46 protein-coding genes, 1 tRNA gene and 2 pseudogenes (1 of these 49 running past the window's edge) are annotated in these 57671 nt (G+C 57.6%); 32 read left to right on the top strand and 17 right to left on the bottom strand.

Features of this window, described 5'->3' with window-relative positions:
* The 16 genes from pheS to J2Y56_RS19160 form a co-directional block, all read left to right on the top strand.
* Positions 1–236, top strand: the final stretch of a protein-coding gene (gene pheS / locus J2Y56_RS19235; RefSeq protein ID WP_007905876.1) for a phenylalanine--tRNA ligase subunit alpha. It extends 781 nt beyond the left edge of the window; only the last 236 of its 1017 coding nucleotides appear in the window; its start codon lies off the left edge, out of view; the stop codon is at positions 234–236.
* 26 nt (positions 237–262) lie between these two features.
* A complete protein-coding gene (pheT, locus tag J2Y56_RS19230) occupies positions 263–2644 on the top strand; it encodes a phenylalanine--tRNA ligase subunit beta (protein WP_310352018.1) in 2382 nt (793 codons plus the stop codon).
* 3 nt (positions 2645–2647) lie between these two features.
* Positions 2648–2950, top strand: coding sequence for an integration host factor subunit alpha (gene ihfA / locus J2Y56_RS19225; RefSeq protein ID WP_002553164.1), 303 nt, complete (start codon positions 2648–2650; stop codon positions 2948–2950).
* Positions 2931–3287, top strand: a complete 357-nt coding sequence (locus J2Y56_RS19220; RefSeq protein ID WP_003179985.1) for a MerR family transcriptional regulator — start codon at positions 2931–2933, stop codon at positions 3285–3287. Before ihfA ends, J2Y56_RS19220 begins: the two co-directional genes overlap by 20 nt.
* A gap of 89 nt (positions 3288–3376) precedes the next feature.
* Positions 3377–3453, top strand: a tRNA-Pro gene (locus tag J2Y56_RS19215).
* A 647-nt stretch (positions 3454–4100) separates the two neighbouring features.
* Positions 4101–4733, top strand: coding sequence for a LysE family translocator (locus J2Y56_RS19210; RefSeq protein WP_310335276.1), 633 nt, complete (start codon positions 4101–4103; stop codon positions 4731–4733).
* Positions 4734–4941: 208 nt separating this feature from the next.
* Positions 4942–6678 carry a response regulator gene (locus tag J2Y56_RS19205; RefSeq protein WP_310335278.1) on the top strand — a complete coding sequence of 579 codons (1737 nt, stop codon included), beginning with the start codon at positions 4942–4944 and terminating at the stop codon, positions 6676–6678.
* Between the two features lie 562 nt (positions 6679–7240).
* Positions 7241–8557, top strand: coding sequence for an alpha/beta hydrolase (locus J2Y56_RS19200; protein WP_310335280.1), 1317 nt, complete (start codon positions 7241–7243; stop codon positions 8555–8557).
* A gap of 14 nt (positions 8558–8571) precedes the next feature.
* Complete coding sequence (locus J2Y56_RS19195) at positions 8572–8976, top strand: hypothetical protein (RefSeq protein WP_310335284.1); 405 nt, start codon at positions 8572–8574, stop codon at positions 8974–8976.
* Entirely contained in the window at positions 8960–10036 is a 1077-nt protein-coding gene (locus J2Y56_RS19190) for an alpha/beta fold hydrolase (protein ID WP_310335285.1), read from the top strand. Before J2Y56_RS19195 ends, J2Y56_RS19190 begins: the two co-directional genes overlap by 17 nt.
* 190 nt (positions 10037–10226) lie before the next feature.
* The gene (locus J2Y56_RS19185; RefSeq protein ID WP_310335286.1) at positions 10227–11357 is read left to right on the top strand and encodes a CaiB/BaiF CoA-transferase family protein; all 1131 of its coding nucleotides are present in this window, start codon (positions 10227–10229) and stop codon (positions 11355–11357) included.
* A gap of 135 nt (positions 11358–11492) precedes the next feature.
* The gene (locus tag J2Y56_RS19180; protein ID WP_310335289.1) at positions 11493–12686 is read left to right on the top strand and encodes an acyl-CoA dehydrogenase family protein; all 1194 of its coding nucleotides are present in this window, start codon (positions 11493–11495) and stop codon (positions 12684–12686) included.
* A gap of 14 nt (positions 12687–12700) precedes the next feature.
* On the top strand, positions 12701–13843 hold the full coding sequence (locus tag J2Y56_RS19175) for an acyl-CoA dehydrogenase (RefSeq protein WP_310335292.1): 1143 nt from the start codon (positions 12701–12703) through the stop codon (positions 13841–13843).
* Positions 13844–13954: 111 nt separating this feature from the next.
* Complete coding sequence (locus J2Y56_RS19170; RefSeq protein WP_310335293.1) at positions 13955–14818, top strand: MBL fold metallo-hydrolase; 864 nt, start codon at positions 13955–13957, stop codon at positions 14816–14818.
* Between the two features lie 262 nt (positions 14819–15080).
* Complete coding sequence (locus J2Y56_RS19165) at positions 15081–16892, top strand: DUF1302 domain-containing protein (protein ID WP_310335294.1); 1812 nt, start codon at positions 15081–15083, stop codon at positions 16890–16892.
* 27 nt (positions 16893–16919) lie between these two features.
* Positions 16920–18287 (top strand): DUF1329 domain-containing protein, encoded by a 1368-nt coding sequence (locus J2Y56_RS19160; protein ID WP_310335296.1) that lies wholly within the window; start codon positions 16920–16922, stop codon positions 18285–18287.
* A 134-nt stretch (positions 18288–18421) separates the two neighbouring features.
* Here J2Y56_RS19160 and J2Y56_RS19155 read toward each other — a convergent pair whose 3' ends face one another.
* Entirely contained in the window at positions 18422–21112 is a 2691-nt protein-coding gene (locus tag J2Y56_RS19155) for a LuxR C-terminal-related transcriptional regulator (RefSeq protein WP_310352013.1), read from the bottom strand.
* A 252-nt stretch (positions 21113–21364) separates the two neighbouring features.
* On the opposite strand from J2Y56_RS19155, the gene J2Y56_RS19150 reads away from it, so the two are divergent.
* On the top strand, positions 21365–22558 hold the full coding sequence (locus J2Y56_RS19150) for a lipid-transfer protein (RefSeq protein ID WP_310335300.1): 1194 nt from the start codon (positions 21365–21367) through the stop codon (positions 22556–22558).
* 127 nt (positions 22559–22685) lie between these two features.
* Positions 22686–25418, top strand: a complete 2733-nt coding sequence (locus J2Y56_RS19145) for a LuxR C-terminal-related transcriptional regulator (protein ID WP_310335302.1) — start codon at positions 22686–22688, stop codon at positions 25416–25418.
* Between the two features lie 35 nt (positions 25419–25453).
* On the opposite strand, the gene J2Y56_RS19140 is transcribed toward J2Y56_RS19145, so the two are convergent.
* The 6 genes from J2Y56_RS19140 to J2Y56_RS19115 all read right to left on the bottom strand — a co-directional run bounded on the left by J2Y56_RS19140 (position 25454) and on the right by J2Y56_RS19115 (position 31268).
* Entirely contained in the window at positions 25454–27022 is a 1569-nt protein-coding gene (locus J2Y56_RS19140; RefSeq protein ID WP_310335304.1) for a long-chain-fatty-acid--CoA ligase, read from the bottom strand.
* Positions 27023–27143: 121 nt separating this feature from the next.
* Positions 27144–27974, bottom strand: a complete 831-nt coding sequence (locus J2Y56_RS19135) for an SDR family NAD(P)-dependent oxidoreductase (RefSeq protein WP_310335306.1) — start codon at positions 27972–27974, stop codon at positions 27144–27146.
* Between the two features lie 32 nt (positions 27975–28006).
* Positions 28007–28423, bottom strand: a complete 417-nt coding sequence (locus J2Y56_RS19130; RefSeq protein ID WP_310335308.1) for a MaoC family dehydratase — start codon at positions 28421–28423, stop codon at positions 28007–28009.
* 9 nt (positions 28424–28432) lie between these two features.
* Complete coding sequence (locus J2Y56_RS19125) at positions 28433–28870, bottom strand: MaoC family dehydratase N-terminal domain-containing protein (protein WP_310335309.1); 438 nt, start codon at positions 28868–28870, stop codon at positions 28433–28435.
* 42 nt (positions 28871–28912) lie between these two features.
* Entirely contained in the window at positions 28913–30100 is a 1188-nt protein-coding gene (locus J2Y56_RS19120) for a lipid-transfer protein (RefSeq protein WP_310352011.1), read from the bottom strand.
* Positions 30101–30128: 28 nt separating this feature from the next.
* Entirely contained in the window at positions 30129–31268 is a 1140-nt protein-coding gene (locus J2Y56_RS19115) for an acyl-CoA dehydrogenase family protein (RefSeq protein WP_310335311.1), read from the bottom strand.
* A 277-nt stretch (positions 31269–31545) separates the two neighbouring features.
* On the opposite strand from J2Y56_RS19115, the gene J2Y56_RS19110 reads away from it, so the two are divergent.
* On the top strand, positions 31546–33258 hold the full coding sequence (locus J2Y56_RS19110; RefSeq protein ID WP_310335313.1) for a hypothetical protein: 1713 nt from the start codon (positions 31546–31548) through the stop codon (positions 33256–33258).
* 78 nt (positions 33259–33336) lie between these two features.
* Positions 33337–34749 carry a coniferyl aldehyde dehydrogenase gene (locus J2Y56_RS19105; RefSeq protein ID WP_310352007.1) on the top strand — a complete coding sequence of 471 codons (1413 nt, stop codon included), beginning with the start codon at positions 33337–33339 and terminating at the stop codon, positions 34747–34749.
* A gap of 57 nt (positions 34750–34806) precedes the next feature.
* On the opposite strand, the gene J2Y56_RS19100 is transcribed toward J2Y56_RS19105, so the two are convergent.
* Both J2Y56_RS19100 and J2Y56_RS19095 read right to left on the bottom strand, forming a co-directional pair.
* Positions 34807–35454: a TetR/AcrR family transcriptional regulator gene (locus tag J2Y56_RS19100; protein WP_310335315.1), complete on the bottom strand. Its 648-nt coding sequence runs from the start codon at positions 35452–35454 to the stop codon at positions 34807–34809.
* Positions 35455–35464: 10 nt separating this feature from the next.
* The gene (locus tag J2Y56_RS19095) at positions 35465–36253 is read right to left on the bottom strand and encodes an enoyl-CoA hydratase/isomerase family protein (RefSeq protein ID WP_310335316.1); all 789 of its coding nucleotides are present in this window, start codon (positions 36251–36253) and stop codon (positions 35465–35467) included.
* 143 nt (positions 36254–36396) lie between these two features.
* Between J2Y56_RS19095 and J2Y56_RS19090 the strand changes: the two genes are divergently transcribed.
* The 5 genes from J2Y56_RS19090 (at position 36397) to J2Y56_RS19070 (ending at position 42482) form a co-directional block, all read left to right on the top strand.
* Positions 36397–37539, top strand: a complete 1143-nt coding sequence (locus J2Y56_RS19090) for an acyl-CoA dehydrogenase family protein (RefSeq protein WP_310335317.1) — start codon at positions 36397–36399, stop codon at positions 37537–37539.
* A complete protein-coding gene (locus tag J2Y56_RS19085) occupies positions 37536–38657 on the top strand; it encodes an acyl-CoA dehydrogenase (RefSeq protein ID WP_310335318.1) in 1122 nt (373 codons plus the stop codon). Before J2Y56_RS19090 ends, J2Y56_RS19085 begins: the two co-directional genes overlap by 4 nt.
* Before the next feature lie 118 nt (positions 38658–38775).
* Positions 38776–39825: a Zn-dependent alcohol dehydrogenase gene (locus J2Y56_RS19080; RefSeq protein ID WP_310352003.1), complete on the top strand. Its 1050-nt coding sequence runs from the start codon at positions 38776–38778 to the stop codon at positions 39823–39825.
* A gap of 93 nt (positions 39826–39918) precedes the next feature.
* A complete protein-coding gene (locus tag J2Y56_RS19075) occupies positions 39919–41028 on the top strand; it encodes a CaiB/BaiF CoA-transferase family protein (protein WP_310335321.1) in 1110 nt (369 codons plus the stop codon).
* 128 nt (positions 41029–41156) lie between these two features.
* Positions 41157–42482 carry an MFS transporter gene (locus J2Y56_RS19070; protein ID WP_310335322.1) on the top strand — a complete coding sequence of 442 codons (1326 nt, stop codon included), beginning with the start codon at positions 41157–41159 and terminating at the stop codon, positions 42480–42482.
* Positions 42483–43285: 803 nt separating this feature from the next.
* Here J2Y56_RS19070 and J2Y56_RS19065 read toward each other — a convergent pair.
* The 5 genes from J2Y56_RS19065 to J2Y56_RS19045 form a co-directional block, all read right to left on the bottom strand.
* The gene (locus tag J2Y56_RS19065; RefSeq protein WP_310352000.1) at positions 43286–44770 is read right to left on the bottom strand and encodes a DUF5906 domain-containing protein; all 1485 of its coding nucleotides are present in this window, start codon (positions 44768–44770) and stop codon (positions 43286–43288) included.
* Positions 44767–45723: a toprim domain-containing protein gene (locus tag J2Y56_RS19060; RefSeq protein WP_310335324.1), complete on the bottom strand. Its 957-nt coding sequence runs from the start codon at positions 45721–45723 to the stop codon at positions 44767–44769. Before J2Y56_RS19060 ends, J2Y56_RS19065 begins: the two co-directional genes overlap by 4 nt.
* A 3-nt stretch (positions 45724–45726) precedes the next feature.
* Positions 45727–46263: an AlpA family transcriptional regulator gene (locus tag J2Y56_RS19055; protein WP_310351997.1), complete on the bottom strand. Its 537-nt coding sequence runs from the start codon at positions 46261–46263 to the stop codon at positions 45727–45729.
* A gap of 626 nt (positions 46264–46889) precedes the next feature.
* Positions 46890–48350, bottom strand: coding sequence for a tyrosine-type recombinase/integrase (locus J2Y56_RS19050; protein ID WP_310335366.1), 1461 nt, complete (start codon positions 48348–48350; stop codon positions 46890–46892).
* Positions 48351–48705: 355 nt separating this feature from the next.
* Positions 48706–49065, bottom strand: coding sequence for a DUF6124 family protein (locus tag J2Y56_RS19045; RefSeq protein ID WP_310351995.1), 360 nt, complete (start codon positions 49063–49065; stop codon positions 48706–48708).
* A gap of 479 nt (positions 49066–49544) precedes the next feature.
* On the opposite strand from J2Y56_RS19045, the gene J2Y56_RS19040 reads away from it, so the two are divergent.
* A complete protein-coding gene (locus J2Y56_RS19040) occupies positions 49545–51005 on the top strand; it encodes an MFS transporter (RefSeq protein ID WP_310351993.1) in 1461 nt (486 codons plus the stop codon).
* A gap of 104 nt (positions 51006–51109) precedes the next feature.
* Complete coding sequence (locus J2Y56_RS19035; RefSeq protein WP_310351990.1) at positions 51110–51346, top strand: hypothetical protein; 237 nt, start codon at positions 51110–51112, stop codon at positions 51344–51346.
* 33 nt (positions 51347–51379) lie between these two features.
* Here the strand turns inward: J2Y56_RS19035 and J2Y56_RS19030 are convergent, their stop codons facing one another.
* Positions 51380–52573, bottom strand: coding sequence for a GAF domain-containing sensor histidine kinase (locus tag J2Y56_RS19030; RefSeq protein ID WP_310351987.1), 1194 nt, complete (start codon positions 52571–52573; stop codon positions 51380–51382).
* Between the two features lie 273 nt (positions 52574–52846).
* Here J2Y56_RS19030 and J2Y56_RS19025 point away from each other — a divergent pair, with 273 nt between their 5' ends.
* The 4 genes from J2Y56_RS19025 (at position 52847) to J2Y56_RS19010 (ending at position 55696) form a co-directional block, all read left to right on the top strand.
* Positions 52847–53548, top strand: coding sequence for a glycosyltransferase (locus J2Y56_RS19025; protein WP_310339296.1), 702 nt, complete (start codon positions 52847–52849; stop codon positions 53546–53548).
* A 225-nt stretch (positions 53549–53773) separates the two neighbouring features.
* Positions 53774–54913: a glutathione-independent formaldehyde dehydrogenase gene (locus tag J2Y56_RS19020; RefSeq protein WP_310351983.1), complete on the top strand. Its 1140-nt coding sequence runs from the start codon at positions 53774–53776 to the stop codon at positions 54911–54913.
* A gap of 93 nt (positions 54914–55006) precedes the next feature.
* Positions 55007–55240: a hypothetical protein gene (locus J2Y56_RS19015; RefSeq protein WP_310339290.1), complete on the top strand. Its 234-nt coding sequence runs from the start codon at positions 55007–55009 to the stop codon at positions 55238–55240.
* Complete coding sequence (locus J2Y56_RS19010) at positions 55241–55696, top strand: DNA methylase (protein ID WP_310339287.1); 456 nt, start codon at positions 55241–55243, stop codon at positions 55694–55696.
* Between the two features lie 36 nt (positions 55697–55732).
* Here J2Y56_RS19010 and J2Y56_RS19005 read toward each other — a convergent pair.
* Both J2Y56_RS19005 and J2Y56_RS19000 read right to left on the bottom strand, forming a co-directional pair.
* A pseudogene (locus J2Y56_RS19005) lies at positions 55733–55853 on the bottom strand (cytochrome B); the annotation flags it as partial.
* Positions 55854–55999: 146 nt separating this feature from the next.
* Positions 56000–56113 (bottom strand): annotated as a pseudogene (locus J2Y56_RS19000) (ubiquinol oxidase subunit II); the annotation flags it as partial.
* Between the two features lie 809 nt (positions 56114–56922).
* Here J2Y56_RS19000 and J2Y56_RS18995 point away from each other — a divergent pair.
* Complete coding sequence (locus J2Y56_RS18995) at positions 56923–57537, top strand: LysE family translocator (RefSeq protein WP_150779280.1); 615 nt, start codon at positions 56923–56925, stop codon at positions 57535–57537.
* The last annotated feature ends 134 nt before the right edge of the window (positions 57538–57671 follow it).

Raw genomic sequence — 57671 nt, 5'->3', positions numbered from 1 at the left:
GCGTGATGTGCAGCGGTAAAGGCTGCCGCGTCTGCAAGCAGACCGGCTGGCTGGAAGTGATGGGCTGCGGCATGGTTCACCCGAACGTGTTGCGCATGTCCGGGATCGACCCGGAAGAGTTTTCGGGCTTTGCCTTCGGCATGGGCGTTGAACGTCTGGCCATGCTGCGTTACGGCGTGAACGACTTGCGTCTGTTCTTCGACAACGACTTGCGGTTCCTCGCGCAATTTCGCTAGTCGTAACGAATTCTTAGGAGAGCAGGATGAAATTCAGTGAACAATGGCTGCGTGGCTGGGTAAGCCCGCAGGTAAGTCGCGACGAGCTGGTTGCTCGTCTGTCGATGGCCGGTCTTGAGGTCGATAGCGTTACGCCGGCCGCCGGTGTTTTCAGTGGTGTGGTCGTGGGCGAAGTGCTGAGCACCGAGCAGCACCCGGACGCTGACAAGCTGCGTGTTTGCCAGGTCAGCAATGGTCCGGAAACCTTTCAGGTCGTTTGCGGCGCGCCAAACGTGCGCCCGGGCCTGAAGATCCCGTTCGCCATGATCGGTGCCGAACTGCCGGGCGATTTCAAAATCAAGAAAGCCAAGCTGCGGGGCGTTGAGTCCAACGGCATGTTGTGCTCGCAGGCCGAACTGCAAGTGGGTGAGGGCAACGATGGCCTGATGGAATTGCCAGTCGATGCTCCGGTCGGTCAGGACATTCGTGAGTACCTGAGCCTGGACGACGCCAGCATCGAGGTTGACCTGACCCCGAACCGCGGTGACTGCCTGTCCCTGGCCGGTCTGGCCCGTGAAGTCGGCGCGCTGTACGCTGCCAGCGTCACCCGCCCGGTCGTTGCGACCGTTCCAGCTGTGCATGATGAAGTGCGTTCGGTTGAAGTGCTGGCGCCGGCCGCTTGCCCGCGTTACCTGGGTCGTGTGATCCGTAACGTCGACCTGTCCAAGCCAACGCCGTTGTGGATGGTTGAGCGTCTGCGTCGTTCCGAAGTGCGCAGCATCGATGCAGCTGTAGACATCACTAACTATGTGATGCTGGAACTGGGTCAGCCACTGCACGCGTTCGATCTCGCCGAAATCAATGGCGGCATCCGTGTTCGCATGGCCGAAGAAGGCGAGAAACTGGTTCTGCTCGACGGTCAGGAAGTAACGCTGCGTAGCGATACCCTGGTGATCGCCGACCACACCCGCGCTCTGGCGATTGCCGGCGTCATGGGTGGCGAGCACAGTGGTGTCAACACTGCGACCACTCGCGATATTTTCCTTGAAAGCGCGTTCTTCGATCAGATTGCGGTCGCTGGCAAGGCCCGTTCCTATGGCCTGCACACCGATGCCTCGCACCGTTACGAGCGTGGTGTTGACTGGCAACTGGCCCGTGAAGCCATGGAGCGCGCCACTGGCCTGCTGCTGGAGATCACTGGCGGCGAAGCTGGTCCAATCATCGAAACCGTCAGCGAACAGCATCTGCCGAAGATTGCTCCGGTTACGTTGCGTGCACAGCGCATCACCCAGATGCTGGGCATGGAAATGGATTCGGCCGAAGTCGAGCGTCTGCTCAATGGGTTGGGCCTGACCGTCTCCGCCGAAGGGGCAGGGCAGTGGCGAGTAGAAGTGCCAAGCCATCGCTTCGACATCAGCCTGGAAGTCGATTTGATCGAAGAGCTGGCCCGTCTATACGGTTACAACCGTCTGCCGGTTCGTTATCCGCAAGCTCGTCTGGCGCCGCAAGCCAAGTCTGAAGCGCGTAGCGATCTGCCTGAACTTCGTCGCCTGTTGGTCGCCCGTGGCTATCAGGAAGCGATCACCTACAGCTTCATCGATCCGAAACAATTCGAACTGTTTAATCCGGGTGTAGAACCGCTGCTGTTGGCCAACCCGATTTCGAACGACATGGCGGCCATGCGTTCATCCTTGTGGCCAGGTCTGGTCAAGGCACTCCAGCACAATCTGAACCGTCAGCAGGATCGTGTCCGCCTGTTCGAAAGCGGCCTGCGTTTCGTTGGTCAGCTTGAAGGCCTGAAGCAAGAGCCTATGTTGGCAGGTGTTGTTTGCGGCAGTCGTCTGCCAGAAGGCTGGGCACAAGGTCGCGATGTCGTGGACTTCTTTGACGTCAAGGCTGATGTGGAAGCGGTGCTGGGCTTTGCCGGTGCGCTGGACTCGTTCACTTTCGTGCCAGGCAAACACCCAGCGCTGCACCCGGGTCAAACCGCGCGCATCGAGCGTGAAGGGCGTTTGGCAGGTTTTGTGGGGGCCATTCACCCTGAATTGTCGAAGACCCTCGGTCTCGATCGTCCAGTCTTCGTTTTCGAGTTGGTTCTGGCTGAAGTGGCGTTGGGCAAAATGCCTAAATTCAGTGAGTTGTCGCGCTTCCCTGAAGTGCGTCGTGACCTTGCACTGATCGCCGAAAAAGACGTCGCAGCCAGCGCTGTTCTGGACGTAATCCGTGAAAATGCAGGCGAATGGCTGACGGACCTCAGGCTATTTGACGTGTATCAGGGTAAAGGCATTGATCCTGATAGAAAAAGCCTTGCAGTTGGCTTGACCTGGCAGCATCCATCGCGCACTCTTAATGACGATGAGGTGAATACCACGACGCAAAACATCCTCACCTCGCTCGAACAAAGGTTGAACGCCACGTTAAGGAAGTGACGTATGGGGGCTCTGACGAAAGCTGAGATGGCGGAACGTCTGTATGAAGAGCTGGGTCTGAATAAACGGGAGGCCAAGGAATTGGTCGAACTGTTTTTTGAAGAAATCAGGCATGCTCTTGAAGACAACGAACAAGTCAAATTGTCCGGTTTCGGCAATTTCGACCTTCGGGACAAACGCCAGCGGCCTGGCCGCAATCCGAAAACGGGGGAAGAAATCCCGATCACGGCTCGCCGTGTGGTCACCTTTCGTCCAGGGCAGAAGTTGAAGGCCCGAGTTGAGGCTTATGCTGGAACCAAGTCATAACGACGAGCTACCCGTCATCCCAGGCAAACGCTACTTCACCATCGGTGAAGTCAGCGAGCTGTGTGCGGTAAAACCGCACGTGCTGCGCTATTGGGAGCAGGAGTTTCCTCAACTCAACCCCGTCAAACGCCGCGGAAACCGCCGGTATTATCAGCGACAAGACGTGCTGATGATCCGGCAGATCCGCGCGCTTCTTTACGATCAAGGGTTCACCATCGGCGGCGCACGCTTGCGCTTGTCCGGCGATGAAGCCAAAGACGACACCACCCAATACAAGCAGATGATTCGGCAGATGATTGCTGAGTTGGAAGACGTGTTGGTAGTTCTCAAGAAATAATTTCCTGCATATGAATACTTCCAGTTTTCAAAAGCTTGGGATATATTCTTGAGCGTTCCTCGAGAAGAGGAACGAGTTACACGCCTAGTCGGGGCGTAGCGCAGTCCGGTAGCGCACTAGCATGGGGTGCTAGGGGTCGAGTGTTCGAATCACTCCGTCCCGACCATATAATTCAATGAGTTAGCCCAATCTGAAAAGGTTGGGCTTTTTCATTTTTGGTTTAGGGGTAAACAAGGGGGTAAACACGCTCCCCCTTGCTAGGCGGCGCGAAGATGTTCGATTTATCTGCTGAGAAAGTAGTTCAGCTGCTACGTGGCATGCGCAACGTGCTGTTGATCCTAAGCCCAATGGTTCGCCGCAATACCTTCTCCGCCAGTTCAGCGTCAGCTATACATGTCCGTCCGCTCTCCGTCACGCCGAAAAGTGATTCAGGAATTCGACCCTGGTTGCGAGCCTGAATGATCGCGGCTTTCGATATGCCGACGCGTCGTGCTATCTCAGTGATGGTGCATTGCATGAAACTTCACCTCGCAACTGCTTTCTAGAACCATATCTCAGAAGATCGCTTTTTTCGTATCGCAAGACTCGGTGGGAACGACGTCCTAACTAACTTCAGTGAAGTAATCCCTAATATTTGGCTATACGAGAGCGGTAGCAATCGACCGGTTGAATCCACAACCCATTGCAGCCGTTCGCTAGTGACCGCAATTCGTCGAAAGTAGCATGCCTGCGGTTCATGGCGGTCGTGAGCCTTCTGTAAAATGCCTTCATTCGCCAGCAAGGCGACTTTAACAATAAGAGTCTGAGGCATTTATGATCGACGTTTCTGTAGCATTACTTTTCGCAGGCGCTTGCGTTGCGCTCACGCTGACACCTGGCCCAGACATGTTGTTGATTGCTTCGCGAAGTATGAGCCAAGGTCGAGCTTCGGGCTTTGTATCACTTGCAGGCATTCAGGCAGGCACTTATTGCCACGCATTGGCCGCAGCACTCGGACTGTCGCAGTTGATGGCCGCTGTGCCCGATGCTTACGACCTCGTCAGATTCGCCGGTGCCGCGTACTTGGCATTTCTTGCGTGGAAAGCGTTCACCAGTAGCTCATCACCTTTGGCACCGGATGAAGCCCTACCGTCCACACCGCTATTTCGCATTTTTCGGCAAGGTCTGGTGACTAATCTGTTGAATCCAAAAATGGCGCTCTTTGTACTGGCTCTTTTTCCACAATTCGTGGATCCCACCAAAGGCTCTCTGGTTGTACAAATGCTGACATTTGCGACCATTTTGAATGCCATCGGATTGGTCGTGAATGGTGCTGTGATTCTCTTGGCCAGCAAGGTTGGGAGCAAGTTGGCCAGCGATGTCAGCATTGCCAAGAGACTTAATCAGCTATTGGGCGCGGTTTTCTTGGGGCTGGCTGTTCGTTTGGCACTGTTTTCCGGGAAGTAAATCGACGTTGTGTGTCCGCTTCTGGCGGGTATCCGCGATACGTGAAAGGCAGCAATGGGTTGAATTCAGCCAGTCGCAACAGGCCGAAATCGACCCAGACCCGCTCAGAACTTCACCTTGATCCCGTTTCAACGTGTTGTAGGAGTGACTCTCTATTGTTGCCCTGGTCTATGCTTGGGCACAGGAATCGACTCATAGGGAAAAACGCATGGGCACTGTGCTGCTCGTGGACCATCTGCCTATCGTTCGCAATGGTCTGCGGGCGTTGCTTGAACGTGCAGGCCATACCGTGCTGGCCGAAGTCGACAATGGCCAGGATGCGCTGATGCAATGCCGCCAGTTGCACCCGGATATGGTGATCATTGAGTTGTTGGTCCCGCGTCTGGGCGGTCTGGATCTGCTGCGCCGGCTACGCGCCAGCCACGAAGGCATCAAGTTGCTGGTCTATAGCGTCCAGGAGGCCAGTCTCTACGCCACACGTTCGCTACAAGCCGGGGCGGATGCCTTTGTCAGCAAAACCGACGCCGTGACAGAACTGGAAAGTGCGCTTCTGGCGCTCAGCCATGGGCGCCGTTATTTTCCGCGTGAAGTCACCCGTCAGGACGCCAGCAGCATGCGCGATGAGGGTGCGAACGAGCTGGAGCAACTGTCTGGACGTGAACTCACGGTTTTGCAGATGCTCAGCCAAGGGCTCAACAACAAAGACATCGCCGAGCAATTGAGCCTCAGCTACAAAACGGTGAGTACCTACAAAGCGCGCCTGCATCAGAAACTCAAGGCCAGCAATGATTTCCAGTTGCTGGAAGTGGCCCGTACGTATGGCCTGGTCGCCGGTGAAGATCCCAGCGTGGGGCATGAGTCCTTCCTCGATCCGCAACTGCTGCGTGAGTACGACTTATTGCGTGCGTTGCTCGATTCTGCACCCTACCCAATGTTCGTGCGCGATCTGGAAGGACGGCTGCTGATGTGTAATCGCCGTTACCTGGCCTACACAGGTGAAAGCTTCGAGAACATTCGAGGCACGACGCTTGCGCAGGCAAAATGGTTGCCGGCGCAAATGCGCCAGGACTCAGAAATGCGCTTGCGCGAAACGGTCATTCGCCAGGAGTCGTTCATGGCCGAAGCCGTTATCGAGAATGACGGGATATCGAACGTGATGTATGTCTGGTGTACGCCATTCCGTAACGAGGCCGGTGAGCTTGTGGCCATGTTCGGTGGCATGCGCGACCTTACGGAGCGTGACAGGCTGCTCACCACATTGCGTCACGAAGGTGCCGAGGCGCGTTACGAAAGTCACCTGAAAAGCTCCACGTTGGCAGCGGTCAGCCAGGAGTTGCAGGTGAAAATAGAGGCGATGCAGAAAAGCCTCAAGGCACTACTGTTGCCAGACTTCGACCCTCCTGAGCGCATTTTGGACAAGCTGACCCGGCACGTCGACAGCATGCGCCATTCCCTGGCCAGGCTCGACGACTGGATAACGCTGGATGCGCACGATCAGGAGACGCTGCGCGAGGCTCACAACCTGGGAGCGCTGACGGAAGAACTGCTTGGGCCAATTCGCCAGCAGCTCGAATCAAAGGGCTGTCAGTTGAATCTGGGGCCGGGCCTTCGGGCGTTGAAAAGCGCCTGGATCGATGTCCGACATTACCGTCAATTGCTGGAAAGCCTGTTTGCCTACCTGGTGCAGGGAACACCGCCACCCAAAGTTTCCTTGATACTGTCGACGCGTATCCTGCCTCGTGGTTTTCTGCGCCTGAGTCTTGAATTGTCGCCTTGGCTTGAACCGGGTGAGGACGACCCAACAGCCCTATTGGGGCGTGCCAGCATCCAGCGCCTGGTGCTAGTGCTGCAAGGCAAGGTGCAGACCGAATCCAGTGTGGATGGCAAGGCGCTTGTGTGGCGACTTGAACTGGATCTGCCACAAGACTTGGGTTCTCCACCATAGGGGTGCGCTAGAGCACTCAGCGATGTAGCAAGAGGGCAGTTATTCAAGATCCATGTAGCCCAGATCAACGAATCGGTTCGGTTGTTGAGTTTTTGGGGTGGGGGACACTCATCGGATTCGCTGCGATTCTCGCTATACATAGGCAGGCGGCTATTACAGGGGTGACGATGAATGACCGCTGCTGGCCGATTCTGTTGAAAAAGTAGGTTCTTCCAGACTGCCCGAATACTAACCGCTGAAAACGCCTTTTTTGCGCGCTGCTACGCAAAATGTGAACCCGGAATCCACTGCTTAAAGTAAAGATTTCAATCTCAAGCGCGTACTTTTCTGTCGTGGAAGACACGGCCGACTTTTTCAACAGAATCGGCCGATTTCTGCCCGTCGCGAAGGGCTGCAATCGGCGCGGAGTCAAATTCTCTCATCGAACTGCATACCCTCTCAAATCCAATGCCAGTATTTTTCGAGATCTGCCCCCCCATTGTGGGGAGCCACCGGAGTCCGTTGTGCCCAGTAGGCTTTTGCTGATGTGCGGTATTTAGATCCCCTGGCAAACGGAGAGGCAATGAAAAACAACAAAAAACAAGAAACGGACTCCAAGCGACAAGCGATCGGCATGCCTCGAGTGTTGCGCGCGCACCAACCCGATCGTGAGGCGCGTGCATTCCTGCGCCTGGCCAACCTTTCCATGGCAATGCGTCCTGCAGAGGATTACTCACTGCCCAGATTGCGCCAAGGCTGGCGATTGACGGCACTTGCACTGGGCCGAACCCCACGGGTGGGATCGGTGACTGAGCAACTGATTGACGGCCCGGGCGGTCCGATCGCGTTACGTATCTTCAAGCCTGACGAAGCCACGCAACCCAGGCCGGCGTTCATGTGGTTTTTCGGCGGCGGGTTCATCATTGGTGATCTGGACACCGCCGATGGCATTTGCCGTAGCATTGCTCTGGCCGCCAACTGCATCGTCATCGCCGTTCGCTATCGCCTGGCCCCTGAGCACGATCTGTCTGCCGGCCGGGCAGATGCTCTCGCGGCACTCGAATGGATGGCAAAGAATGGAGCAGGGATGGGGATCGATACGACTCGCCTGGCGATTGGTGGTGATTCAGCGGGCGGTAATCTCTGTGCTGCCGTTACCCAGGAAAGTCTGCGTCGTGGGGGCCCGAAGTTAAGCCTGCAAGTGCTGGTCTACCCGGCAACCGAGCTGGTGGAAAAATTCCCGTCCTACGCGCAGAACGCGTTCGGTCGTACCCTGCTGACCGATCATGCAGTGCAGTGGATCGAGAAGACCCTGGCCCCTTCGCTCGACACGCTGGACCTGCTCGACCCTTGGTATTCGCCACGCCGTAGCCCGGACTTGCGCGGTCTGGCACCGGCAGTCATCGTCAGCGCCGGTTTCGATCCGATCCGCGACGACGGTCTGGACTATGCCGCCCGTCTGCGCGCTGCCGACGTGCCGGTAGAGCTGTTGCACTACCGGGGCCAATTTCATGGATTTCTCAATTTCGATTCGGTCAATGGTGCAAGTCGTGACGCGCTGCAGCGTATCGGCGACGCGTTGACGGGCGTTTTCGCTCAACAACCGGCGCCGGACAGAACGATCGAGATTGCCGACCGAGGGCGATGCAGGTCTTCGCGCCTGCGAGCTACCGCCCACGAATTGGCTACGTCGACCCTGACCACCTGGGTTGTCACCGAGCGCTGGGGGATCGCCTTGTTGCGGCTGCTGTCGCCAAAGGCTGTCAGTGCCTGCCGACTGTGCATCAGGCCGTGGTTCTTGCCCACCATAATGATGCGGCGCAAAGCCATTTCCGGTCTTGATCGAATGGCTGCACGGCAAACCTGGCCAACCGAAAAAAACTGCACTGTGAATCCTTGATCGAGGAATAAGTCATGGCATTACCGGATCCGTTCAAACTGTATCGTGAAGCTATCACCCGGTTCGAAAACGGCGTCAATGCCTTGGCCGCACGTCATTTGGATTCAAAGGAAGTGGGCCTCGTGATCGACCAATATGCGAGGGTCTCGCACGGCTTGCAGCACCTGTCGCAGACATCACTCGAGCGTCTGTACAAGCATCTGGACGTTCCCAGCCGTGGCGAAGTCGACGCCCTTGCCGCTTCGCTGCGGCGGGTCGAGGACAAGCTCGACCAATTGCTTCCAGCTGCCACCTGCACGCAAATTGCACCTCGCCCCCCACGCACGCGACGTCCACGAGCCGAACTATTACCGGCACCCCGCAAAGCGGCCTCCAAAAGAGAAAAAAAGGAAGGGAGCAAAGATGCCTCAGCCGAATGACAACAAGGTCTGCGACTTGCCGTTGGCTAACAGGCTGCGCTCCGAGCTCTGCATGATGGTCAAGCGGGGTCTCAAGGGCCTCGAGTATCTCGGCACGCCGCCACCGGCCGTAGGCCTGTCGCCCAAGACCCTGCTGCACCGTCGCGGCACTTTGTGTCTCTACCACTATCACGCCACAGCGGACGAGATTTACCGCGTGCCGCTGTTGTTCGTCATGGCGACTACCAGCAAGGCTGCCATTTTCGATCTGACAAAGGGGCAGAGCCTGATCGAGTTTCTGCTCGCCCGGGGTTACGACGTCTATGTCATGGACTGGATCGCGCCGAGCCGGGAAGAGTCCCACCTAAAGCTCGAACACTATGTGCTCGACTTCATTCCCGATTGCATCCGCCGAGTACAGCAAGACACGGGCGTGGAAGACATCACGCTGATCGGCTATTGCATGGGCGGTGTTCTGGCGACGCTTTACGCCGCACTGCATCCCGGTGGTCCGCTGAAAAACCTGGTCTGTTTCACCACGCCCATCGACTGGACGAAGATGCCCCTGGCCAAACAACGGCACATCAACATCGAGCGCTTGATCGATGCGAACGGCCTTGTCCCGCCAGAGACCATCATCAAGGCGATCGAGTTGCATCGCCCCGCAGGCCGAATTGCCGGCCAGGCTCGTCTTTGGGACAACATGTGGAACGACAACTACGTCAGGGGCTACCGCATGATGGCGCGTTTCAACGACGAAACCTTGCCGCTTCCCGGTGAGTACTTGCGGCAGCTTCATCTGGAGCTGGGGCAAAGAAACTCACTGTACGAAGGCGGCATGCGCATCGGTGGCCAAGAGGTTGATCTGAAAAATATCGAAGTCTCGCTGCTGCACGTCATCGCGCAATACGACTCCCTGGTGCCGCCGGACTGTGCGCAGCCCCTGGTGGCTCGCGTGAGTTCGCGTGACAAGGAAGAACTGATGCTGCCGGGCGGTCATGTCAGCCTGGTGGCGGGGCCGGCCGCGGTGAAGCGGATGTGGCCCAGACTCGAGCAATGGTTGGGCGAGCGTTCAGTATGAAACCCCAAGGCAATGCCGGCACACGCGTGAAATTTTGAAGCGGGTGCTGGCATCTGACCGGATTGCGGAGGGCGTGGGCGGGTAGGGGGGGGTAGTTCCCCCCTTCAGGGAGTGGGGCGGTTGTGGTGCTGTGCGCCTAGTGTCTTGGGTCGCAGCGAACAGCTTCCCTATAACAAAAGAGACCCCTGAGATGCCCGGACCTTTGGCAGGTGTGAAAGTAGTTGAAATGAATGCGATCGGCCCTGCGCCGTTCGCCGCCATGATGCTGGCGGACATGGGCGCGGAAGTCATTCGCGTTGACCGTCATGCGGCCGGTTTTCTCAATGCCGATGGCAGCTTGCTCGGGCGCGGACGTCGCAGCATTGCGATTGATCCGCGTAAACCCGGCGCCACTGAAGTGTTGTTGCAGTTGATCGACGGCGCCGACGTGCTGATCGAGGGTTTCCGCCCCGGCGTCATGGAGCGCCTTGGCCTGGGCCCGGAAGTCTGCCTTGCACGCAATCCGAGGTTGATCTATGGGCGCATGACCGGATGGGGTCAGAGTGGACCACTGGCACATGCGGCAGGGCATGACCTCAATTACATCGCGCTGTCAGGCGTGCTCAACGCCATGGGGCATGCCGACCGGCCACCGACACCACCGCTGCATCTGGTGGGCGACATGGGGGGCGGGGCGATGTTTTTGCTCACAGGCATTCTGGCCGGGCTGTTCGAGGCGCAGAAATCCGGCCTGGGGCAGATCGTGGACGCCGCCATCTGCGACGGCGCGACATTGCTTGGCAGCATGTATTACGACTGGCGCCATCAGGGGCAGTGGGACGACCAGCGTCAGCACAACATGCTCGATGGCGGCGCGCCTTTTTATGGTTGCTACACCTGCGCCGACGGAAAGTTCGTGTCTATTGGCAGCATCGAACCGCAGTTCTATCAATTGTTGCTGGAGCTGTGTGGTATCGACGATGCGGATTTCAAGCAGCAATGGCAGAAGCAGGACTGGCCGGTGCTTCGCCAGAAGCTCGAGACGCTGTTCCTGACTCGAACCCGCGATGCCTGGAGCCAACTGCTGGAAGGTACGGATGTGTGCTTTGCTCCCGTGCTGGATTTCAGCGAAGCCTTTACCCACCCGCACAACCGCGCCCGTGGCCTGTTCATGGAAACCGCCGGCGTATTGCACCCGGCACCCGCTCCCCGCTTGAGTCGTACACCCGTGGAGGCGGGAAGGGTCGTAAAGAACGGCGAAAACACCCTCGAAATCCTTGAGCAACTCGGTTTCAGCAGTGGGCAGATCGATGAACTGCGCAACGTCGGCGCGATTGTTTGAGAGCGAATGCCGATTGCCTGCCAAGCCCCCCTTCCGTGGGGGGGGAGGTCACACCGATCATTCTTCTACCGTGGCTGCCAGTGGGTTAGCCGAGCTGTTCTTTCCCACTTTCAGCCGAATGTGAGGAGTACATCAGTGGACATCCAATTCACCCCTGCCGAAGTGGCCTTTCGCGAGGAAGTCCGGGCATTTTTGCGTGACAGATTGCCGGCCGATATCGCAGCGCGGGGTCGCCAAGGCAAGCGTTTCAACAAAGAAGACCAGGTCACCTGGATGCGCCTGCTCAATGAGCGCGGATGGTTGGCGGCCAGTTGGCCCGTAGAATTTGGCGGCACCGGCTGGGGCGCGGTGGAAAAGCATATCTTCGACGAAGAATGCTACGCGTTCGGCGCACCGTGGATCGTACCGTTCGGCGTCAACATGGTCGCTCCTGTGATCATCAAGTTCGGTACGCCAGAGCAGAAGGCGCACTTTCTGCCGCGCATCCTGAGTGCCGAAGACTGGTGGTGTCAGGGGTATTCCGAGCCAGGAGCCGGTTCTGACCTGGCCGCTGTCAAGACACGTGCTGTGCGCGATGGTGATCACTACGTGGTCAATGGCCAGAAAACCTGGACCACCTTGGCTCATTATGCCGACTGGATCTTCTGCCTGGTGCGCACCGATCCCGAAGCGCAACAACAGCGGGGCATCAGCTTCCTGTTGATCGACATGAAGACTCCAGGCATCACAGTGCGCCCGATCATCACCCTTGATGGCGAGCATGAAGTCAACGAAGTGTTCTTCGACAACGTGCGCGTGCCGCTGGAAAACCTGGTCGGCGAGGAGAACAAGGGCTGGACCTGCGCCAAGTACCTGCTCACGCATGAACGTACCAGTATTGCCGGCATTGGCCAGGCCAAGCGGATGCTGGGACAGCTCAAGCACATCGCCAGCCAGGAGCAATGTGACGGCCTGCCGCTGATCGATGATATCCAGCTGCGCATGCAAATCGTCGAGCTGGAAATTCAGCTGATGGCGATCGAAATGAGCAACCTGCGCATTGTCGCCGCTGCCCGCGACGATGGGATACCAGGCGCCGAAAGTTCGTTCCTGAAGATCAAGGGCAGTGAAATCCGCCAGGCCATCACGTATCTGATGAGCAAGGTCCTTGGCCCCTATGCCATGCCCTTCGTTGAAGAGGAGTTGGGCTATGGCAAGCAAGCAGACCTGTACCGCGACTACAGCACAACGCCTGCCAGCCAATATCTGGATATGCGCAAGACTTCGGTCTACGGCGGTTCCAACGAAATCCAGAAGAACATCATCGCCAAGATGATTCTAGAGCTGTAAGGGGAATAGCGATCATGGACTTCAAACTATCCGAAGAGCAGCAAATGCTGCAGGACACCGCCGCTCGCCTGGTGCGTGATAACTATGCGTTCGAAGCGCGCGAGCAATTTGCCAAGAGCGAGCTGGGCTACAGCCTTGCCTTCTGGCGGCAGTTGGGGGAGTTGGGCCTGACCGCCGTGCCATTCGCCGAGGACTTGGGAGGCTTTGATGGCAGCGGCGTGGAGACGCTGCTGATCATGACCGAACTGGGGCGCGGCCTGTGTCTGGAACCCTACCTTCATTCAGTCATCTTCGCCGGTGGTCTGCTGACCCAGTCAGGCTCTGACGAGCAACGCAGTGAATTGCTGCCGGCCGTTGCCAGCGGACAATTGCAATTGGCGGTGGCCGTCGATGAGCCGACCAGCCATTACCAGTTGCACGATGTACGCACCCGCGCCGACGCCGAGGACGGGGGGTGGCGGCTCAACGGGCGTAAATCGGTGGTAGTCGCCGGGGACAGTGCCGGGTTGATCCTCGTGTCGGCACGTACCGCTGGCAGCGATCGTGACGAAAGCGGTATCAGCCTGTTTCTGCTCGATCCGCGTGCACCGGGAGTCAAGCGTCGTGCGTACCCGACCATGGATGGCCGCAATGCCTGCGAACTGTACCTGGACGATGTTTTCGTCAGTGCTGCCAGTGTGCTCGGTGAGCCCGGCCAGGCCCTGACTGCGCTGCGCTATCAACAAGGCCGCGCAGTGGCAGCGCAGTGTGCCGAAGCGGTCGGCAGCATGGAGGCGGTGTGCGATCTGACCCTCGATTACCTCAAGACTCGTCAGCAGTTCGGCCAGGTGATCGGCAAGTTCCAGGCCCTTCAACATCGCATGGTAGACATGCGCATCGAACTGGATCTGGCCACTTCCATGGCCATCCTCGCCGCTTGCGCGGCCGATACGCCGGACAGTGACGAGCGCAGCCGCACTCTGGCTGCCGCCAAAGTGTTGATTGTGCGCGCTGCCCGGTTCATCGCCGAGCAGGGTATTCAGTTGCATGGAGGCATCGGCTTGACCTGGGAATACGTGCTGTCGCACCACGCCAAGCACTTGCTGATGCTCAGCCATCAGTTCGGCAATGACGACCATCACCTCAAGACATACGGCCGGCTGCTGCAGGTCGACTAAGAAGCGACGGCAGTGCTCGTATTGATTTTCCCTTTTGAGGGCCTTCGGGCCCTTTTTTTCGGGAAAACCAGCCGTAACGGGCGAGCCGTGTATCACAAAAAGGGGAATAAATTGAGCCGTAGAATTTCCACACTGACGGGCATGCGTTGCAGGCTTGATGGCGGCGTGTTGTTCGGGCTTACGCCGCGCGAGCTGTGGACCGACTGGATGAAACCTGACCACGACAACAGGGTAGAGATTTCTGCACGGGTGTTGTTGGTGCAAGAGCAAGGCAAAAACATCTTGGTCATGGCCGGGGCCGATAATCTGTTGGCGCCACTTGCGCGCACTTGCCGTTGCCAGCCTCGGATCCCGGGTTTGCTGGAAAGCCTGGCGCAGCGTGGGTTGAATGAAAGCGATATCGATTCGGTGGTGCTGACTCACGTGCATGCGCACCTCTCCGATGACATGAGTGAACGGGTGAGGGAGGGTGATATGCCGCGCCTTCTGTTCCCGCGAGCGCGTTATTTGTGTGGTGAACGGCATTGGCACCGCGCACGCCATCCACACCCACGGGATCGGGAGGTGTTCGTCGCACCCTTGGTACGTGGGCTTGAGAGCAGTGGCCGTTTGATCCTGGTCGATACCACCCGTTGCGAGTCACTCGGTGATGGCTGGTGTTTTCATATAAACGATGGATTTACACCGGGCCAGCTCTTGCCGGAAATTCAGCTGCCAGGCGGCCCAGTGGTTTTTTGCGGCGACTTGATTCCTGGGACGCATTGGCTTGATCTTGAGGTGACCAGCGGCCGGGATCGCAACGCTGAGCGTGTGATCGACGAGAAGGAGCACCTGCTCGACCACGTAGTGGCTCTTGGTGGTCGCTTGTTCTTTGCTCGCGACCCGGAGGTGGCGATGGTCAAAGTCATGCGCGACCGCCGATCACGTTACATCCCCTTTGATCATTACCGTGCGTTGAACTGCTTCGAAGGCTGAAGCCCTTTAGCCTTCCATCGCCTGCGACAGTTCATCGCTTATTGAACTATCCCCCCCAATTTCCCCCTCCAGCGGGTGGGCGAGATGACCGGTCCGACTCTTAGGATCGAATCGCTCTAAACAAAAAACTACAAGAAAACACCGAGGAAGACCTACACGTGGATATCGCCATCAGAGCGACCTTTAGTTCGTTTCTGCCGCAATCGCGTTTGGCAGCAGAAACCCGCTCGCGTCGTACTTTTTCGCACAATTGGAGTGCCGCATGACAAAAACAATAATGCAGGGTGGCTTTCGCCCCCAACTGCTGGCGGCTGCCGTTGCCATCGGCATGAGCACCCAGGCCAATGCCGTCAATTTCGAAATCGGGGAAATCAAGGGTCAGTTCGATACATCACTTTCAATGGGTGCCAGCTGGGCGGTGCGCGGGGGCGATCCTGATTTCATTTCCCCTTTTAACTCGCAAGGTGCGCGCGGCAATTCGTCGTCCCGGCTGTCCGACGACAACCGACTGAACTTCAAGAAGGGTGAAACCTTCTCGAAGATATTCAAGGGCATCCATGACCTGGAGTTGAAGTACGGCGACAGCGGCATCTTTGTACGTGGCAAGTATTGGTACGACTTCGAGCTGAAGGACGAGCACCGGCCGTTCTATGACATCGACGACAGCGGTCGTAATGACATGGCCAAGGCTTCCGGTGCCGAGTTCCTCGATGCCTTTGTCTATCACAGCTACAACATCGGTGAACTACCGGGTAACGTGCGCCTGGGCAAGCAGGTGGTGAGCTGGGGCGAGAGCACCTTCATCGGCAACAGCATCAACTCGATCAACCCGATCGACGTGGCCGCCTTGCGTCGCCCGGGTGCCGAGGTCAAGGAAGGCCTGATCCCGGTCAATATGTTCTACATGTCGCAGAACATCACCGAGAATTTCAGTGCCGAGGCATTCTATCAGCTGGAATGGGAAAGCACTGTCGTTGACAACTGTGGCACTTTCTTCGGCGCAGATCCTCTGGCCAAAGGTTGCAATGACCGTCAGGTCGGCGCGGGGCTGGATCTGGCGCCTGGGCTGGCCAAAAATACCGCCAACCCGCCCGGTTTCAACAACAACACCGACGACGCCTACACCCCGCGTGTGAAGGATAACGATGCCCGTGACGGCGGTCAGTACGGTCTGGCCCTGCGCTGGTTTGTGCCAGAGCTCAACGACACCGAGATCGGTGCGTACGCGATGAACTATCACAGCCGCAGCCCGTACCTGAGCACCCTGCGTTCGACCGTGGCGTTCAATGCCGCCAACCCGGTCCCGGCGCTTCGCGCATCGCGTTATTTCGTCGATTACCCCGAAGATATCCGCCTGTATGGCCTGAGTTTCCAGACCAACGTTAACGGCACCTCGCTGGGTGGCGAAATCAGTTATCGGCCGAACATGCCGCTTCAGCTCAACAACACCGACCTGGCGGGTGCCACGACGGGTAACCCGACCGCGTTATTGAACCGCATCGGTTATGCCACCACTGCCCTGGGCGGCGAGATCAACGGCTACAAGCGTATGCCGGTACTGCAAACGCAGATGTCCGCCACCCGGTTTTTCGAGCAGGTCATGGGAGCCAGTCGCCTGACCCTGGTGGGTGAGGTGGGCTACAACCGCATCAATGGTCTGGGCGAGGCCGATGGCACCGATCTGCGCTTCGGTCGCAGCGGGATTTTCGGTGTCGGCGTTCAGCCTGGGGCAGCCAATGCCGCGTGCCTGAACACGACCAACAATCCACAGCAGGAATGCAACGACAAGGGCTTCTACACCACCAGCTCCTGGGGCTACCGCGCCCGCGCCCGTCTGGACTATCCGAACGTATTCGCCGGCATCAACCTGGCGCCAAACCTGGCCTGGTCGCATGACGTGGATGGCAACGGCCCGAACTTTGAAGAAGGACTCAAGGCCGTCAGTCTCGGTGTCGATGCCGATTACAGGAACACCTACACCGCGAGTCTCAGTTACACCGATTTCTTTGGTGGTCATTTCAATACCAACGGTGACCGTGACTTCGTCGCGCTCAGCTTTGGCGTGAACTTCTAAACAGAAGACAGTCGAGAGAAACCAAGCATGAAAACAACAACAATGATGCATATAGGCGCGCTTGCGCTGACCCTGCTGGCCGGCCAGGTGATGGCAGCCGTTTCTCAGGAAGAGGCGGCGAAACTGGGTACTACCCTAACCCCGCTCGGCGCGCAGAAGGAGGGCAATGCCGATGGCAGCATTCCGGCGTGGACGGGTGGCTTGAAGCCCGGCGCGGCACCGGTCAGCCATCGGTTCTTGGGCGATCCATTTGCGGGTGAAAAACCGTTGTTCACAATCACTCCGGCTAACGCCGCGCAGTACAAAGACAAGCTCAGCGCGGGACAATTGGCGATGCTCAATCGCTATCCCGCCACCTACAAGATACCGGTATACAAAACACACCGCACAGCCGCTGCCCCGCAGGAGATCTACGACGTCGCGAAAAAGAGTGCGTTGAACACCCAACCGATCGACGGCGGTAATGGATTGACCAATTTCAGCGAATCTCGCAACTTCGCATTCCCGATTCCGAAGAGCGGAGTCGAGGTGCTCTGGAACCATCTGACGCGCTATCGTGGCCTCAATCAGCGACGCCAGTCGGTCCAGGCCACACCGCAGGTGGATGGATCGTTTACCGTCGTCGAGTTCCAGGACGAAATGGCATTCCCGCAATACATGATCGGTGACGACAAGGCAAACAGTGACAATATATTCGCCTACTACATACAGCGCGTGACTGCGCCCGCGCGCCTGGCCGGTAACGTGGTGCTGCTGCACGAGACCATCGATCAGGTCAAGGAGCCCCGTCTGGCCTGGGTCTACAACGCCGGTCAGCGCCGCGTACGACGTGCACCGCAGATTGCCTACGACGGGCCTGGTACCGCGTCGGACGGCATGCGGACCTCGGATAATGGCGATCTGTTCAACGGTGCCCCGGATCGCTATGACTGGAAGCTGATCGGTAAAAAGGAGTTGTACATTCCTTACAACAACTACCGCCTGGCTTCGCCCTCGTTGAAATACGCCGACATTCTCAAGGCCGGGCACATCAATCAGGACTTGACCCGCTACGAACTGCACCGGGTGTGGGAAGTGGAAGGCACCCTGAAACCGGGTGAGCGTCACATCTACGCCAAGCGTCATATGTACTTCGACGAAGACACCTGGCAATTGGCAGAAGTCGACCATTACGACGGTCGTGGCCAGTTGTGGCGTGTCGGTGAAGGTATGGCGATGAACGACTACGAACAAGGCGCCGGGATTTACGCAGGTCAGGTGCTATATGACCTGGTTGCCGGTCGCTACCTGGCCATGGCATTGGGTAACGAGTTTAAGGAAGGGATCGAGTACGGCGTCCAGCCGAAACTGGCCGATTACACTCCGGCGGCATTGCGCAACGCAGGAATTCGCTGATCACTCCTGTTGTCTCGAACGATCCCCCGTAGGAGCGAGCTTGCTCGCGATAAACGTCAACGGTAACGCGTGCGGCCTGAGTGACCGCATTTTCCAGACGTCCATCGCGAGCAAGCTCGCTCCTACAACGTCTCTTATTGTTCTGCCCTTTGTCTCAACGCAGTCAATGCCTCATAGCGGGACGACACACCCAGCTTGGTGTAGATGTTCTTGAAGTTCCACTTGATGGTTTCCTGACTGAGATTCAGGGTCTGGGCGATGCGTTTGTTGGGCATCGACTGTTCAAGCAAACTGATGATTTCCAGTTCCCGCTTGGTAAACAGCGAGGACTCCCCCGCCGACGAATCTTTCATTGCACGTGACGATGCAGGGCCAGTGCTGGCGCAGTTCAACGGGACGGCCGCCAACCGATTGCGGTAACTGTCCAGGACCGGATCGTCACGGCAATCCAGACTGGCCAGCAGGGCCAGCAGGGAAGGGCCTTCATCCAATAGAGTGCGCACCAGGCCCAGCCGATAGCTTTCACCGACGACTTCACGCAATAGCACGGTGGATTCTGCCGAGCGTCCAAAATCATTGAGCGCAACGGCACGCAACAAGCCCGACTGGATTCGCCATTTACCTCGACAGTAGCGACTGGCGAACTGCTCGACGATGTCCAGGGCCAGGAGGGCGCGATCCGGCTCTTGCCTGGCCAGGCAGATGCGCGCGCGCGAAAGGGCCGCGAGGGCACTGATTTCCTGCGCAAGTGGCGTGTCGCCCGAGTGGCGATGGGTCAGCGCGTCAAGGCCGGCCCTCTGACTTTCGCACTGTCGCCAATCGCCGTTTCCAAGCAGGAAGCGTATTTGCTCGGTCAGGTTATGGGCCAGTGCGCGATCGAATCCCCGAGCACGAAACTCCATCGCCATCTTGGCCAGGTAAGTCAGCGCACTGGCCGTGGACTCCTGCAAGTAGTTCATGCGAGCGACACTGATCATCGCAGAGATGGTCACCGATGGCGGAGCGAATCGCAAAAGATCGAGACGATTGCTCAAGGCTTCGCGTACATCGTCAATGCGATCCATCTCGTAGTGCGCTTCGGCGACCGCCACCGCGCAGGTGCATGCGCTGACTGAACGACGACCGTGATTGCGCTCCGCCAGGAGTAGAACATCAATGAGATGCCGTGAGGCCTCTATGACGTTTCCATTGAGTAATACCCCATGGGCAACGGTGGCGACGATCATCAGCGCCAACTCGTCATGGCTGGTGCGCAGCGTTTGGCATTCAGGGCTATTGAGGTATTCCCAGGCTTGTTGCTGAAGTCCGAGGTAGACCAGGCAGTTGATGTACAGGCAGACACGCATCCGCTCATTGAACGGGTGCGTGAAGCTGCGCTCTGGCAATCCCTGGACGAGCTCGCTGCAACGTGCCAGGTCATCGTGTTGCAAAGCGATCGCTGCTTTGGCGAGATCGATTTGTGGCTTCCAGTTGGTCTTGGTCGCCGGACTTTTTTCGAGCACGTCGATCCAGGTTTCCGCCTTACTGGTCAGCATCGTCAACAAGCAGCCCCAGGCACCTTGAAGTAGCACCTTGGGGTGCTGTGTCAATTGTTCCAGGGGCACACAATCGAGCCAGCGCATGAATTGACCCAAATGACTCAGGCTGTGGTAGGTCGGCTGCTTTCGTTCCAGCAGCCAGACCAGTTCCTCAAGGTCTTCGCTGAGTACCGCATGACGGGTCGCTTCGCTCAGCATCCCGGCGTGTTCGAACCAATGCGCCGCACGCAGGTGCAGTCGGGGCAAGTCTGCATCCGACGCGGTCAAGCGTTGTTGCAGGTATTCGGCGAATAGCGGATGCAACCGGTACCACTGCTGCTGGCTCTCCATGTCGACAGGCAGGATGAACAGGTTGCGGTTCTCGATGCTGGCAATCAGTTCGGCGGCTTGCGGTGACTGGCTGACGTGCTCGGCTACCTGCGCATTGAAGCGGCGCAAAATCGAGATTTTCTCGAGAAATCCGATGACCTCCGTGGGTAACCCGTTCACCACGTCTTCGGCCAGGTAGTCCTGCAAATCGCTGTTGCCGGGTAGCAGTCGATGGATCTTCGCTTCCTTGCGCGGGTTGGCCTTGAGCGAGATGGACATCAATTGCAGGCCAATGGGCCAGCCATCCGTGTTGTCGTGGATGGAGTGCGCCAGTTCCATATCGATGCCTTCGTCCAGATAGGCCTTGAGGAAGGCCAGGGACTCGTTGAAATCAAAACCAAGCTCGGTGGCGTTGATCTCACAGAGCTCTGCCATCGCTCGTAGTCGGCCGAGCTTCAGATTGGGATTCACCCGTGAGGCCAGCACAATGTGAAGCTGCGCCGGAGCACCATCCACTATCAGTTGAATCAGGCGGGAAATGCGTGGATCGGTGGCGAAATGGAAATCATCGATCATCAAGTACAGCGCACTGCTGACCCGCGCCAAGGTGTTGATCATCACCGACGCCAGCGCGAGCAGGCCGTCCAGTGACTCGCGCTCGATCAACAGCAAGAGATCGTCCTCCAGGGGGACACCAGCATTTTGGAGGGTGCAGATGAGGTTGGCGCAGAACGACTCCGGGACGCCATCCTCCTGGGCGAGAGATAGCCATACGACAATGTTGCCGTCTTTGATCAGGCTTTGTCGCCACTGCGCCATCAGTGTGGTCTTGCCGAACCCCGCGCTGCCATTGATCAGGGTCAGGCGGCAATCCCGAGCCGCTTGCAGGCGGGCCAGCAGCGTCTCCCGCAGCACTGCGTGACTGCTGATGCGTGGCGGCGAGAAGCGGGTGGTAATTGGCGGGGAACTCGGAAGCATGGCTAATCCAGTCTGCTGCGGATTTCAAAGGCTTTTGAAAGATTTTAGGCCGATTACAGCACGTTTATGCAATGACTAAATTACTCGCGAGGGCAAACGCAATTGGGCGAAGAAGGGGGGGGCCACCCCAATCCCCCCCGCAGGACGCGGGTACAGCCTGCAGCTGATTTCGTAACGATGACAGCCTGGATTGCTCGGGATATCGAGCAAAGCGAGAAGCCGCAGTGGGCTGAATTTTTTATGGAGAATGTGATGTCGCACAAACCGTACGTTGCCGGGGTTGGCATGATCCCGTTTCTGAAGCCTGGGGCCAGTGGGTCGTATATCGAAATGGGCGCTGAAGCTACTCGTCAGGCATTGAAAGACGCAGGACTGGACTATCACCTGGTTCAACAGGCTTATGTCGGATATGTCTATGGCGATTCTACCTGCGGCCAATCGGCACTCTACGAAGTGGGCATGAGTGGCGTTCCGGTAGTGAACGTAAACAACAACTGCTCCACGGGTTCCACAGCCCTGTACCTGGCTCGCCAGGCCGTGGAAAGCGGGGCGGTGGAATGCGCCTTGGCCCTGGGCTTCGAGCAAATGCAACCCGGCGCCCTGGGTGCGGTGTTTACTGATCGTCCGGCATGCATGGGCAAGCACCTTCAGGTCTCGGACGAACTGACCGCTGACGCTGGCGCGATCGGCGTTCCGATGACGCTGCGCCAGTTTGGTGGTGCGGGGCGTGAACACATGCAGCGTTATGGCACCGAGATGAGCACATTTGCCGCGATTCGCGCCAAGGCCAGCCGTCATGCCGCAAACAACCCGCTCGCGCTGTTCCGTAAAATCGTCACCACCGAAGATGTGATGAACGATCAAGTGCTCTGGCCGGGTGTGATGACACGTCTGATGGCTTGCCCGCCTACCTGTGGCGCAGCCGCTGCGATCATCTGTAGCGAAGCGTTCGCCAAGAAACATGGTCTGCGCACTGACGTGATGATCATGGCGCAATCGATGACCACTGATCGTGGGGTTTCCTTCGAACCGGCATCGATGATCCAGACGGTCGGTTTCGACATGACCCAGCGTGCCGCTCAAGAGGTGTACGAGAAGGCGGGTGTCGGGCCGCAGGATATCCTGGTTGCCGAAATGCATGACTGCTTTGCCCAGAATGAGCTACTGACCTACGAAGCCTTGGGTCTGTGCCCGGTAGGAGGCGCCGAAAAATTCGTGCTCGATGGCGATAACACCTACGGCGGGCGTGTGGTGACTAACCCATCCGGTGGGCTGCTCTCCAAGGGCCATCCGCTGGGGGCCACAGGTCTGGCTCAGTGCTATGAACTGACACACCAGCTGCGCGGCACCGCTGACAGGCGCCAGGTCGAAGGGGTGAATCTCGCCCTGCAACACAACCTCGGTCTGGGCGGCGCCTGCGTCGTCACGCTCTACGGCCGCGCTTGATGTCGTTCGCGTGCGCACGTAAGGCGCACGCGTTTTTTTGCACCGAACGCAGTGAATCAGCATGGCGTACTTCCTGTATTAAACTGTCGGTCTGCACTTGAAGAAGATTGTCTCCGGAATTCAGTCGATGGCTATGCCACCCCAAGATCCCAAGCGCCACCTGTCAGTCGATCGGGTGCCTCAACTCATCCCTGACACCAAGGTCATTCCACCTCGCGGTGCACGCCAGCTCATGCCCCGAACGACAATGATGAGTCGTCTGATGGAGGCGCGGCGGCAGCGCTGTATCGCAATCCAGGGGCCTGCCGGAAGCGGCAAGACCAGCACCTTGCTGGCCTGGCGCCGGGAATTGATAGCGATTGATTTCGACGTCGCCTGGCTGTCACTGACTGGAGAGGATAATGAGCCGGCGCGACTGGCCAACTGCTTGTTGGCCAGCGTTGCCGAGGTCGACGGCGCGCTTGCACGAGAAGCTGCTTTGTTGCTCGGGGACGGTGGTGGCGAGTTGGCGCTCGAACACTGGGTCATCGTCCTGCTTCAGTCTGTGGCTCAACACGGCTCTGAGCTGGTGGTGATGATCGATGATGTGCATCACCTCAATGATGCAGACAACTTCAAGGTGCTGGGCTGGCTGCTCGACTATGCACCGCCGAACCTTCACCTGGTGCTCGGCACGCGCATTGCGTTACCCGCAACACTACCGCTTGCGCGTCTGCGCACCCAGGGTCAGTTGAGCGAGTATGACCTGCGGGACTTGCGTTTCAGTGTCGAAGAGTCGGAACGATATTTGCGACAGTTTGGCGAGATCAGCACCCACGATGCCGAGGCCTTGCATGACTTGACCGACGGTTGGGTGGCTGGCCTGCAATTGTTCGCAATCGACTTGAAATCCAGGCACGGCAGCAACTTCAATCGCATGCAGGTGCGAGGCGCCGGGGCCTTTGCGCAGTACTTCGAGCAGGAGGTGTTGATCCACTTGCCACTCGAAGACCGGCAGTTGCTGACTCATTCTTCGATCTGCAATCGCTTCACCGCCCCCTTGTGCGCCAGGCTTGTTGGCAAGCCTCACGCGATTGCCGGGATGATGAGCCAATTGACCCGCCTCGACAGCGATAACCTGTTCATCACCCAGATCAAGAGCCACGACAGGGAAACCTGGTACCGCCTCCACCCGTTGTTGCGCGAGGTACTGCGCGAGCACCTGAGCCGTCAGCCCGAGGAGGAACAAAAAAAACTCCATGCAGTGGCGCGGGACTGGCTGCTCGAACAGGGGCATATCGACGAGGCGGTGCGCCACGCCGTACTGGCTGGCGATTTTCAAATCGCGGCCGAGATTGTCGAAGCCTGTGCGCACGAATTGATGGCGCGTGGGTCTCTCAGTCAATTGCCCAACCTGCTGCGCAGGCTGCCCATGGAACAGATGCGCGAGCGCTATAGCCTGCAACTGGTGATGGCGCAGTTACAGCTGCATGCGCATAACTTTGCAGAGGGGCAACAGATACTTGACCAGTTGGAGACTCAACAGCACAGGCTGAATGTTCAACAGCGTCAAGGCCTGCTGGTAACGCGTGGCACGCTGGCCATGCAGCGTGACCTGACCGAGGCGGCATGGTGCTTCGCTCCGGAACTGGAAGCGATACCTGACGATGCCGACGATCTGATATTGACCGGTCGCGCCTCCATTCTTGCCTGGTTGTATTTGTTCAGCGGTGATCACGAGCGAGTGCGCGCAATCATCCAGCACAGTGATCGCCCGAATACCTCACCGCGCCGGACCCTCGTTGGCCGATGCATCTACGGCATGAGCCTGGTGCATGAGGGACGCATCAGTGAAGCGGAAAATATCTTTCGCAACACCCTGGAAGCAGCAAAATCGCACGGCAGCAGTGCCGCGGTCGCTGGCCATGCTGCTGCCGCTTTCCTGGCCAGCCTGTTGTACGAACAACACAATCTGGCCGATGTCTGCCATTTGCTTGAACCTCGCCTCGACATCCTTGAGCGGATTTCCATGCCCAACATCGTCTTGCACAGTCTTCTGTCGCTGAGCCGCGCTTGTTGGCTCAAGGGCGAGCAAACCCAGGCCGTGCTTTATCTGGATCGCTTGAAAGACTACGCACAGCGCTACGACCTGGGCCGTCTGCTCGCCTGGACACTGTACGTGCGTATGCGTTGGTGTCTCGAAAAACTCCATACTTCGCAGGCCGAAGCCCTTTTGAGCGAGCTTCAGGAACTCGCCGACAAGCAGGCCGGCATCCATCGCGGTACGCCACTGATCATCCAGCTTTTGGCCATGCGGGCGGCTATCGAATTGAGTTTGTATCAGCGCGAATTCAGTGTGGCGATCGAACAAATCGCACTGCTGATCAACCAGTGTGAAACGGCTACGCATTGGCAGTGGGTGGCCATCGCCCGGCTCCAACTGTCCATCGCTGAAAAGGGGCGAGGGCGTGACGAGCAAGCGCTCGAACAATTGATTGAAGTCATGCATCTGGGACACCGCTTGGGCCTGGTACGCAGTCTGCTCGATGTTGCGCCACAACTGCCTCAAATGCTGAACGATTTGCTGCAGGCCAATGCGCTTGATCCGGTGCTTGCGTTCTATGCACAGCGCCTGATCGCAGCGGGCAGGCCGACAGAAAAAGCCGGGCGCACAGTGATTTCATCGGTTGCGAACTTGAGTGAGCGGGAGAGTGAGGTCGTGCAACTGATGGCACAAGCCATGACCAACAAGAAAATTGCCCGCACCCTTGGCGTGTCACCTGAAACGGTGAAATGGCACATCAAGAATCTGTTCGCCAAGCTCGACGCCACCGGCAGGGAAGAAGCGATTGCCAAATGGCGCGACCTGAATACCTTGTAGGAGCAGCCGTTCGACGCTCCTACAGGCATCGAACGTCAGTTGACGTTGCTCAGACGGTTTTCCCAGAACGGTTTGCGCAGTTCGTTTTTCAGTACCTTGCCGACGCTGGACATCGGCAATGAAGTGCGAAACTCGATACTGCGGGGCACCTTGTAGCCGGCAATCAATTCCCGACAATGGGCGACCACACCGTCTTCGGTAACGCTGGCACCAGGTTTGAGGATGATCACGGCATGCACTGTTTCCCCCCATTTGTTGCAGGGAATACCAATCACAGCCGCTTGGGCAACGGCCGGATGGCTCACAAGGGCGTTCTCGACTTCGGCGGTGAAGATGTTCTCGCCACCGCTGACAATCATGTCCTTGAGGCGGTCGCAGATGTAGATGAAGCCATCGGCGTCCATGTAGCCGCCGTCACCGGTATGCATCCAGCCGCCGCGAAGCGCCTCGGCGGTGGCCTCCGGTTTGTTCCAGTAACCAAGCATGACGTTGGGTCCACGCACCAGGATTTCGCCGACGGTGCCGCGGGGCACTTCGTGATCCTCGGCATCGGCGATGCGGATTTCCACGCAACTGATGGGCAGCCCGGCTGAGTACATCTTCCCGCTGCGCTGATGTTCCTCGCAGTGGTACTCGGCGCCCAGCATGGTGATACCAGGGGCCATTTCGGTCATACCATAGCCTTGGGCGAACTGGGCCGCAGGGAATGTCTGACGGGCGCGCTCGAGCAAGACTGGGGTAATGGGCGAGGCACCGTAGGTGATTTCCCGAAGCGAACTCAGGTCCAGTGCCGTATGGGTCGGATTTTTCTGGTGCCAGTCGAGGAGCATCTGCAGCATGGTCGGCGCTAGAAAGGTGTCCGTGGCTTGCTCCCGGCTGATCTGCTCGAGCACCTCTTGCGTTTTGAAGGCAGGCAGCACGATATGCATACCACCGCTGAGGAACAGCACGACCATCGCAGCCAGGTCGGCCAGATGGAACATTGGCATGGCATGCAGGTAGCGCGTATGTGCGCCATAGCCCACACGATCCTGGTTGGCGAGGGCGGAAATACCGATATTGTTGTGACTGAGCATGACGCCCTTGGGGAAACCGGTGGTGCCGCCGGTGTAGAAGATTCCGAGAAGGGAATCGCCACAACGGTGCGCGTCTTCCACCGGTTCGTTCTCGGCGATCAGGGTTTCGTAATTGAGCATGCCCTCGGGCGTATCGCCGTCACCGGCATAAATCACCAAGCGGATGCTCTTCGCCTCGACGGCCACCTGGGTACCCAGTTTCTGGAAGGCGTCATCGACGATCAGCACGCAGGTTTGCGAGTCATCCAGGGAGTAGACGATCTCTGCCGCGCTCCAGCGGATGTTGACCGGCGTGAGGACGGCATCGGCCCATGGCACAGCCTGGTAATACTCGATATAGCGTTGGGAGTTGAGCGAGAGCATCGCGACGCGCTCGCCGCTGGCCACGCCCAGGCGTTTGAGCCCGCCGGCCAGCCGGGCAACACGATCACCCAGTTCGGCAAAGGTTACACTGCGGCCCTGATAACGGATTGCCGTGGCATTGGGACGCTGCTGCCGATGGCGCTGCAGCCCTTGGGTCATGTACATCGAAACCTCCAATATTGTTTTTGTAGGGAGTCGCACTTGCGAAGCGCCAGGCCGTAATCTCATTGTCCGGGCATTCTTCCCACCATGGGAGAGAAGAGTGCCCGGCAAGACGAACGGTGATTTACAGGGTGCCGTAGCCGCCGCCGCAAACCAGGGCCTGACCGGTGACGTAGTTGGCTTCCGGCAGGCACAACATCACCACCGAACCGGCGGCTTCTTCGGCTGTGCCAGGGCGTCCAAGGGGAATGGCTGAGCTGGCCGTATCGATACGCTCCTGTTGAACGCCGACCTTGATTTCACGACCTTCAATATTGATGGTCTTGCTCTCGTCGCCAGCCAACGCCTGGGTCAATCGGGTATCGATGAAACCGAAGGCCACAGTGTTGACATTGACCTTCAGACGGCCCCACTCCTTGGCCAGGGTCTTGGTCATGCCGATGATGCCGGCCTTGGCTGCGGAGTAGTTGGATTGACCGGCGTTACCGCCAGCAGCAACCGAGGAAATGTTGACGATCTTGCGCAACACTTCGCGGCCTTCGGCAGCGTCTTTCTTGGCTTGGGCGCTGATGATCGGCTGGGCTGCACGCAGGATGCGGAACGGTGCGGTCAAGTGGCAGTCGATGATCGCGTACCATTGTTCGTCGGTCATCTTCTGGATGACGTTGTCCCAGGTATAACCAGCGTTGTTGATGATGATGTCAATACCACCGTAGTTCTGGACGGCAGTCTGAACGAAACGCTCGGCGAAATCGGCGGCGGTCACGCTGCCGACGCAGGCAACGGCTTCACCACCGGCCTGGCGAATTTCAGCCACGACTTCTTCGGCGGGCGCCGAGTCCAGATCGTTGACCACGACTTTAGCGCCATAGGCTGCCAGTTGCAGTGCGACGCTACGACCGATACCACGACCGGAACCGGTGACCAGGGCGACTTTGCCTTCAAGCTTTTTCATTGAAATTGTTCCTTAGACTTTGGGTTTAAATATCAGGCGAGGGCGACAACGGCTTCGCCGGCCAGCTTCTCTTCGCCGTACTGATTGGCGCAGCGAAGCGCCAGGCGCACACGACGCTCGCCAGCTTCTTCGAACTTCTCGATGACCTTGCCGGTGCAGGTCGGGATGTGTCCGAGCTGGGTGATTCCGGTAAAACGCACCGACAGGCTGCGCATTTGGCTTTGCGGCACCCAGGCGGTCAGCAGGCGTCCGAGGTACGCCGCGGACAACATGCCGTGGGCGAACACATCGTCCATCCGCGACTTGCGGGCGAAGTCGAGGTCGACGTGGATCGGGTTGTGATCACCCGACGCGCCGCAATACAAGGCGAGGATGGTGCGGTTAACCGGCTGCAGCTTGAGCAGCGGGATCTCGTCACCGACCTGGATATCGGAAAATTGAACGCTCATGACGACTCCTTAGCGCTGCACAAGGGAGGAGCGGATATCGGCGATGTGCGCGCCATCCTGATTGGTGACGCGTGCTTCAATGACCACGAACTGAAGGGCACCACCTTTTTTTTCGTAAAGGTCGGAGATGAAACCATCGAAGGTCAGTACATCGCCGGCGTAGGCCATTTTGTAGTAGACGAAGGACTGCTCGGCGTGGAGGACTCGGCCGAGGTCAAAGCCAACCAGATTGAGCAGTTCCACCACATCGCGGCCTTCGCTTTCCAGACACTTGAGGAAGGTCGGAGGGACCGGCAAGGATTTGTGGCCGGCCGCCATCGCGGCGGTTTCGTCGATGTAGACCGGATCGGCTTCGCCGATGGCCTTGGCAAAGAAGCGCAGGCGACCCTTTTCAACATCGACGCTGTACGCGCCGATTTTGTGCCCGATTAGATTTTTGTCTGCCATGTTCACTTGGCTCCTATGTCAAAACGCGCCTGAACAGGGCGATCAATTTTTACCAAACAGCGTGACGACACAGGCGCCACCCAGGCCCAGGTTGTGTTGCAGGGCAATCTCCACGCCTTCCACCTGGCGCTTGTTGGCGGTGCCGCGCAGCTGGTGGGTCAGCTCATAGCACTGGGCAAGGCCGGTGGCGCCCAGCGGGTGGCCCTTGGAGAGCAGACCGCCGGACGGGTTGGTTACGACCTTCCCGCCATAAGTGTTGTCGCCATCGAGAATGAAACGTTCGGCCTCGCCGATCGGGCAAAACCCCAGAGCTTCATAGGTCAGCAATTCGTTGTGGGCGAAGCAGTCGTGCAGTTCGACCACGCGGATGTCTTCGGGGCCGATGCCTGCTTGTTCGTAGACCTGGCTGGCGGCAGCCTGGGCCATGTGAAAACCGGCGAAGCTGATCATCGACGGCGGGTCGAAGGACTCGACCACGTCGGTGGTCATCGATTGGGCAAGGATCGCGACGTCAGTGCGCAAGCCGTGTTTTTTGGCAAAGGCTTCGCTGCAAACAATCGCGGCAGCGCCACCGCAGGTCGGCGGACATGCCATCAGGCGAGTCATGACGCCCGGCCAGATGACCTTGTCATTCATCACTTCTTCGGTGGTGACCACGTTCTTGAACAGCGCCAACGGGTTGTTGGCGGCGTGGCGGCTGGCCTTGGAGCGGATCGCGGCGAAGGCCTCCATCGAGGTGCCGTAGCGTTGCATGTGCTCACGACCGGCACCGCCGAAACCGCGCAAGGCCTGAGGGATGTCGGCAGCATCTGCGGTGAGCGATTCAAGTACGTGCAGAAAGCGCGCGCGGGGGCGAGGACGGTCATCCCAATGCGATCTCAGCGCGCCAGCCTGCATCTGCTCGAAGCCCAACGCCAGGGCGCATTCGACCTGACCACAGGCCACGGCGGCGCGGGCCAGATACAGGGCAGTAGAACCGGTGGAGCAGTTGTTGTTGACGTTGACCACCGGAATACCGGTAAGGCCCACCTCGTACAGGGCGGTCTGGCCACTGGTGGAGTCGCCGAACACGTAGCCGGTGAAGGCCATCTGGATTTTGTCGTAGCCAATCCCTGCGTCCTTCAGCGCAAGGCGCAGCGCTTCTGCGCCCATCTCGGTGTAGGTCGGGCTGGCGCCCGGCTTGCTGAAGGGAATCATGCCGACGCCGGCAACGATTACTTTGTCGCTCATGTCTTTGCTCTCGGTAAAAAAAAGGGGGTTAAAGTTTGCGGGCGATCAATTCGCGCTGGACTTCGTTGGTGCCGCCGAAGACGCGTGAAACGCGCAGGTCGACAAAGGCGCGGGCCACCGGGTACTCGAGCATGTAGCCGTAACCACCGTGCAACTGGACCATGTCGTCCAGGTGTTTCCACAGGGTCTCGGTGGCGAACAGTTTGGCGATGGCGGCTTCTTCTACGGTCAGCTTGCGACGCATGTGTTCGCTGATGTAGTAATCGACCATAGTGCGCACCGCGACCGAGGCAGCCTTGGCATCGGCCAGCTTGAATTTGGTGTTTTGAAAATCCCACACCGTCCCACCGAAGGCCTTGCGGTCCTTGACGTACTCGATGGTCTGTTCCAGCAGACGTTCCAGGCGAATGGCGGCGTAGATGGCGATGCCCAGTCGCTCCTGTGGCAGCTCCTGCATCATGTAGGCGAAGCCTTTACCTTCTTCGCCCAGCAGGTTGTCGACGGGCACGCGCACATCGTCGAAAAACATCTCCGCGGTGTCGGACGCACGCTGGCCTACCTTGTCGAGCTTGCGGCCACGTCGAAAACCTTCGCGACTGGTTTCAACCATGATCAGGCTGATGCCTTTGGAACCTGCCGTCGGGTCGGTTTTGCAGGCCACCAGAACCATGTCGCAGTTGAGGCCACTGCTGATGAATGTCTTGCTGCCATTGATGACGTATTCGTCGCCATCACGGACCGCGGTGGTTCGCGCAGCCTTCAGGTCACTGCCGCTGCCTGGCTCGGTCATGCCGAGGGCGAGGATGGTTTCGCCACTGCAGATGCTCGGCAGCCAACGATGCTTTTGTTCCTCCGTACCGAAACGCACGATGTACATCGCAATGATGTCCGAGTGCAGGCCGAAGCTGACGCCAGACACACCCGCACGGTGCATTTCTTCGTTGATGACTGTCGCGTGGCCGAAGTCTCCACCGCCACCGCCATACACCGCAGGAACCATGGAGCACAACAAACCTTCGCGACCGGCCTTGAGCCAGGTCTGGCGGTCGACCTTGCCGGCCTCGTCCCATTCGGCCTGACGGGGCACGCATTCGCGCTCGAAGAAGCGGCGGGCGGTCTCGCGAAACATTTCATGATCTTCGCGAAAGATGGATCGTTGAATGTGCATTACGGACTCCAGTGTCTGTAAAAGGATCGGCAGGCGACTCCTGGGGGGTGAGCCATATGTCCGAGGGACTGGAGGAATGCTGCCGGGGTGGCTGTCGCTGCATCCCTCCCCGCGGTGGGGGGGGATGAATGTGCTGCAACGGCAGATCGCGGGGAGGGACCTACTCATCATGGGGGGGGGAGTGAATGACTGGGGCTTCGTAGGCTCTGCGTCGCAGGTGTCGCGTCAGCGCGATTAGCGCCTTGGCACCGAGTTCATTCCTTCAAGGAGTTGCACAATGAGAAGCATAACAATCACAAAGCTTCGCTTCGCACAGCTGGGGGCGTGCCTGGCGCTGGCCGGTCTATCCGCGATGGCGGCTGCCCAGACCCCGCCGCCGATGAATCCTTATCTGGCCCAGACCTTCAGCAACCAGGCCCATTGGAACAGCGCCCAGACCGACAGTACCGAGATTGCGGTACCGCGTGGTTCCTACGAGCTGACGCCGGAGTCGTTGACGTACCTGCCCAGCGATGCGGGTGGTATGCCGCACTTTGTCGACAAGGTCGGTGACACCATGGTCACGTGGTGGTGGTCGGGCCTGGGCCTGCGCAAGTACAACCAGATCGACGGCAAACTGGTGGAAGTGGCTCGCACCGAAATGCCGCTGAAGTTGCCTGATTTCCAGAAGGTCGATGACAAGCAACGCCTGAAGCAGACCCAGGATGTCAAACGCTTGCTCGACAACAAGGACGAGCAGGGTTTGCTCGATTACATGCGCGGGCAGCCCAATCGAGTCATCAGCAGCATCAATGATCAGCTGCGTGGCGGCGCCCTCTATTCGATGCTGACCCGCGAAGATGCCTTCATTGGTGCCGGTGGCCGGCAGATTTTCCGGGTCGACCAGGTCGATCCGAAAAAGCCTGACTCAGCCATGGGCACGCCGCTGGTGCGTGTGCTGCCGGAAACGCTCTACGACAACGAGAAGGTCAAGCGCGGCACTGATTTCACGGTCGATTTCAATTTCGGCATGGGCATGACGTTCAACGGCTATCTGGTGCTCAACACGGTTGGCGGCAAAGTCATTACCCTCAATCCAAAAAACCTGGAAATCGTCGATACCTATGCCGTCGATGGCGCGGACGAACTGTTCCTCAACGGTTTTGCCAATGGCGATGAGGCGGGTGGCGGGGCGGTCTACGTGGCCTCGAACCAGAACATGTATCGCCTGGTGGTGGATGCCAACGGCAAGATCCACAGCGATGACGCCAGCGGTGCCTGGAAGGCCGCGTATGACCGAGGCATCCGTATTTCCGCCTTGAAAGTCGCCGACGGCACGGGCTCGACACCGACCTTGATGGGCTTCGGACCGGACGAAGATAAACTCGTGGTAATCACCGACGGCGCGCAGAAAATGCGCCTGGTAGCGTTTTGGCGTGATCAGTTGCCGGCTGGCTGGCAGCAGAAGCCCGGCACGCTTTCGGCGCGCATCGCTGACCAGCGGCAAGTGGACGTGGGCGACGACGTCGAAACCGTTCAATCCGAGCAATCAGTGTCGACCTACGGCGACTATGCCTTCGTGGTCAACAACATCATCAGCAAGGATGCCCCTTACCTGGCGCGCGACAACTATTACGTGAGCATGCTCAACGGTGCTACGCGACCGGGGCCGAAAGGTGTGGCGATGTTGAAGTGGGACCAGGGCAGTAATGGGTGGAAACAGCTGTGGATGCGCAACGACGTGTCGTCGATCTCTACGGTGCCGATGATCAGTGGTGGCGGCCGGATGGCGATCATTGATGGTTACTTCACCCGCGACTGGAACGACCGCTATCACATCGGCATGGACCTCGACAGCGGCGACACCGTGTTGAAGATCCATACCGGCAGCGATCCGCGTTTCAATGGCATGTACTCGGCGATCAAGGTCAACGAAACCGGTGCGATTCAGTACGGCATGGCCTTCGGCCTGGTCCGCCTGGATACCACCAAAATGAAAAAACTCGATTGACCTGTAGCGGCGCGGAAGCAGTACTCCGCGCCGACCTGAAGGGTCGTATCAACCCACAATGAGAAGGTAAACCCTCCAATGAGCAACATCGAACACCCTGAAGTGGTGCGCATGCGTGGCATTCTCGCCATGCAGCGGACCGCTTATCTGTCGAATGACATCTGGACTGCCGAACAACGCTGCGAACTGTTCGATCGCCTGATCGGCATGCTGGTCGAGTACAAGCAGGAAATCGTTGAGGCGACGGCGGCCGACTTTGGCCATCGCAGCCACGACCTGACTCGCATCATCGACCTGCTGGGTCCACTTTCGTCGTTGAAAAAAACCAAGGCCAGGATTGCCGAGTGGATGCAGCCCGAGCAACGTGCCGCCGATCGTGGCGAAGCCTGGATTCAGTACCAACCGCTGGGCGTGGTGGGTATTGTTACTGCCTGGAATTTCCCGGTGGGCATGGTCATCCAGGGGTTGGCCAGTGCGCTGTCCGCCGGTAACCGGGCGATGGTCAAAGTCTCGGAATTGAACCCCAAGTGTGCCGAGTTGATGCAACGGATGTTCAGCGCCACCTTCGCCGAGGATGAGATAGCCATCGTCACCGGCGGCGCCGAGGTCGGCCAGGCATTCTGCAGCCTGCCGTTCGATCATCTGCTGTTCACCGGAGCGAGCAGTGTTGGCAAGCATGTAATGCGCGCCGCCGCCGAGAATCTGGTGCCGGTGACCCTGGAGCTAGGTGGGAAGTCGCCAGCCATCGTTTCGCGTTCCGCTGACCTCAAGGCAGCAGTGAGCAAGATCATGGCGGGCAAGCTATTGAATGCCGGCCAGGTCTGCCTTGCGCCGGATCATGTGTTTATTCCCGAAGAGTCGATGGAAGAATTCATCGAGCATGCCAAGGCGGCGGTCGCCAAATCCTATCCGAGCCTCAAGGACAATCCGGATTACACCTCGGTCATCAACACCCGCCACTACGAACGCCTGCTGGGCTACCTTGAGGAGGCCCGTGCGGCTGGCGTCGAATTGATCGAGTTGAATCCGGCGCAGGAGGATTTCGCCGATCAGCCACATCACAAGATGATCCCGACCTTGCTGTGCGATCCGAGTGACGAACTGAAGATCATGCAGGACGAGATTTTCGGGCCGCTGTTGCCGATCAAGCCTTACAAGGACATGCATGAGGTGGTTGCCTACATCAACGCTCATCCGCGTCCGCTGGGGCTGTACTACTTCGGCAGCGATGCGGCCGAGGAAAAATTTGTCCTTGAACGCACCGTTTCGGGTGGAGTGACGATCAATAACGTGGCCCTGCACGCCAGTGTCGATAGTCTGCCTTTCGGCGGGGTTGGCAACAGCGGTATGGGCAGTTACCTGGGGCACCAGGGCTTTGTCACCTTCAGTCATCCGAAGCCGGTACTGCGCGCCGCAGACGGACCGGACATCACCCGGCCACCCTTCACCGAGCAGGTGCGGCAGATGGTGGATGCGATGATCAAGCGATAGTCTGGATGGATAGCGCCCACAGGTGAGAACCGGTGGGCGCTTTTTTATTGCCGCGATTTAATCGCAGGGCGAGGTCAGCAGGGTCTTGATCAGTCGAAGCAGTTGCTTATGCAGCAGCGCCGAGTCAGCCGTCGATGGATCGAGCAGCAACTGGAGCATCATGCCGCGCATCGTGCCAATCAGCACGGTGGCAGCTGTCAACGGATCGTTGTCGGCATGGATCTCGCCATTGCCGATGCCGATTTCGATCTGTTTGGCGAGGGTCATCCGTACGGAGTTGTTGTACTCGGCCAGTATCGCTGCGGATTCCGACTCCACCGTCACGCCCTCTGCCATCAAGGCGAGCAAAGCGCGGGCGTTGGTCCATTCGGCGTCGTCGCGCAGGAAGTACGCATCGATGTAGCCGAGCAAGGTGTCCAGTCCCGGCTCGCGTCGGGGCGCCTTGTCCTCGACGACATCCATGAACCTGGTATTCACGAACCCGGCCAAAGCCCGTAGCAGGCCAGCCTTGGTACCGAAGTGATGCGCTGCCAGGCCGCGACTGTAACCGGCTTGCAGACCGACTTCGGCCAAGGTGATGCCAATCCAGCCTTTGCGCGCGACGATCTGGCGTGCTGCCTCCAGCATGCAACGTTCTGCCTGGGCGCGCATTTCCACTTTGGATCGACGCGCAGTGTTCGGGGTGCTTTGGTCGGACGTGTTCATGGACGAATGATCAGTTACCGGTGAATTCAGGAACGCGACGCTCACGCATCGCCTTGTTGCCCTCGGCAAAATCGCTGGTGAGGACCTGCCACTCTTGCTCGGTGGCTTCGCGGTCGATTATTGCATCCACCGAGTCGGCGAGGCCGGCACGTAGGGTTTGGCGGCTCGACATGACGGCAAGGGGTGCACTCAGAGCGATTTCTTCAGCCAGGGCGCGAGCAGCCTGACGTTCTTCGCCAGGCGCCGCAAGCATATCCGCCAGACCGATACGGACAGCTTCTGCGCCATCGATGCGACGTCCGGTGGCGATCAACAAAGACGCCATCTGTAGGCCAACGATGCGCGGCAGCGTAACAGAAATGCCGAAGCCTTGGTGCATGCCCAGGCGATTGAAATTGGCAGAAAAACGGGCCTTCTCGCTGGTGACGCGATAGTCGCCGACGAGTGCCAGGCCCAAGCCTCCACCGATGGCGGCACCCTCTACCACGACGATCAATGGCTTGGCCGTGCGGAACAGGCCCACGGCGTGTTTGTACAGCTGACGAGGGTGGATTTTTTCACCGGTCTGCGCCAATCCACTGAAGTCGGCACCTGCACAAAAGGTCTTTCCTTCGGCTTGGAGAATAACGACGCGGCAGCTCGGCAGCTGGTCCAGATACTCCAGTGCGGCGAGCAGATCCAAGATCAGTTCCTGGTCGAAAAAGTTCAGCGGCGGACGGCTGAATTCGAGCGTGGCGATGTGTCCTTGCAATTCAAGGGTCAAGCCACGGCCGGGAGTGAAGGAGGCGAGGGTGGTCATCAGATACTCCGAATGGGACGGGAAAACAGACTGGATCGATGGCGCTTGATCCCGTTACAAGAATGCTGATAGCTTATTCGCTTGTTGGTCAGCCAACAAGCGACATTGGTCGCCTGTCCCTAAAAAATCAAAGAGCAAACACCATGCAGGCACTCGATATCAGGCCTTGTAGGCTGGACGCCAAGACGCAGGCGCTGCGTGCAGAAGTCCGTACTTTTCTCGCTGAAGAGCTCAAGCATTATTCGCCTGCCGATCGGGCCAAAGGGCTCGTCGGTCTTGTACCGGCATTCACCCGCAAGCTCGGCGAGCGCGGCTGGTTGGGCATGACCTGGCCCAAGCGTTACGGCGGCCACGAGCGCAGTGCACTGGAGCGTTACGTGGTTCTGGAAGAACTGCTAGCGGCAGGTGCGCCGGTTGGCGCGCACTGGGTGGCCGAACGCCAGAGCGGTCCGTTGCTGATCAAGTTTTCTCCGGAAGTATTGGCCCCGCAGATCGTCCCGGGCATCACCCGCGGTGAAACGCTTCTGGCGATCGGCATGAGTGAGCCCGACGTCGGTTCCGATCTGGCGGCTGTGCGCACCCGTGCGGAAAAAACTGAAGGCGGCTGGATCGTCAACGGCAGCAAGGTCTGGACCTCGGGCGCTCATCTGGCCCACTACATGATCACGCTGCTGCGCACCGGGCCGAAGGAGGAGGGCAATCGCCGCGCAGGCTTGTCCCAACTGCTCATCGATCTCAAGGCCCCCGGCGTGACCGTGCGCCCGATCTACAACATGCTCGGCGAGCATGATTTCAATGAAGTGTTTCTGGAAAACGTCTTCGTTCCCGATGATTTCGTTATTGGCGAGTTGGGCAATGGCTGGCTGCAGGTCACTGCGGAATTGGCCTTGGAGCGCAGTGGGCCTGAGCGCTACCTGAGTAGTACCCAACTGTATTTGGCGATGCTTGACGAGGCCGACCCGCAAGACACCCGGCATGCGGTGAGTCTCGGCCGTCTGGCGGCACGCTATGCCGCGCTGCGGCAGATGTCGCTGGGTGTCGCCGGCATGCTCGCCCGTGGAGAAAATCCGGCGATCCCTGCGACGGTGGTCAAGGACCAGGGTGCCTTGCTCGAACAGGCCATTCCGGAAGTCGCTCACGACCTGTTCGGTGACCAGCGCGAACCCGATTCCGATCTCGATCAGGTGATGCGCTTCCTGACTCAAAGCGCGCCTTCATTCTCGCTGCGTGGCGGCACTCGTGAAATTTTGCGCGGAATTATTGCCGGAGGCCTTGGACTGCGATGAATACAACAATCAATCACCAGGGTGTGGACGACGGCGTCCCTTCAGAAATGCAAACCATGATCGCCGACAGCGTCGAACGCCTGTTCGCCAGACAGGTCACGCGTGAATTGCTCGAACGCTTCGATGACGGCCATCGCGCCGATTCGCTATGGCAGATGGTCGTCGACAATGGCCTGCCCGGCGCGCTGGTCGCGGAAGCCGCGGGTGGCAGCGGTGCCAGCTGGCTGGACGCCAGTCCGGTGCTGCACGCCATCGGATATTGGCAGGCGCCTCTGCCCCTGGCAGAAACCATGCTCGGTGCAGCGCTGCTGGCACACGCCGGGATGGAAGTGCCGGAAGGTGCGATCACCTTGATTCAGGCCGGTCGCCTAGGCGATCTGCGACTGGATAAAGTCAGCGCACGCCTCGACGGCAGAGCCGTCAATGTACCGTGGGCACGCAGTTGTCGCTGGGCCGTCATTGCCGATGGCCAGCGTCTGGCGCTGGTCGACCTGCGTCAGGCGGCTATTACCTTGGCACCCGGTAGCAATTTTGCCGATGAAGAGCGAGATACGCTTGTTTTCGCCGACGCCAGCAGTCAGGCCATCGGTCAATTGCAACTGGCCGATCTGCAAGATCCGGTCTGGCATCTCGGTGCATTGGTGCGCGCTTGCACGCTGGTTGGCACGCTTGAAGCTGTCGTCGACAAAGCAGTGATGTATGCCAATGAACGTGTGCAATTCGGCAAGCCGATCGGCAAACAACAGGTACTGCAGCAATACCTGGCACAGATGGCCGGTGCCACCGGCGCTGCACGAATGGCTGTGCAAGTTGCCTTGCGCAGCGCGAGCGACCTGTTCACCGGGACGGCGGGCAGCCGCAGCACCCTGGCGTTCGATATCGCCGTGGCGAAGGTGTGTACCGGTGAGGCCGCGACGCTGGCCGCATCGGTGGCGCATCAGGTGCACGGCGCTATTGGTTTTACCCATGAACACACCCTGCATTTTGCCACGCGGCGTCTTTGGTCCTGGCGAGATGAATTCGGCAGCGATGCACATTGGGCCAAAGAGCTGGGGCAGGCCGCCATAGCTGCGGGTTCCGAGGGGTTCTGGGCAGGGTTAACCGATAGAAATTTGTGAAGACTCTGCCTGTTCAGGCATCGCGTCAGCTTGAGTGCTTGCGCTAGCAAAACAAAAACAACAATTTTCATCGAGGTAAATCATGAAAGCAGCCGTATTCCACACACCTGGATCCCCTTTGACTATCGAGAACGTCGGGATCAGCAAACCAGGGCCGCGTGAAGTCCTGGTACGCACTGTCGCTGTAGGGGTCTGCCACTCGGACTTGCATGTCGTCGACGGGATGTATCCGCATCCGGCCCCCGTGGTGCTTGGCCACGAGGCGGCCGGAATTGTCGAACAAGTGGGCTCGGACGTCCGTACTGTCAAACCGGGTGATCACGTGGTCACGTGCCTGTCGGTCTACTGCGGCCATTGTGCCCATTGCGTCACTGGTCACTTGTCGCTGTGCGTATCTCCGGAAACCCGTCGCAGCAAGGGTGACGAACCACGCCTGACCTACGTGCAAAAGCCCATGCCGCAATTTGCCAACCTGTCCGCCTACGCTGAACAGATGCTGGTCCATGAACATGCGCTGGTCGCCATTCGCCGCGATATGCCGCTCGACCGCGCCGCGCTGCTTGGTTGCGCTGTTACTACCGGCACCGGCGCGGTATTCAACACCGCCAAAGTTCGTCCAGGTGAAACCGTGGCTGTACTGGGGTGTGGCGGCATCGGCCTGGCTGCGATCAATGGTGCGGTACTGGCCGGTGCCGGCCGCATCATTGCCATCGACATGCTCGATTCGAAGCTGGAACTGGCCAGGCAGTTTGGCGCCACCGATGTCATCAATGCGAAGAATGGCGATACGGTTCAACAGGTCATCGAGCTGACCAGAGGCGGCGTCGACCACTCATTCGAGTGTATCGGCCTCAAGCAGACGGCCGAGCAGGCATTCGGCATGCTCAAACGTGGTGGCTGCGCGACGATCATCGGCATGATGAAACCGGGCACCAAGCTTGAGATCGATCCTTTCCAGCTTCTGCAGGCCCGCCGCATTCAAGGGTCAATCATGGGTTCGAACCGTTTTCCGGTCGATCTACCGAGCCTGACCGATTTCTATATGCAGGGTCGACTCAAACTCGACGAGATGATCTCGCAGCGCATCAAACTCGAAGACATCAATATCGCCTTCGACGAGATGCGTCGCGGCGAGCTGGCGCGTTCGGTGATTGTCTTCGACCAGTGAGTGTCGGGTGAATGGTCGGGCGGGGTTGCGCGCAGACGCGGTAATGCCCTGGCCCTGACCGGCAATGTACAACCGGATGAAAAGAGGATAGCCATGCTTGGTGACATCAAAATCGTAGAAATCTGCGGCATCGGTCCCGGGCCGTTTTGTGCCATGCATCTGGCCGATCTGGGGGCGCAAGTCATCGCTGTTGAACGTGGCGAAGCTGTCTCTGTTACAGGCGAGAAGAACGCTTCTAAAAGCGCGATGAATCGTGGAAAGCGCTCCGTGGTAGCCGACCTGAAAACACCTGAGGGGCGCGAGACCGTACTGAAGCTGATCGAAAGCGCGGACGCGCTGATCGAAGGCATGCGCCCGGGTGTGATGGAACGTCTCGGGTTGGGGCCAGAGGTTCTGCTGGCACGTAATCCGAAGCTGGTTTACGGGCGCATGACGGGCTGGGGTCAGAATGGCCCGATGGCTCAGGCGGCAGGTCATGACAACAACTACATCTCGCTGTCAGGGGCGATGTATTACTGCGGGACTGAGGGCGAAGCGCCGTCTTCGCCCATCACACTCATCGGCGACATTGGCGGTGGGGCCCTTTATCTCACAATCGGTCTGCTGGCGGGCATCCTCAATGCGCGCACTACGGGTAAAGGCACCGTGGTCGATGCCGCCATCGTCGATGGTTCGGCGCACATGATGCAGTTGTTGATGTCGATGGCACCCCGTGGCGGAATTCAGGAGCAGCGGGGCAAGAGCATGCATGACAGCTCCCATTTCTATGGCACTTACCGTTGCGCGGATGGCCATTACATTTCCCTGGGGGCCATGGAGCCACAGTTTTATGCGCTACTCCTGGAAAAGCTGGAGCTGGTCGACGACCCTCGCTTTATCCGGCAATGGGACATGAGTCGTTGGGGAGAAATGCGTTCGGCGTTCGAGACAATCTTCAGCAGCCGTACACGCGAGCTGTGGAGCGAACTGCTCGAGGGGACAGACGTGTGCTTCGCTCCTGTGCTCAGCCCGCAGGAGTCATCCGGACATCCTCACATGGTCCATAGGGATGTGTACTTCGAGCGCGACGGCATGTTGCAGGCTCACCCTGCACCGCGCTTCGATGGTCAGGTAGTCATGCCGGGAACAATACCGACGCGTGGCGAACATACCGAACAAGTCAGAATGGCACTTGAGTCCAATAGCCAGGGTCTTTGGTTATGAAACATCGCTGGTAGGCATTCGCCACAGCTCGAGCGCTGCGTGCTTTGATTTATATGTCGTAACTTCAAGTCGTTTGAGCGAGTTCACTCACGATAGCCACAATAATAATATCCTATCGAGGTTTTTGCATGACTGTATTGACCGCTGCTGCACCTCTTGAGTTTGTGAATGCCGATCGCGTGTACCGCAAAGTCACTATCCGGCTTCTGCCGTTCCTTTTTATTTGTTATGTCGTCAACTATATCGATCGCGCAAATATCGGCTATGCCAAGTTGCAGTTTACTCAAGATTTGGGTTTCTCTGACGCGGTGTATGGCTTGGGCGCCGGTCTCTTTTATATCAGCTACTTATTGTTCGAAGTGCCAAGCAATTTGTATCTGCAAAAGATCGGAGCACGTGCAACGCTTACCCGCATCATGATCATCTGGGGTATCGCTTCAGGAATGACGTGTCTGGTAACTACGCCAATGCAACTGTATGTAGCTCGCTTTGTCCTCGGTGCCGCCGAAGCCGGCTTCTTCCCCGGTGTTGTTTTGTACCTCAGCTACTGGTTCCCGGCAGCGCGGCGCGGACGCATCAGCTCAATCCTGTTAATGGCGGTAGCCACCGCTGGTTTGCTTGGGGGCCTGGTGTCCGGTTGGATTATGCACGAGGCTGATGGGCTGCTCGGTCTGCGTGGCTGGCAGGCGCTGTTTATCATCGAAGCAATTCCGGCGGTGTTGCTCGGTCTGACAGTGTATTGGGTACTCGACGATTCACCGCAAAAAGCCAAATGGTTATCGCCGGCCGAAAAAGAGATGATACGTCAGGATCTGGAAAACGATCAGGCGGCCAAGGCTCACACTGGGCATTCCGGTTTGTTTAGCGCCTTGCGCGATACGCGTGTTTATCTTTTGGCCCTGGTTTATTGTGCAGTTTGCGCAGGTTCTGGAGTGATCAGCATCTGGGGGCCGTCGATTATTAAAAGCGCCGGGGTTACTGATCTCAAGCAAGTCGGCTTTTTGATGATGCTCCCGTTTGCAACGGCAACTATCGTAATGTATTTGGTTGGCCTCAACTCCGATCGCATGTTGGAGCGTCGTTGGCATGTGGTAGTGCCGTCCCTGGCGGCGGCGGTTGCCTTTTTCGTGCTCAGCCTGCCTGATCTCGGTGCGACGGTAACCGTTGTGATGTTGTGCCTGGCTACGGCAGGCGTGTACTCGGCCTCGTCAATTTTCTGGGCTATCCCGCCCACTTATCTTGGCAAGAATACAGCAGCAACCGGGATCGCCTTTATTAGCAGTGTCGGCGCAGGGGTCGCAGGCTTCGGTGCCGCTGCTTTGCTGGGTTGGATTAAAACAGAAACGGGTAGCTTGAGTGCCGGCTTATTTACAGTCGGCGTTTTGATTATTCTAGGGTGTTGGCTTTTGATCGCTTGCATGCCTGGTCATTTGCTTGGAATCAAGCGCGCATAAGGTCTTTGGAGCTCCGGTATAGACGCCTCTGCCCCCTTTTTTCAGTCCTGACCATCGGCTACCGATCGAAGGGAAAATAGCGGAAGTAGAAGGGGATTCAGAAGTAGCGGTACGTCGAATGCTCCGCTGGCTAAAACGACCGCTTTTGGCTGTTTTTTGCCTGTCGCGAAGAACAGCAATCGATCGCAGGCTATGTGAAAATATTTTAGAGCAGGTCTGACAAGAAGAAGCAGAAGCACAATCGCGCTCGTGCGCAAATTTCAGGCAGATGATTAATCAACACATGCAGATTTTACGTACAACGCAGATTTCAAAAGGGTGCATCCGTTTTCATACAGACCGGGTTGGAAACCTTCGCGTTTAGTACCACCTCTACATTCCAAGGCGATGCTTCGAATTTAATTCAGACATACATTTTCTCCGATACTGGTCACTAGTTTTGCGCTACGGACTCGGCGAATATCGGGCTTCGAATTACCCGCGTAGCTGGTTTCGATGGAAGGACCCTTACCGGGGGGGGGTAGTGGCACGTAGGTGACGTGCCTCATGTGGGTGGTGGTCCAGGTTATAAAATCAGCGTGGACCCTTTAGCGTCCGAGTTTGCTGAGGTGACCCAAGTGGTCCAAGTGGTCCAAGTAAGAAATTAATCAAAGTAATTTTCCTGCCAATTCGTCTGCTCTAATCGCAGAATCGCAAGAGGAGGCATTTGGCGTGGTCCACCTGGGCCACTTGGACCAATGCCTCTCGGACAAAGTTTTGCGTGGTTGGAGTTGGCCTCAGAGTGGACACGCGCCAAGTCGTTTTCATTCGTCTATTCGCTTCCAATCGGAGCACTGAGCAAATACCTCGACCTTATGCGCCTTCTCAAAGCAACGGGCCGCATCTTCCCATCGTGGGAGAAGCCACATCCGGGGGCGTGCGGGTCGCTTACCCCGCCTCGTTTTGACGCCAAGGCTTTTGATTATCTCCTGGCTGAATGCGCTTTCGCCAGGCAGGTGGATTTTACCCCGACTTCGCGCATGCTCAATAAAAGCCTTGTAAACGATTTCCTTCTTCACAGCGGCGCCAGGCATCCAATCGACTCCGGCGAGATGCTGCCCCAGCAAGGAGTCGAGGAGGAAAGTACTGACAGGGGATAGGCTGTGCATTCGTTGGTTTTTAAGGCCGGGTGTCTCCGGTACTGCACGTAAGTTCACGCTGGACAAGTCGAAACGCAGCAGCAGCAGCCCAAGCAATGCCCGATATCCGAGTCCGCTGTGCGATTTCATTTGGTTGTCTATTGCCGCGAAATAGGCATGGTCTTGCGCCCGCCGATCTCCCACGTCCAATACGAAGTATCGACGTTCGTCGGAAGCCGCCGGCACGGCCCAATCGTCGTTTGTGATGAGCATGATGCGGCTTACGCTTGGCATTTCGATTGGGTCAACGCCTTTCGCCTCGATGATCTGTGTTTCGGACGTTATGAGGTCTTGCAGTGGTCCAATTGCTGCACGATCTCCGCTCCAGAACGACTCCTCAGCCACTATTAGCAACTTGTCTGCGAGATGCCGGTTGAAATTGCCTACCAAGTGCCGTGAATGTGAAATCTTTATCGCATGCCTGCCGAGCAGATAGCGCACTGTTTCGCCCAGCTTAGATTTACCGGTGCCACGCGGTCCGCGCATCACCAAGGCTACTCCAGGTTTAACGTTTGGGTTGTTGAACATATCGGCCAGCCATGCCAGCAGATAACGGAACAGTTCGCGACTGCCACGACAGAGATTGTATTTCATATGGCTGAGCAGGCGGCGGCACTTCAGACCGCACCCCAATAGTGACGCTTCAAGCGGTTGTACGGTATAGCCTTGCCACAGATTGTAGAAATGCTCTGGTACCTGTTCGTTTGGCGCAAAGGTGACACCTGCATACGTTCGGCGGTGGGCCGATTTCAGCCACAGGTCAGCTACTTGCGCCATTTTTTTATTACCATCGGCTCCAATGGGGACACGGAAATTTGCAAAATACGTCCTCATATCGGCCATGCTTAAAAATTGAATTTCGTGTTGCCCTCTACATCCAGTCGTCTCGCGCAATACAAGTGCCTTGGGGCCTACAAGAACTAATGCATGGTTACGATTCAGTTCCTCAATGGCCTGGTCCGCCGGATTGAGCGACCGGTCGAAACTAACGTGATACTCACTAGGTGGAAAATCGTCGATAGATGGGAACTCACTCCCGTTCGTGTGATATTCCAGCGGTTCTTCAATCATTTTTTTGAGCGATGAGACAGTTTTTTTCTCCTGATTCATTTATCCGCTCTCCATTGCCGAAAATCGTTGAAGTCGGTCAACTCCGGGGGGGCATCGTCCGGCCAGTCAGGAAACATCAGTTTGCAGCCGAGCGCGGCGGCGGCCTTGGTTGCTGCCATCCTGCCAGGATTGCCTTCAGTCTTGCGGTCGTCGTCGCCAGCAAAGATCAGCACAGCTTCGGGATAGCGCTGGCGTAAGTGCTCGCCCACGGCCAGCAGGTTCCCGCAATCCATCGCGCAGGCTACTGCGTGCCCGGTCTCCTCGTGGATAGTCACTCCAGTTGCCCAACCTTCGCAGATGTATAGAGGCTCTCCAGGGGTTACTTTGCCGAGGGGCGAGTAGCAGCCCTTAACCATGCCGCCACGAAGGAATCGCTTTTCGCCATTCGGTTTGATGCGCTGCAAGCTGACCAGATTGCCTTCGAAGTACAGCGGAATTAGCAATTCGCTCCCACGCTGACGAGCGTTATGCGGCTTGATGCCTTTCCGGATCAGATAGGGATGGTTTGGGGTAGCATGGCGTGCCTGCCGCCACCAACGGTTGGCCTTCTCAGCAGCTTGTTCTTGGCACCGGTGCAGTTTGGCCTCGTGCAGCAGTTTTGCATGCATGTGCTGCTGGCGAATTAGGTGTCTCTCCAGCGGGTTCGCAGGTGCTCGGCTGTTCCAGCGATGAATCTCATCGGCTTTCCAAGTGCCGAAGCGGCCCCAGGCGATGATACCTATGTGCAACACATACCAGCCATTGCGGGTGCCGGAACGGTCGCCAGGTACATGGAAGCGATGAGGCTTCCCATCAGCTAGCGGAGGGGGAATTTCTCGCCCAAATACATCTGTCATTGCATTCCAAAATGCATTGACTGGGCAGTCGTCGCCAGTAGTGGTAATTTGGGGGTGTTTAGTGTGTTTTTGATAGAGCCCGGTTGCAGCCGGGCTTTGTCGTTTCTGGTAAGGCATTTTTCAGCCCTCCAGTTGTTGCGCAACGAACTCATCAATTAGCCGAGAGTCCCAGCCGACCGCCCTCAAACTGATGCGCTTCGCTTTCGGAAATTTCCCCTCGGCCATCAGGTTGTAGATGTGGGCGCGCCCGAAGCCCACGGTAGCCATCACTTCAGGTAGGCGCAGGATGCGACGGGGGTTGGTGGTTGATGAGGATGGGGCGGGATCATCCGTCACGGGCGCGCCTCCCTGAACAATCGGCACGCTGCTGAAAATCCCCCCTAGGCCGATCACGATATGCTGAGCATCGCCTTTCAAGGTGAGGCCGGCCCCCGCATCAAGGATCACATGTGCTCCTTCCTTGAGGTGCACCTGCTGGCCCGCCTCGACCACAACGGTTTGTGCGACACGAGTATGACTGCTGCTGGCAACCTGCAAATAGTCGTTGACCTTAAGCTCGACTTTGCGGTCGCCGCCTACGGTGCGCTGCTCTTCAGCCTCCAGTACCGCGACACTGCTGCCCTTGATGGTTTTCCTGCTTTTGTTGCCGACGTCCATAGCAAACTCCTTGGCACTGAGTGGTGCTCTATAGAGGGTTCGCTATGTATTCAATGCCACATATTGGGATTTGACGACGTACAAAATTGGGGGGGATTTCGTGTTACTCGTCTGAGGATCGTTGGGTGAGTCTCGGGGCAAGCCGTTGTAGACGCATGGATATATCGGAAATTGGCCCAAAAGCGACGGCAAGGAGCATGGGGATTTGTGCCATCACGGCACGCTTTTCCAAGTGGCTCGGGCTGTATCCTCGCTGTCTACCAACTTGTTCACGCGCAGTTTCATACGACTCGCCTTGGCTGTGGAGTGTCTCAACCTCAAGCACAGCCGCTTCGAGGTTAGTGTCGCTCCTCAAGTCATGAAGCTTTTTTCGAGGCCGGCCGGGTTTTCCTGGCTCTAGCACTCTTCTGACCGCCTCCAAGGCCCATTGGATGTCCTCTTCGGTTAGGGTTTTTGCACGGGCGTTCGCAAGGACATTTTCCAACTTGGGACGATGTCTATCTCGCCATTTCTCAAGGCTATTTGGCTCGGACATTTCAAGGCTCCTCGGCTGCTGCTTAAAGCGTAGTAGCTGGCCTTGGAAATGCTTGGATCCGGGCATGCAGGTAGGGGGTGGACTTGAAAGATTAATCGTTACGTGGTAAGGCCCGCTTGATTGGCACCACGTTTTCGGCATCAGTATTGGTCAGGATTTCTAACCGTTCCCCAAGTAAACACCAGGCGTTTCGCTTTTCGTTGGCATAGTCGTGATGCAGATAATGACGGCGTACTTTGGAGCCCCCCATTAGGTGATTTTGACAGCGGTCGATAATATCCAAGGTAACGCCAAGCTCCTGCATCATTGTCGCACCCGTGCGGCGCAAGTCGTGCGGCGTCCATCCACCTTTGGTGCCATGGTTCAACACCAGCGTGTTGTCATGCCGGCGGCCGGATAGTGGCTTGCTACGGTTCTTGAATTTCTCTTGCCGGTCGCCCACACGTTTGGAAATGCTTTTGAGGTCAACATGACCGGTGTTGTTGGTGGCGGGGAACAGGTACGAGGACTCGCCGGTCAGGGCATGCAACTCCTTGAACTGACGCAGTGCGAAGGCGGAAAGAAAGATATGGTGGTCTTGCCGCTTGCCCCGGCGCCCTTTGGTGTTTTCGGCTGGGAGGAGCCACGTGCCATTTTCTAGATCGACGTGTTGCCACTCACCTTTTAATAATTCTCCAATGCGGCAGAGGGTGCTCAGACATATCCACAATGCGAGCTGGGCTTTTCGTTCCAGGGGTCGCACGCCGGAATACTTTTGACCAGCCGGCAGGGCGGCATAGTCGCATTCCATACGCTCGAAAATGTCGCGCAACTCCCTTATTTCATCAGCAGACAGTACCCGGTCGCGCTGTTCCTGATAGTCGTGGTCGAGCAGTTTTTCCACTTCCACCAAGTCAGCGGGGTTGCCGTCCACCATCAAGCCGCGCCATGGCTTCCGCTTTTCCGCCCAGCGCAGCATCTGACCCATGTCATTGTTCAGGATGACCACGCCCCGGTTCAGGCCGCGTGCTCGTAAAGCTCGTAGCACTGTGAGCAAATCCTTCTCTGTCAAATCTCGCAACGCTATCTCGCCAATGAAGGGCAGCACGTTCTTACCGAAGCTGCGCCTCAGCTCTGCATTACCATCCTGTCTGGCTACACCATCTTTTAGCCACTCGTCGAAGAGGTCGGCCACCGTCAAATTCTCAGTGGCCTTGCGTTCGGCCTCAGCAATGACAGCCTCGTTGGCTGCTTGCTCTTTGATCCTGTTCGCCTTCTTCTCGACGGAAGGGTTGATGCCTTCGGCCACTTTCTGGCGTGCCCGGTCGCGTTCGGTACGGATGTTGGCGATCCCGGTGTCAGGGAACGTACCGCACTGATGCCACGCTACCTTCCCATTCCAGCGGAATGCGTATTTAAAGCGGATGCTGATAGAGCCGTCTGCTTTTACGCGTACCTCGCCGGATAGCCCACCTCCGTCGCTGATGGTGTCGCCTTTCCAGTCAGCAGGGATAGCTTGCAGTTCTTTTACTTTCCACTCTCCGCCTTTGCCGGCTTTGGGGTATCTGGTCATGCTGGTCTCAGGGGTAAACAAAGGGGTAAACAGAATCGCCGGCTGTCGGTAGGCATTCATGGATCTTCATAGACGTGAACTATAGTCTGAAGCCCTTTATTTATCTAGGTGTGAGCCATCTTTTGACGTCTCTATTCGTCCACTGAGATCCGTAAAATAATGGCATGGGGTGCTAGGGGTCGAGTGTTCGAATCACTCCGTCCCGACCATATTTTCTGATTAAAATCAGACACTTAAGCCGATCAGGTAGATCGGCTTTTTTGTGTCTGCGCAAAACCCGCGCAAAACTACCCGGTGATTTCACTACGTCCCCCTCTGTGGCGAAGAACCAGTACCCCGCCACAGAGGCCCGCATTTACTCCTTCAACTCAACCTTATCCAACGCCTGATTCACCGCCAATTCCCCCAACATCACCACCTGCGTAATCCCCAGCAGCGTCTTGCGGTGCGAATTCTCCAACAACGCCGCAAAATTACTGAGCATCGTGGTCGCCGAGCCCAGTGATTCGCTGGCGTTGGCCAGCAGGGATTCGGTGTCGTACTTGGGGTTGGCGAGGAACATCGGTTCGGGTTCGTGGGTGCTGGACATGATTTGGGCGCTCGGGTTGAGGTAATGGTCGAGTGCGCGTTCGGCCGCTTCGTGGAAATTTTTGGAATCGAGCGATTCGTAGGGCGATGCCGGATCGGTGTCCGGTGGGTGGGTGTTGGTTTGCACATAGATGAATCCTGTTTCGAATAACAAAGAGGAGCCATCACCCTCGCTACCAAACGATGGGTGGCGACCATGCGTGGGTTGGTAGACCGGTCGAAACAGGAAACCCGGCGCTCACAATGGAGCCCCACGCATGACCACCATAAAGCTGAGTCCCAAAAAAGAGACTGCAAAAGGTGTCGTCATGCGACTGTTTCGAAGCGGGCTACCAAACCCGATCACTGTTTTTCAGTGACCGGAAAACGATATAGCCCACCCCGCAGCCGCACAAGCCGGCGGATTCTGTCTTACCCGTAGGCGATGGCGCAAGGCGTTGTAGCCGTTAGGACGTTACACAGCGTGTCTTTAAACACGCGGCCTGAAACCTGTTTAATCGCATAAAGTCGAGAAGCAATCCACGTAACGAGGGCAGGGGAATTGAACTCCCGTTCCCGGCCCTAACTCCTAACTCTCAAAGCCCTGCACATAACAATGAAGTGGCGATGACCCACCAACAGCTCTATAGCCGCAACCCCGGCGCGATATTCGAAACCGATCTTCCAGCGCGCCTGGACCGCTTGCCGTGGGGCCGTTTTCATTCGCTGCTGGTGGTCGCGCTCGGCATCACCTGGTTGCTCGATGGCCTGGAAGTGACGCTGGCCGGCTCGGTGTCCGGCGCGCTGAAAAACAGCCCTGACCTGCGCATGAGCAACTTCGATATTGGCCTGGCCGGCGGCGTCTACATCGCCGGGGCAGTGGTGGGTGCCTTGGTGTTCGGCTGGCTGACCGATCGGCTGGGGCGGCGCAGGTTGTTCTTCATTACGTTATGGCTGTATGTCGGCGCCACGGCGGCGACGGCGTTTTCCTTTAACCTGGAAAGCTTCCTGCTGTTCCGCTTCCTCACGGGCATGGGCATCGGCGGCGAATACACGGCGATCAATTCGACCATTCAGGAGTTCACTCCGGCACGCTATCGCGGCTGGGTCGACCTGACCATCAACGGCACTTTCTGGTTAGGCGCAGCGCTTGGCGCCGGCGGGGCCATCGTCCTGCTGGACCCGCACGTGGTCGGCGGCGATCTGGGTTGGCGTCTGTGTTTCGGCATCGGCGCAGCGCTGGGGCTGTTGATTCTGGTGATGCGCCTGTGGCTGCCGGAAAGCCCGCGCTGGTTGCTGATCCACGGTCAGCACGATGAGGCGCAACGCATCGTCGAAGACATCGAAGCGCGTCTGCGCGAACAAGGTCATGAACTGCCGGCCGTGACCTGCCAACCGATGCGCCTGCACGCGCGGGACCATACGCCGCTGGCGGAAATCTTCCATACCTTATTCATAAGGTTCAGGCGCAGGGCGCTGGTGGGGATGACGCTGATGGCCGCGCAGGCCTTCTTTTACAACGCGATCTTCTTCACTTACGCGCTGGTGCTCACCGATTTTTACCAGGTGCCGGCCGAGCAGGTCGGTTGGTATGTATTGCCCTTGGCACTGGGCAATTTCTGCGGGCCGCTGCTGTTGGGACGCCTGTTTGACGTGATCGGCCGGCGGGTGATGATCAGCTTCACCTACGCGACGTCCGGGATTTTGCTGGCGCTCAGTGGCTATGCTTTCCAGCAGAGTTGGCTGGATGTGACCCAGCAAGCGGCGGCGTGGATGGTGATCTTCTTTTTCGCGTCGGCAGCAGCCAGCTCGGCCTACCTGACGGTGGCAGAAACCTTCCCACTGGAAATCCGCGCCTTGGCCATCGCTGTGTTTTACGCGTTTGGCACTGGCTTGGGCGGCATCATCGGACCGACGCTGTTTGGCCAACTGATCCAGACCCAGCAGCGCAGCAGTCTGTTGATCGGTTATCTGATAGGCGCCGCGCTAATGTGCGTAGCGGCGGGGGTGCAAGCGGTTTGGGGAGTGGCTGCGGAGCGTCAAGCGTTGGAGCAGGTGGCCAGGCCTTTGTCGCAGGCTGGGGATTGAGGGGCCACACGGAGATTTACAAAGGCGCCAGTCAGCCGGGTTCCACCCGGTTATTGAAGCTTGTCATCAGGCAGCTACTTTTTCCCATCACAAGGATCCCCACCATGCACAAATACCTCCTGGAATACCTGTTCAACGGCGAGCCCCGCACACATCTGTTTGAACTCAAGCAGGCTCAGTTGCCCCTGCATGAAGCGGCGATGCATTTGCTCCAGCTGCATTTCGGGGATGGAGAGAACAGCTTGATCATGCCCACTGCGGACGCGACGCCAGAGCAGATTTTAGAGCAGGCTGAGCGGGTAGGGCTCACCCGGATCAAGGTGGCCGATCAATCGAGCTAATGCCTGTGCAGCGACCAGCAACGCACGAGCCAGTTACGTCCATTTGAAAACAGCAGGAAACCTGGCGATAAAACATGTCCCTGCTTGCGGCGTTGAGGAAACGCTCAAGGTGCCTTTGTGCGCGGTGGCGATTTGCGATGCGATGTAAAGGCCCAGGCCCAGACCTTCGCCACGTTGCCCTGCTTCTGAGCGAGTAAACGGCTCAAACAGCAATGGCATTAGCTCCGAGGGGATTGGCGCGCCCTGGTTGGCAACCGATATCACAAGCTCGTCTTCATCCGTGTAAGCATTGACGCTGATGGGCGTTGCAACTGCTCCATGCGTTACAGCGTTGCCCAGCAGGTTGGATAGCAATTGGCTGATGCGTAAAGCATCGCAATAAATGCCAGGAGGAACCTGCAGGGTGTGAGAAAAAATGGCGTGAGGGTGTGATGCTTGTACTTCATCGAGGGTCAATTGCAGCGTTTTTTCCAGATCGTCGACCAACTGTCTTTTAACTGGAATACCATCGCCCATCCGTCCCCGCGCAAAATCCAACACGTTTTCTATCAGCGCGCCCATACGTGCCGTGCTTTTATGAATCGCAGAAATCAAACCCAGTGAGCGTTTTTCGGTTGTTTTGGTGCCTAACAGATCGGTACTCATTCGGATTGCGTTAAGCGGTGTGCGTAAATCGTGACCCAGTACCGCGATGAATTGCTCGCGCAATCGACCGCTTTCATTGGCATCCACCAGCGCTGCTTTTGTCGCGTCCAGATTGTTTTGCGCGTCGAGACTCATTGCAATCAACTGAGCAAAAAGCGTGAGTGTCTTGGCGATAGCGGGTTCGTCGAGGTTGGCGGGCACCGAATCGATGGCGCACAACGTACCAAAAAAATCACCATTGGCTTTGACGATCGGGATCGAGATATAGCTCTCCAATCCATAGGTTTTAGGGGTGTGATGCTTTGAGAAAATGGGGTGTGCGCTAGCGTGACCGAAGATAACCGGAGTTTTGTGCTGGCGGATTTCATGGCAAATCGTTGACTCCAATACCAACTCCCCGCCGGGTTGCAGCCCAAATTCGATAGAGTCGTCGACTGCGCAAGCCACCCATTTGGTTTCGGTGACGCGCGCGACAGCGGCGAAGCGCATCCCGGTCAGATGTTTGACCATGCTCAGAATGACAGGCACAGCATCGATGCTGCGTATGGCATTAACGTCTGAAGCGATGTCTGGACTCGTCATTGGCCATGGAACCGAAAGAAAGTTTGATCAAAGACTATGCCTGATTCTTCGAGCAGGGTGCATCGTCGATAGGTACGGCCAAATTGTCATCACGGTGGATCAAGGGGAAGTGGAAGAACAGGCGTTTGTAAAAACTTCCCATGCGGCATAAGCAATCCTGTGTTGACCCGTCCCGAGCTCTCATTGTTCAACTGCCATGTTTTTAAAACCTTCTGTTGAAGCGCAGGGTCGATAGCTGGAGACCTCACACTTCACTAGAACGAGAGAACGCCAATGATCGGTGTTGTGATTCCTGCTCATAACGAACAAAGGCACATCACCGCCTGCCTGGCGTCCATCTTGATCGCCGCCAGGCATCCTGGTCTTACAGGCCAACAAGTCTCGGTTCTTGTCGTTCAGGACGATTGCTCGGATAACACCGGTCAATTGGTTGCGGGGCAAGGTGTAGCGAAACTGGACGTGTCTTTTCGGAACGTGGGGAAGGCCAGAGCCACTGGCGCAGAGGCTTTACTCAATGCCGGAGCGCAGTGGCTTGCGTTCACAGATGCCGATACGGTCGTTCCGCACGATTGGCTTGCTCGCCAGATTGAGTTCAAAGCTGATGCGGTATGTGGAACGGTGGAAGTCGATAGCTGGACGGAACATGGTGACCTGGTGCGTTCCAAGTATCTTGAGTTGTACCAGTTCATCGAAAACCATCGCCATATCCACGGAGCCAATCTCGGACTGAGCGCCGAGGCCTACCGGAACGCCGGAGGATTTCAGCATCTTGCCGCACACGAAGACGTCCACCTGATCGCTGATCTTGAGAGGGTGGGCGCTCGTATTGTCTGGACGGCGACGAACCCGGTGGTCACCAGCGCCCGCCGGGATTTCAAGTGTCGCGGCGGGTTTGGCGACTATTTGACCGCCCTCGGCGCTTCACTTGGACTGCCCACACTCAACCCGCCAGTGAGTGCTGGCGTTGCTCCTTGAGTGGCTGCGTATGGCGCAGGAAAGACTTGTTCTACATCGTTCATTCGACGCCCTCGAAAAAGAGAGGCCTGGCGTTGCAAATAATTCAGTATTTTCGACGCGGTATCTGTCGATTTACCGCTCGTCACTCTCCCTCATCAATTGTTTGAACGTACGTTCATTTCTTCCTGACAGATAAGTCTGAGCAGACGAATTTTTCGTTCGTTTTGCTAATGGGAGAACCACATGAAAGCCATCGTTTATAACGGCCCGCGTGACGTGAGCGTGCAAAATGTCCCTGATGCCAAAATAGAAAAACCCACAGACGTTCTGGTTCGAATTACCACGACCAACATCTGCGGTTCAGACCTGCACATGTACGAAGGACGTACATCCATGGAGACAGGACGTGTATTTGGACACGAGAACCTCGGTGAGGTCATCGAGGTCGGCGCGGGCGTCGACCGAGTCAAAGTGGGGGATCGCGTTTGCCTGCCGTTCAACATCGGCTGCGGCTTCTGCGAAAACTGCGAGAAGGGCCTGACCGGTTTTTGCCTGACAACCAACCCCGGTAGCGCAGGAGCTGCTTATGGCTTTGCAGAGATGGGCCCCTATGAAGGTGGCCAAGCTGAATTGCTCCGCGTGCCTTACGCAGACTTCAACTGCCTGGTGTTGCCCGAGGACGCGCAAGAGCGTGAAGACGACTACGTCATGCTCTCCGATATTTTCCCAACGGGTTGGCACGCCACGGAACTTGCCGGTCTTTTGCCAGGTGAAAGCATCGCCATTTATGGGGCCGGCCCGGTCGGCCTGATGGCCGCACACTCGGCAATGATCAAAGGCGCCTCCCAGGTATTCGTGGTCGACAACCAACCTGACCGATTGAAGCTGGCTGCCCAGATGGGCGCCACGCCCATCAACTCGCTGGAGCAGGAAGCGGTGGACCAGATTCTCAACCTGACTCATGGCAAGGGCACGGATCGCGGTTGCGAATGCGTGGGCTATCAGTGCTGCGACCGTCATGGCCACGAAGCCAATCATTTGACCATGAACAACCTCGTCGCATCGACCAAGGCTACCGGTGGGATCGGTGTCGTCGGTGTATTTGTGCCGGAAGACCCGGGTGCCAAAAGTGACCTCGCGAAGCAAGGCAAAATGGCCTTCGACTTTGGCGCTTTCTGGTTCAAGGGGCAGCAGATCCGAACCGGGCAAGCCAACGTCAAAGTCTACAACCGCCGCCTGGCTGAACTCATCCACCACGATCGTGCCAACCCCGCGCAGATCATCTCCCATCGGCTGAAACTGGCTGAAGGGCCTGAAGCCTATAAGCACTTCGACGCCCGTGACAATGGCTGGACGAAAGTTGTGCTCAAACCGGCCGCTTGAAGTTGAAACCCAACGCCTGCGCCGGCTCCGCAAGAGTCGGCGCAGCTCGCTAAGCGTGGTAGCTGTCCACACAACTACAAACGGGTGATCTCAATGAATTGTCTGATCTGTGTCGGTGTCGCGCAGCGCATTGAATGTCAGGGACCTTGGGAAGAGAGGGATTGTCCGGAGTGTGGCCGCTACCGCGTGTCTGACCAACTCATCTTGGCCTTGATTGATCAGGGGCTGATTTTCGATGTGGCAAAAACCAGGGGATGGCTGGATAACCGGCGCAGAGAAGTTGCAATTCCTTCCATTGAGATACACGAAGCGCTACTGGTGAATTGAGTGATTATCAGCGCCAGTGATCTGCAAATAAGCCTCGATGACCCAAACGAAGAGGGCTTGTTCAAGTGGTTGGTCGCCAGCTTTCTGATGGGCAAACGAATTCAAGGAGCGATTGCCGCAAAGGCTTACCAAGTGATCGTCGAAAAACACCAACGTGATACGCCACGAAAACTTGCCCGGTGCACGCATCGCGAACTGGTTGCAATGCTGGGTGAGGCTCATTACGTGCGGTATGACGAGAGCACGGCATCTCGTTTATTGACATTGGCTCATAAGCTCAATAACGAGTACGCGGGAAAGATGCGCAACATTGTGGAGGTGAGTGCTGATCGTCGGGAGTTTGAAAAACGTCTTTTAGCGTTTGATGGGGTTGGTCCAAAGACCGTCGAGATTTTTATGAGGGAGGCGGGGGATGTGATTTTCTGGACACATACGATTTTTGGAGAAATCAGGTGAGACAGCCAGGCACATTAAGGTTTTGTCGTCCAGGTATTAGTGATGGGATAAACCCGCCGCCGCGTGCAGGCCGATAAGCCAGTAACCGGCGCTGCCCCGCAGCTTCGTGCCAATATTTGAACGGCTTGGCCTAGTCAGGATCGATCGCCATCGGCGCCGACGGTTCAGAGCGCCCCAAGTGTAAACTCCATCACCAGCACAGCGGACAACGCCAACATCATCAGCAACACAATAAACAATAGGCACAGCTCAGCGAGCTGCTTGTAAAGGCGTATCGGCCTTTTCGTGATTAGAGCAATTGACTTACTCGTAGTAGCCATCACCAACTCTCCCTTTTCCGCGGAACACGTAATAGCTCTGGAAGGTGTACATCAGGGTCACTAGAAGGATGAACCGCGTGCGGATCAGGGCGAACATCCAGCGTGGCCTTGAATTCGGCCGGCGGATTGGTAAATGCCGAGGGGGGGCGTCGGTGGTGGTGAGCCGAAATCATCCAGCGCCACGGCGCTGGAGGTGGTCAGGGGAATGAGCATCGTACAGGGCGGGCTTGACCAGAGCAGTAAGGCGATAGAGCCACATGGTGGTGTCGCTCGCTTCACTTTTCACCCCTCGCGTCATACCGAATCAGGCAAGCCCCGCCATCTACACAATATCCGGGACGACATCTGTTGCAGGTACCAGGGGTGAAGCAACGACTGAGCCATGCCAACAGGGTGGAGAAAAAAGTTCAAATTGGTTAACAAGTCACTTCTTAGTGTTTCAAGCGAGAGAAGAGTGGGGGAAATACTCCTCACATTAGGTGATAAACGCCCGGTCAGGTGGGTGTAATGCCCCATATATGGAGATCGCAGCGCCCCTGTTTCAGCGACCGCTTTTGCTAGGGGCTGCTTTCACTAAGTCGATGTGGATTTGACTGGTCGAGAAGGGCCGCTTCTGGCCGATTTCTGCCTGTCGCGAAGGGGCGCAGTCGGCCAATTGCGGACACTGGAGGCAGCACACATCCGACCTTATCGCGAAGTATTCCTCGCCTGGCCATAGCGATCCCTGACCGCCTCATCGCCGGGCAGGGCTTACTTAGCATAAAAGGTCACTGTATCGGAGTTTATTGTGGAATCTGTGTCTGACTGTCGGCCCCTTCGCTCGCTAGCATTGATGCTCTCGCGGCGAAAAACGTGATGAAATCTTCAACCAGACGCTGATACCGATCAGCGCTAAGAGGGATCGAAATGTTCGACAGTTCCGCGGTGCTCACTGTTTTCTGGGTTTATCTGGCGGGCGTAGTGGTTCCGGGGCCGAACTTCGTCGCCGTTGTTCACAAGGCAGTAGCCGCGACACGTGCCGAGGCGCTGGCCTTAGTCGCCGGTATAGTGACCGTGAACCTGCTCTGGTCTGGCTGTGCGATCACAGGCCTAGGCCTTGTGTTTGCAGCCTTCCCATGGGCGGTACTGGTTGTGAAGATAATGGGTGCGGCGTACCTGATGTGGTTTGGCGTACGCCTGATCATCAAAGCTGGCAAGCATCCCGCCTTACGGCCTTGCGAGGGCCCGTCTGGCAGCGTCCGGAAATCTTTCTTTCAGGGTGTCGTCACCAACATCGGCAATCCTAAATCCATAGCCTTCTACGCCGCCGTCTTTTCAGCAGCAGCGCCCGCCCACCCCTCGGTCAGCACCTTCGTCTCAATGCTGGCGGTTGTGGTGGTCGTTTCGCTGACCTGGTATGGACTGGTTGCGGTGGCTTTGTCGCAACCAAGGATTTCCTCGGCGTATCAGAAGGCTCGGAAAGTGATTGATCGCCTGTGCGGTAGTCTGATTCTGGGCCTGGGAGTACGACAGCTGACCTGAGTATTGAATCGACCGCGAGACGTGGGGAGACTCCGCTATCGGCCAACAGCGGCCTGTCGATTTGTCTGAGGAAACGCAGACGATCAGTCTCTTGCAGCGCCTTGTTATAAGACTTGGAGTTCGGGGCGGATGTG

This window comes from Pseudomonas sp. BE134 (assembly GCF_031456105.1).
GTDB lineage: Bacteria > Pseudomonadota > Gammaproteobacteria > Pseudomonadales > Pseudomonadaceae > Aquipseudomonas.
This window is presented reverse-complemented; position numbering and strand designations above follow the sequence as displayed.

Coding starts and splice junctions, on each gene's coding strand:
- pheT (WP_310352018.1), top strand. CDS start 263: ATGAAATTCAGTGAACAATGGCTGCGTGGCTGGGTAAGCCCGCAGGTA.
- J2Y56_RS19195 (WP_310335284.1), top strand. CDS start 8,572: ATGGCATTACCGGATCCGTTCAAACTGTATCGTGAAGCTATCACCCGG.
- J2Y56_RS19020 (WP_310351983.1), top strand. CDS start 53,774: ATGAAAGCCATCGTTTATAACGGCCCGCGTGACGTGAGCGTGCAAAAT.
- J2Y56_RS19220 (WP_003179985.1), top strand. CDS start 2,931: ATGCTGGAACCAAGTCATAACGACGAGCTACCCGTCATCCCAGGCAAA.
- J2Y56_RS19100 (WP_310335315.1), bottom strand. CDS start 35,454: ATGAACACGTCCGACCAAAGCACCCCGAACACTGCGCGTCGATCCAAA.
- J2Y56_RS19145 (WP_310335302.1), top strand. CDS start 22,686: ATGGCTATGCCACCCCAAGATCCCAAGCGCCACCTGTCAGTCGATCGG.
- J2Y56_RS19110 (WP_310335313.1), top strand. CDS start 31,546: ATGAGAAGCATAACAATCACAAAGCTTCGCTTCGCACAGCTGGGGGCG.
- J2Y56_RS19070 (WP_310335322.1), top strand. CDS start 41,157: ATGACTGTATTGACCGCTGCTGCACCTCTTGAGTTTGTGAATGCCGAT.
- J2Y56_RS19190 (WP_310335285.1), top strand. CDS start 8,960: ATGCCTCAGCCGAATGACAACAAGGTCTGCGACTTGCCGTTGGCTAAC.
- J2Y56_RS19185 (WP_310335286.1), top strand. CDS start 10,227: ATGCCCGGACCTTTGGCAGGTGTGAAAGTAGTTGAAATGAATGCGATC.
- J2Y56_RS19030 (WP_310351987.1), bottom strand. CDS start 52,573: ATGACGAGTCCAGACATCGCTTCAGACGTTAATGCCATACGCAGCATC.
- J2Y56_RS19050 (WP_310335366.1), bottom strand. CDS start 48,350: ATGACCAGATACCCCAAAGCCGGCAAAGGCGGAGAGTGGAAAGTAAAA.
- J2Y56_RS19160 (WP_310335296.1), top strand. CDS start 16,920: ATGAAAACAACAACAATGATGCATATAGGCGCGCTTGCGCTGACCCTG.
- J2Y56_RS19015 (WP_310339290.1), top strand. CDS start 55,007: ATGAATTGTCTGATCTGTGTCGGTGTCGCGCAGCGCATTGAATGTCAG.
- J2Y56_RS19140 (WP_310335304.1), bottom strand. CDS start 27,022: ATGTACATGACCCAAGGGCTGCAGCGCCATCGGCAGCAGCGTCCCAAT.
- J2Y56_RS19065 (WP_310352000.1), bottom strand. CDS start 44,770: ATGAATCAGGAGAAAAAAACTGTCTCATCGCTCAAAAAAATGATTGAA.
- J2Y56_RS19035 (WP_310351990.1), top strand. CDS start 51,110: ATGCACAAATACCTCCTGGAATACCTGTTCAACGGCGAGCCCCGCACA.
- J2Y56_RS19125 (WP_310335309.1), bottom strand. CDS start 28,870: ATGGCAGACAAAAATCTAATCGGGCACAAAATCGGCGCGTACAGCGTC.
- J2Y56_RS19025 (WP_310339296.1), top strand. CDS start 52,847: ATGATCGGTGTTGTGATTCCTGCTCATAACGAACAAAGGCACATCACC.
- J2Y56_RS19155 (WP_310352013.1), bottom strand. CDS start 21,112: ATGCTTCCGAGTTCCCCGCCAATTACCACCCGCTTCTCGCCGCCACGC.
- J2Y56_RS19105 (WP_310352007.1), top strand. CDS start 33,337: ATGAGCAACATCGAACACCCTGAAGTGGTGCGCATGCGTGGCATTCTC.
- J2Y56_RS19060 (WP_310335324.1), bottom strand. CDS start 45,723: ATGCCTTACCAGAAACGACAAAGCCCGGCTGCAACCGGGCTCTATCAA.
- J2Y56_RS19205 (WP_310335278.1), top strand. CDS start 4,942: ATGGGCACTGTGCTGCTCGTGGACCATCTGCCTATCGTTCGCAATGGT.
- J2Y56_RS19055 (WP_310351997.1), bottom strand. CDS start 46,263: ATGGACGTCGGCAACAAAAGCAGGAAAACCATCAAGGGCAGCAGTGTC.
- J2Y56_RS18995 (WP_150779280.1), top strand. CDS start 56,923: ATGTTCGACAGTTCCGCGGTGCTCACTGTTTTCTGGGTTTATCTGGCG.
- J2Y56_RS19085 (WP_310335318.1), top strand. CDS start 37,536: ATGAATACAACAATCAATCACCAGGGTGTGGACGACGGCGTCCCTTCA.
- J2Y56_RS19175 (WP_310335292.1), top strand. CDS start 12,701: ATGGACTTCAAACTATCCGAAGAGCAGCAAATGCTGCAGGACACCGCC.
- J2Y56_RS19200 (WP_310335280.1), top strand. CDS start 7,241: ATGAAAAACAACAAAAAACAAGAAACGGACTCCAAGCGACAAGCGATC.
- J2Y56_RS19120 (WP_310352011.1), bottom strand. CDS start 30,100: ATGAGCGACAAAGTAATCGTTGCCGGCGTCGGCATGATTCCCTTCAGC.
- ihfA (WP_002553164.1), top strand. CDS start 2,648: ATGGGGGCTCTGACGAAAGCTGAGATGGCGGAACGTCTGTATGAAGAG.
- J2Y56_RS19090 (WP_310335317.1), top strand. CDS start 36,397: ATGCAGGCACTCGATATCAGGCCTTGTAGGCTGGACGCCAAGACGCAG.
- J2Y56_RS19165 (WP_310335294.1), top strand. CDS start 15,081: ATGACAAAAACAATAATGCAGGGTGGCTTTCGCCCCCAACTGCTGGCG.
- J2Y56_RS19075 (WP_310335321.1), top strand. CDS start 39,919: ATGCTTGGTGACATCAAAATCGTAGAAATCTGCGGCATCGGTCCCGGG.
- J2Y56_RS19130 (WP_310335308.1), bottom strand. CDS start 28,423: ATGAGCGTTCAATTTTCCGATATCCAGGTCGGTGACGAGATCCCGCTG.
- J2Y56_RS19210 (WP_310335276.1), top strand. CDS start 4,101: ATGATCGACGTTTCTGTAGCATTACTTTTCGCAGGCGCTTGCGTTGCG.
- J2Y56_RS19150 (WP_310335300.1), top strand. CDS start 21,365: ATGTCGCACAAACCGTACGTTGCCGGGGTTGGCATGATCCCGTTTCTG.
- J2Y56_RS19135 (WP_310335306.1), bottom strand. CDS start 27,974: ATGAAAAAGCTTGAAGGCAAAGTCGCCCTGGTCACCGGTTCCGGTCGT.
- J2Y56_RS19115 (WP_310335311.1), bottom strand. CDS start 31,268: ATGCACATTCAACGATCCATCTTTCGCGAAGATCATGAAATGTTTCGC.
- J2Y56_RS19095 (WP_310335316.1), bottom strand. CDS start 36,253: ATGACCACCCTCGCCTCCTTCACTCCCGGCCGTGGCTTGACCCTTGAA.
- J2Y56_RS19040 (WP_310351993.1), top strand. CDS start 49,545: ATGACCCACCAACAGCTCTATAGCCGCAACCCCGGCGCGATATTCGAA.